The 55,856-nt window shown below is 72.3% G+C and carries 54 protein-coding genes and 2 riboswitches (2 of these 56 cut by a window edge); of the genes, 20 read left to right on the top strand and 34 right to left on the bottom strand.

Annotation, left to right across the window (positions count from 1 at the left end):
• The 9 genes from N542_RS0112285 to N542_RS0112245 form a co-directional block, all read left to right on the top strand.
• A protein-coding gene (locus N542_RS0112285; protein WP_028644161.1) for an ATPase AAA crosses the window boundary here: on the top strand, positions 1 to 507 show its 3' portion. 54 nt of this gene lie to the left of the window's left edge; 507 of the gene's 561 nt are visible here — the last part of the coding sequence; the start codon falls outside the window, past its left edge; it ends in the stop codon at positions 505 to 507.
• A riboswitch (cobalamin riboswitch) is annotated at positions 501 to 655 on the top strand. It overlaps the preceding gene by 7 nt.
• 33 nt (positions 656 to 688) lie before the next feature.
• Complete coding sequence (locus tag N542_RS0112280; RefSeq protein ID WP_028644160.1) at positions 689 to 2,698, top strand: magnesium chelatase subunit D family protein; 2,010 nt, start codon at positions 689 to 691, stop codon at positions 2,696 to 2,698.
• Positions 2,698 to 3,315 (top strand): cob(I)yrinic acid a,c-diamide adenosyltransferase, encoded by a 618-nt coding sequence (gene cobO, locus N542_RS0112275; RefSeq protein WP_036507690.1) that lies wholly within the window; start codon positions 2,698 to 2,700, stop codon positions 3,313 to 3,315. Before N542_RS0112280 ends, cobO begins: the two co-directional genes overlap by 1 nt.
• Positions 3,312 to 4,661: a cobyrinate a,c-diamide synthase gene (locus N542_RS28360; RefSeq protein WP_331279586.1), complete on the top strand. Its 1,350-nt coding sequence runs from the start codon at positions 3,312 to 3,314 to the stop codon at positions 4,659 to 4,661. Before cobO ends, N542_RS28360 begins: the two co-directional genes overlap by 4 nt.
• Positions 4,654 to 5,670 carry an Rv2231c family pyridoxal phosphate-dependent protein CobC gene (cobC, locus tag N542_RS28355; RefSeq protein ID WP_028644158.1) on the top strand — a complete coding sequence of 339 codons (1,017 nt, stop codon included), beginning with the start codon at positions 4,654 to 4,656 and terminating at the stop codon, positions 5,668 to 5,670. The genes N542_RS28360 and cobC overlap by 8 nt, the downstream gene beginning before the upstream one ends.
• Before the next feature lie 151 nt (positions 5,671 to 5,821).
• Complete coding sequence (locus N542_RS0112260) at positions 5,822 to 6,043, top strand: CbtB domain-containing protein (RefSeq protein ID WP_028644157.1); 222 nt, start codon at positions 5,822 to 5,824, stop codon at positions 6,041 to 6,043.
• Positions 6,044 to 6,055: 12 nt separating this feature from the next.
• A complete protein-coding gene (locus N542_RS0112255; protein ID WP_028644156.1) occupies positions 6,056 to 6,847 on the top strand; it encodes a CbtA family protein in 792 nt (263 codons plus the stop codon).
• Positions 6,844 to 7,887: a nicotinate-nucleotide--dimethylbenzimidazole phosphoribosyltransferase gene (gene cobT / locus N542_RS0112250; RefSeq protein WP_051551701.1), complete on the top strand. Its 1,044-nt coding sequence runs from the start codon at positions 6,844 to 6,846 to the stop codon at positions 7,885 to 7,887. The genes N542_RS0112255 and cobT overlap by 4 nt, the downstream gene beginning before the upstream one ends.
• Positions 7,880 to 8,578, top strand: a complete 699-nt coding sequence (locus N542_RS0112245; protein ID WP_028644154.1) for an adenosylcobinamide-GDP ribazoletransferase — start codon at positions 7,880 to 7,882, stop codon at positions 8,576 to 8,578. The genes cobT and N542_RS0112245 overlap by 8 nt, the downstream gene beginning before the upstream one ends.
• A gap of 2 nt (positions 8,579 to 8,580) precedes the next feature.
• Here N542_RS0112245 and N542_RS0112240 read toward each other — a convergent pair whose 3' ends face one another.
• Positions 8,581 to 9,099 carry a bifunctional adenosylcobinamide kinase/adenosylcobinamide-phosphate guanylyltransferase gene (locus N542_RS0112240; RefSeq protein ID WP_028644153.1) on the bottom strand — a complete coding sequence of 173 codons (519 nt, stop codon included), beginning with the start codon at positions 9,097 to 9,099 and terminating at the stop codon, positions 8,581 to 8,583.
• 2 nt (positions 9,100 to 9,101) lie between these two features.
• Between N542_RS0112240 and N542_RS0112235 the strand changes: the two genes are divergently transcribed.
• Positions 9,102 to 10,007, top strand: a complete 906-nt coding sequence (locus N542_RS0112235) for a cobalamin biosynthesis protein (protein ID WP_028644152.1) — start codon at positions 9,102 to 9,104, stop codon at positions 10,005 to 10,007.
• Here N542_RS0112235 and N542_RS24685 read toward each other — a convergent pair.
• The 5 genes from N542_RS24685 to cobN all read right to left on the bottom strand — a co-directional run bounded on the left by N542_RS24685 (position 9,919) and on the right by cobN (position 17,359).
• Positions 9,919 to 10,674, bottom strand: coding sequence for a cobalt-precorrin-6A reductase (locus N542_RS24685; protein WP_051551700.1), 756 nt, complete (start codon positions 10,672 to 10,674; stop codon positions 9,919 to 9,921). The two genes, N542_RS0112235 and N542_RS24685, sit on opposite strands and share 89 nt — an antisense overlap.
• Positions 10,671 to 12,164 carry a cobyric acid synthase gene (locus N542_RS0112225; protein ID WP_028644151.1) on the bottom strand — a complete coding sequence of 498 codons (1,494 nt, stop codon included), beginning with the start codon at positions 12,162 to 12,164 and terminating at the stop codon, positions 10,671 to 10,673. Before N542_RS0112225 ends, N542_RS24685 begins: the two co-directional genes overlap by 4 nt.
• A complete protein-coding gene (locus N542_RS0112220; RefSeq protein WP_028644150.1) occupies positions 12,161 to 12,676 on the bottom strand; it encodes a 2'-5' RNA ligase family protein in 516 nt (171 codons plus the stop codon). The genes N542_RS0112225 and N542_RS0112220 overlap by 4 nt, the downstream gene beginning before the upstream one ends.
• A complete protein-coding gene (gene cobF / locus N542_RS0112215; protein ID WP_036507688.1) occupies positions 12,676 to 13,443 on the bottom strand; it encodes a precorrin-6A synthase (deacetylating) in 768 nt (255 codons plus the stop codon). The genes N542_RS0112220 and cobF overlap by 1 nt, the downstream gene beginning before the upstream one ends.
• 328 nt (positions 13,444 to 13,771) lie before the next feature.
• Positions 13,772 to 17,359: a cobaltochelatase subunit CobN gene (cobN, locus tag N542_RS0112210; RefSeq protein WP_028644148.1), complete on the bottom strand. Its 3,588-nt coding sequence runs from the start codon at positions 17,357 to 17,359 to the stop codon at positions 13,772 to 13,774.
• Positions 17,360 to 17,385: 26 nt separating this feature from the next.
• Positions 17,386 to 17,533: riboswitch (cobalamin riboswitch) on the bottom strand.
• A 64-nt stretch (positions 17,534 to 17,597) separates the two neighbouring features.
• Here cobN and N542_RS0112205 point away from each other — a divergent pair.
• Positions 17,598 to 18,407, top strand: coding sequence for a siderophore-interacting protein (locus N542_RS0112205; RefSeq protein ID WP_028644147.1), 810 nt, complete (start codon positions 17,598 to 17,600; stop codon positions 18,405 to 18,407).
• A gap of 75 nt (positions 18,408 to 18,482) precedes the next feature.
• On the opposite strand, the gene N542_RS0112200 is transcribed toward N542_RS0112205, so the two are convergent.
• The 4 genes from N542_RS0112200 to N542_RS0112185 all read right to left on the bottom strand — a co-directional run bounded on the left by N542_RS0112200 (position 18,483) and on the right by N542_RS0112185 (position 21,343).
• Complete coding sequence (locus tag N542_RS0112200) at positions 18,483 to 19,634, bottom strand: NDMA-dependent alcohol dehydrogenase (protein ID WP_028644146.1); 1,152 nt, start codon at positions 19,632 to 19,634, stop codon at positions 18,483 to 18,485.
• 73 nt (positions 19,635 to 19,707) lie between these two features.
• A complete protein-coding gene (locus N542_RS0112195; protein WP_051551698.1) occupies positions 19,708 to 20,247 on the bottom strand; it encodes a protein-tyrosine phosphatase family protein in 540 nt (179 codons plus the stop codon).
• Between the two features lie 16 nt (positions 20,248 to 20,263).
• On the bottom strand, positions 20,264 to 20,443 hold the full coding sequence (locus tag N542_RS24680) for a DUF1059 domain-containing protein (protein ID WP_036507686.1): 180 nt from the start codon (positions 20,441 to 20,443) through the stop codon (positions 20,264 to 20,266).
• 39 nt (positions 20,444 to 20,482) lie between these two features.
• Positions 20,483 to 21,343 (bottom strand): sensor histidine kinase, encoded by an 861-nt coding sequence (locus N542_RS0112185; RefSeq protein WP_028644144.1) that lies wholly within the window; start codon positions 21,341 to 21,343, stop codon positions 20,483 to 20,485.
• Positions 21,344 to 21,592: 249 nt separating this feature from the next.
• Between N542_RS0112185 and N542_RS24675 the strand changes: the two genes are divergently transcribed.
• Entirely contained in the window at positions 21,593 to 22,315 is a 723-nt protein-coding gene (locus N542_RS24675; protein ID WP_036507682.1) for an AfsR/SARP family transcriptional regulator, read from the top strand.
• Here N542_RS24675 and N542_RS26675 read toward each other — a convergent pair.
• The 12 genes from N542_RS26675 to N542_RS0112115 all read right to left on the bottom strand — a co-directional run bounded on the left by N542_RS26675 (position 22,299) and on the right by N542_RS0112115 (position 38,029).
• On the bottom strand, positions 22,299 to 24,494 hold the full coding sequence (locus N542_RS26675; protein ID WP_028644143.1) for an N-acetylmuramoyl-L-alanine amidase: 2,196 nt from the start codon (positions 24,492 to 24,494) through the stop codon (positions 22,299 to 22,301). The two genes, N542_RS24675 and N542_RS26675, sit on opposite strands and share 17 nt — an antisense overlap.
• A gap of 107 nt (positions 24,495 to 24,601) precedes the next feature.
• Positions 24,602 to 25,840 (bottom strand): hypothetical protein, encoded by a 1,239-nt coding sequence (locus N542_RS26670; RefSeq protein WP_051551694.1) that lies wholly within the window; start codon positions 25,838 to 25,840, stop codon positions 24,602 to 24,604.
• Between the two features lie 5 nt (positions 25,841 to 25,845).
• Positions 25,846 to 27,276, bottom strand: coding sequence for a hypothetical protein (locus N542_RS0112165; protein WP_155993036.1), 1,431 nt, complete (start codon positions 27,274 to 27,276; stop codon positions 25,846 to 25,848).
• A gap of 3 nt (positions 27,277 to 27,279) precedes the next feature.
• On the bottom strand, positions 27,280 to 28,122 hold the full coding sequence (locus N542_RS0112160) for a hypothetical protein (RefSeq protein ID WP_028644141.1): 843 nt from the start codon (positions 28,120 to 28,122) through the stop codon (positions 27,280 to 27,282).
• Positions 28,123 to 28,125: 3 nt separating this feature from the next.
• Entirely contained in the window at positions 28,126 to 29,295 is a 1,170-nt protein-coding gene (locus tag N542_RS0112155) for a hypothetical protein (protein WP_028644140.1), read from the bottom strand.
• Entirely contained in the window at positions 29,292 to 30,359 is a 1,068-nt protein-coding gene (locus tag N542_RS0112150) for a hypothetical protein (RefSeq protein ID WP_028644139.1), read from the bottom strand. Before N542_RS0112150 ends, N542_RS0112155 begins: the two co-directional genes overlap by 4 nt.
• Before the next feature lie 5 nt (positions 30,360 to 30,364).
• Positions 30,365 to 32,302 carry a hypothetical protein gene (locus N542_RS0112145; RefSeq protein WP_028644138.1) on the bottom strand — a complete coding sequence of 646 codons (1,938 nt, stop codon included), beginning with the start codon at positions 32,300 to 32,302 and terminating at the stop codon, positions 30,365 to 30,367.
• Positions 32,290 to 33,672 carry a S8 family peptidase gene (locus N542_RS26665; protein ID WP_051551692.1) on the bottom strand — a complete coding sequence of 461 codons (1,383 nt, stop codon included), beginning with the start codon at positions 33,670 to 33,672 and terminating at the stop codon, positions 32,290 to 32,292. Before N542_RS26665 ends, N542_RS0112145 begins: the two co-directional genes overlap by 13 nt.
• Positions 33,669 to 34,541 carry a hypothetical protein gene (locus tag N542_RS0112130; protein WP_155993034.1) on the bottom strand — a complete coding sequence of 291 codons (873 nt, stop codon included), beginning with the start codon at positions 34,539 to 34,541 and terminating at the stop codon, positions 33,669 to 33,671. Before N542_RS0112130 ends, N542_RS26665 begins: the two co-directional genes overlap by 4 nt.
• A complete protein-coding gene (locus N542_RS0112125; protein WP_028644136.1) occupies positions 34,538 to 34,807 on the bottom strand; it encodes a hypothetical protein in 270 nt (89 codons plus the stop codon). The genes N542_RS0112130 and N542_RS0112125 overlap by 4 nt, the downstream gene beginning before the upstream one ends.
• A gap of 3 nt (positions 34,808 to 34,810) precedes the next feature.
• Entirely contained in the window at positions 34,811 to 36,058 is a 1,248-nt protein-coding gene (locus tag N542_RS24655) for a hypothetical protein (RefSeq protein WP_155993032.1), read from the bottom strand.
• Between the two features lie 3 nt (positions 36,059 to 36,061).
• A complete protein-coding gene (locus N542_RS0112115) occupies positions 36,062 to 38,029 on the bottom strand; it encodes a hypothetical protein (protein WP_155993030.1) in 1,968 nt (655 codons plus the stop codon).
• 179 nt (positions 38,030 to 38,208) lie between these two features.
• On the opposite strand from N542_RS0112115, the gene N542_RS0112110 reads away from it, so the two are divergent.
• Both N542_RS0112110 and N542_RS24650 read left to right on the top strand, forming a co-directional pair.
• Positions 38,209 to 38,400: a hypothetical protein gene (locus N542_RS0112110; RefSeq protein WP_028644134.1), complete on the top strand. Its 192-nt coding sequence runs from the start codon at positions 38,209 to 38,211 to the stop codon at positions 38,398 to 38,400.
• A gap of 36 nt (positions 38,401 to 38,436) precedes the next feature.
• A complete protein-coding gene (locus N542_RS24650; protein ID WP_155993028.1) occupies positions 38,437 to 39,195 on the top strand; it encodes an AfsR/SARP family transcriptional regulator in 759 nt (252 codons plus the stop codon).
• A 45-nt stretch (positions 39,196 to 39,240) separates the two neighbouring features.
• Here the strand turns inward: N542_RS24650 and N542_RS0112100 are convergent, their stop codons facing one another.
• From N542_RS0112100 to N542_RS0112065, 8 genes are all read right to left on the bottom strand, one after another.
• Complete coding sequence (locus tag N542_RS0112100) at positions 39,241 to 39,615, bottom strand: YciI family protein (RefSeq protein ID WP_028644133.1); 375 nt, start codon at positions 39,613 to 39,615, stop codon at positions 39,241 to 39,243.
• Positions 39,616 to 39,752: 137 nt separating this feature from the next.
• Positions 39,753 to 39,977, bottom strand: coding sequence for a DUF2188 domain-containing protein (locus N542_RS0112095; protein ID WP_028644132.1), 225 nt, complete (start codon positions 39,975 to 39,977; stop codon positions 39,753 to 39,755).
• A 191-nt stretch (positions 39,978 to 40,168) separates the two neighbouring features.
• Positions 40,169 to 40,606 carry a hypothetical protein gene (locus N542_RS0112090; RefSeq protein WP_155993026.1) on the bottom strand — a complete coding sequence of 146 codons (438 nt, stop codon included), beginning with the start codon at positions 40,604 to 40,606 and terminating at the stop codon, positions 40,169 to 40,171.
• Positions 40,603 to 41,925: a glutathionylspermidine synthase family protein gene (locus N542_RS24645; RefSeq protein WP_081795173.1), complete on the bottom strand. Its 1,323-nt coding sequence runs from the start codon at positions 41,923 to 41,925 to the stop codon at positions 40,603 to 40,605. The genes N542_RS0112090 and N542_RS24645 overlap by 4 nt, the downstream gene beginning before the upstream one ends.
• The gene (locus N542_RS0112080) at positions 41,925 to 42,383 is read right to left on the bottom strand and encodes a DUF350 domain-containing protein (RefSeq protein WP_051551686.1); all 459 of its coding nucleotides are present in this window, start codon (positions 42,381 to 42,383) and stop codon (positions 41,925 to 41,927) included. The genes N542_RS24645 and N542_RS0112080 overlap by 1 nt, the downstream gene beginning before the upstream one ends.
• 63 nt (positions 42,384 to 42,446) lie before the next feature.
• Positions 42,447 to 42,836, bottom strand: coding sequence for a hypothetical protein (locus tag N542_RS0112075; protein ID WP_036507677.1), 390 nt, complete (start codon positions 42,834 to 42,836; stop codon positions 42,447 to 42,449).
• Between the two features lie 157 nt (positions 42,837 to 42,993).
• The gene (locus N542_RS0112070; protein ID WP_028644128.1) at positions 42,994 to 43,497 is read right to left on the bottom strand and encodes a metallophosphoesterase family protein; all 504 of its coding nucleotides are present in this window, start codon (positions 43,495 to 43,497) and stop codon (positions 42,994 to 42,996) included.
• Positions 43,498 to 43,562: 65 nt separating this feature from the next.
• Positions 43,563 to 45,479, bottom strand: a complete 1,917-nt coding sequence (locus tag N542_RS0112065; protein WP_028644127.1) for a potassium transporter Kup — start codon at positions 45,477 to 45,479, stop codon at positions 43,563 to 43,565.
• Positions 45,480 to 45,729: 250 nt separating this feature from the next.
• Here N542_RS0112065 and N542_RS0112060 point away from each other — a divergent pair, with 250 nt between their 5' ends.
• From N542_RS0112060 to N542_RS0112050, 3 genes are all read left to right on the top strand, one after another.
• Positions 45,730 to 46,653, top strand: a complete 924-nt coding sequence (locus N542_RS0112060; protein ID WP_028644126.1) for a threonine/serine dehydratase — start codon at positions 45,730 to 45,732, stop codon at positions 46,651 to 46,653.
• Between the two features lie 114 nt (positions 46,654 to 46,767).
• A complete protein-coding gene (locus N542_RS24640) occupies positions 46,768 to 47,646 on the top strand; it encodes a nucleoside hydrolase (protein WP_197025950.1) in 879 nt (292 codons plus the stop codon).
• Positions 47,647 to 47,755: 109 nt separating this feature from the next.
• Positions 47,756 to 48,748: a methyltransferase gene (locus tag N542_RS0112050; RefSeq protein ID WP_028644125.1), complete on the top strand. Its 993-nt coding sequence runs from the start codon at positions 47,756 to 47,758 to the stop codon at positions 48,746 to 48,748.
• 272 nt (positions 48,749 to 49,020) lie between these two features.
• Here the strand turns inward: N542_RS0112050 and N542_RS26660 are convergent, their stop codons facing one another.
• Together N542_RS26660 and N542_RS0112040 are read right to left on the bottom strand one after the other, a co-directional pair.
• Positions 49,021 to 49,842 (bottom strand): M23 family metallopeptidase, encoded by an 822-nt coding sequence (locus tag N542_RS26660; RefSeq protein ID WP_028644124.1) that lies wholly within the window; start codon positions 49,840 to 49,842, stop codon positions 49,021 to 49,023.
• A gap of 62 nt (positions 49,843 to 49,904) precedes the next feature.
• Entirely contained in the window at positions 49,905 to 50,795 is an 891-nt protein-coding gene (locus N542_RS0112040) for an alpha/beta fold hydrolase (RefSeq protein WP_028644123.1), read from the bottom strand.
• Positions 50,796 to 51,014: 219 nt separating this feature from the next.
• On the opposite strand from N542_RS0112040, the gene N542_RS0112030 reads away from it, so the two are divergent.
• The 3 genes from N542_RS0112030 to N542_RS0112020 are packed head-to-tail and all read left to right on the top strand — an operon-like array spanning position 51,015 to position 54,362.
• Entirely contained in the window at positions 51,015 to 52,514 is a 1,500-nt protein-coding gene (locus N542_RS0112030) for an arylsulfatase (protein WP_028644122.1), read from the top strand.
• Between the two features lies 1 nt (position 52,515).
• On the top strand, positions 52,516 to 53,454 hold the full coding sequence (locus N542_RS0112025) for a formylglycine-generating enzyme family protein (RefSeq protein WP_028644121.1): 939 nt from the start codon (positions 52,516 to 52,518) through the stop codon (positions 53,452 to 53,454).
• Entirely contained in the window at positions 53,451 to 54,362 is a 912-nt protein-coding gene (locus N542_RS0112020; protein WP_028644120.1) for an HAD family hydrolase, read from the top strand. The genes N542_RS0112025 and N542_RS0112020 overlap by 4 nt, the downstream gene beginning before the upstream one ends.
• Before the next feature lie 23 nt (positions 54,363 to 54,385).
• Here the strand turns inward: N542_RS0112020 and N542_RS24630 are convergent, their stop codons facing one another.
• The gene (locus N542_RS24630; protein WP_051551682.1) at positions 54,386 to 55,177 is read right to left on the bottom strand and encodes a bestrophin-like domain; all 792 of its coding nucleotides are present in this window, start codon (positions 55,175 to 55,177) and stop codon (positions 54,386 to 54,388) included.
• A gap of 9 nt (positions 55,178 to 55,186) precedes the next feature.
• Positions 55,187 to 55,856, bottom strand: the 3' portion of a protein-coding gene (locus N542_RS0112010; RefSeq protein WP_028644119.1) for a bestrophin-like domain. It continues 155 nt past the right edge of the window; only the last 670 of its 825 coding nucleotides appear in the window; its start codon lies beyond the right edge, outside the window — the gene reads right to left on this strand; its stop codon occupies positions 55,187 to 55,189.

Raw genomic sequence — 55,856 nt, 5'->3', positions numbered from 1 at the left:
GGGGTGAGCGGCTCCGGCAAGACCACGCTCGCCGCCCGGATCGGTGACGTGCTGGGCCTGCGGCACACCGAGATTGACGCGCTCTTCCACGGCACCGGCTGGACCCCTCGTCCCGAGTTCGAGGCCGACGTCGAGGCCTTCACAAGCGCAGAGTCGTGGGTCACCGAGTGGCAGTACTCGCCGGTGCGCCGCCTGCTCGCCGAGCGCGCGGACACCCTGGTGTGGCTCGACCTGCCCTACCCGGTGGTGCTGGGGCGCGTCGTACGCCGGACCCTGCGGCGGCGGCTGCGACGCGAGCGACTGTGGAACGGCAACGTCGAGCCGCCGCTGCACACGTTCCTCACCGATCCCGAGCACGTCGTGCGGTGGTCGATCAGCACCCGCAACCTCAACCGCGAGCGCATCCCGGCGCTGGCCGCCGCGCACCCGCACCTGGTCGTCGTACGCCTGCGGCGCACGAGCGACGTGGACCGCTGGGTCCGCGCCGCGCTCGTGCCGCTAGCCTGACCGCGGCACGAGGTGCCCCGAAGCTCGGGGAGAATCTGGGAAGCCGGTGAGAGTCCGGCACAGGCCCGCTGCGGTGACCGCGGCTCTGCGTCCATCCGGACACGGAGACCACGGAAGTCCGAAGACCGGCCCCGCGCCACGCATCATCCGATGTCCGTTGGCGAGCGAGCGGGAGCCTCTCATGCCACAGCAGTACCCCTTCAGCGCCGTCGTCGGCTCCGACGAGATGGCGCTGGCCCTCATCCTCACGACCGTGTCCCCCGACATCGGCGGCGTCCTCGTGCGCGGCGAGAAGGGCACCGCGAAGTCCACCATCGTGCGAGCCCTGGCCGCCGTGCTGCCGCCGATCGACGTCGTCGCGGGCGACCGGTTCTCGAGCGACCCCCGCGAGCCGTCGCCGCTGTCGCCGGACGGTCCCTTCGCGCCGGACGCGGCGGTGGAGACCCGTGCCGTACGCCTGGTCGAGCTGCCGGTAGGCGCCACCGAGGACCGGGTGCTCGGCTCGTTGCACCTCGAGCGGGCGCTGGCGGAGGGCAGGGCCGAGTACGAGCCCGGGCTGCTCGCCAAGGCGCACCGCGGGATCCTCTACGTCGACGAGGTCAACCTGCTGCACGACCACCTCGTCGACCTGCTCCTCGACGCCGCCGCCATGGGCCGCTCCACCGTCGAGCGCGACGGGGTGTCGGTCGAGCACGCGGCCCGCTTCGTCCTGGTCGGCACCATGAACCCCGAGGAGGGCGAGCTCCGGCCGCAGCTGCTCGACCGGTTCGGGCTCACCGTCGAGGTGGCGGCCCCGCGCGACCCGGCGCTGCGCGTCGACGTCGTACGACGGCGGATGGCCTACGACGCGGACCCCGGCTCCTTCGCCGCGTCGTACGCCGAGGCGGAGCACGCGCTGACCGAGCGCATCCAGGTGGCGCAGACCCGGGTCGCCTCCGTGGAGTTGTCCGACGAGATGCTGCTGCGGATCGCCGAGCTGTGCGCGGCGTGCGAGGTCGACGGGATGCGCGCCGACATCGTCACCGCGCGGACGGCGGTCGCCCACGCCGCCTGGCACGGGCGGGCCTCCGTCACCACCGAGGACGTCCGTGCGGCCGCTCTCCTCGCGCTCCCGCACCGGCGCCGGCGCAACCCGTTCGACGCTCCCGGGCTCGACGAGGACCTGCTCGACGAGGTGCTGGGCGACGACGGGCCCGGCGACGACGAGCCGGATCCGGAGCCTCCCGGTGGTGGCCACGACGGCGACCCGGCGACCGAGGAGGCCGCGGAGTCCACGGGGTCCACGGAGGCCGCGGAGTCCGCGCAGCAACCGCCCGAGACCGGGGCACCTGCGGTCCAGGAGTCCACCCCGCAGCCGTCCGGGGACCGCGCGAGCGAGGAGTCCACCGTGGGAGCGGGCGCGACCTACCGCCCGCAGCTCTTCACCGTCCGCGGGACCGGCGCCGGGGAGGCCGGCCGGCGCAGCCGCGCGATCACCGACAACGGTCGGCGCGTCGGTGCCCGCGCCGGTCGGCACGGCGCGATCCACCTGACCGAGACGGTGCGCGCGGCCGCGCCCCACCAGATGGCTCGCGGGCGTACGACGGGCCGCCTGCTGCTGAGCGCCGAGGACCTGCGGGTCGCGACCCGGGAGGGCCAGGAGTCCAACCTGGTGCTCTTCTGCGTGGACGCGTCGGGGTCGATGGCCGCGCGCAGGCGCATGGAGGAGGTCAAGGGAGCGATCCTGTCGCTGCTGCTCGACGCCTACCGACGTCGCGACAAGGTCGGGCTGGTGACCTTCCGCGGAGCCGGCGCCGACCTGGCGCTCCCACCCACGCACTCGGTCGACATCGCGGCCGCCCGGCTGGAGGGGCTGCCCGCGGGTGGGCGCACCCCGCTCGCCGAGGGCCTGCTGGAGGCGGGCCGGGTGCTCGAGCTCGAACGCGTCCGGGACCCGCGACGACGGCCGCTGCTCGTCGTCGTGACCGACGGTCGCGCGACCAGCGGCGCCGACGCCGTACGCCGCTCCCGCGACGCCGCCGGGCTCCTGGTGCGAGCCGGGATCGACAGCCTGGTCGTCGACTGCGAGACCGGTGGACTGCGCCTGGGTCTCGCCGAGGTGCTGGCCGAGCACCTCGGCGCGCAGCACGTGCCGATCGCCGAGGTCAGCGCCGAGGCGCTGACCTCGGCGATCCGTGGGCGGGCCGCCTGATGGCGCCGCAGGGGCAGCCGATCACCGTCCCCGACGACGGCCTGACCACGGCCCAGCGCCGCCAGCAGCCGCTGCTGATGGTGCACACCGGCGACGGCAAGGGGAAGTCGACGGCGGCGTTCGGGCTCGCGATCCGGGCGTGGAACCAGGGCTGGGACATCGGGGTCTTCCAGTTCGTGAAGTCGGCCAAGTGGCGCATCGGCGAGCAGACGGTGCTCGAGCGCCTCGGCGGGCTGCACACCGAGACCGGCGAGGGTGGGCCCGTCGAGTGGCACAAGATGGGCTCCGGCTGGTCCTGGTCGCGCAAGGCCGGTGAGGCCGAGGACCACGCCGCCGACGCCGCGGCGGGCTGGGCCGAGATCAAGCGTCGGCTGGCGGAGGAGACGCACGACCTCTACGTGCTCGACGAGTTCACCTACCCGATGCAGTGGGGCTGGGTCGACGTCGAGGACGTCGTGGAGACCCTCGCGAACCGCCCCGGTCGGCAGTACGTCGTGGTGACCGGCCGCCGGGCCGATCCGCGCCTGGTCGAGGCCGCCGACCTGGTCACCGAGATGACCAAGGTCAAGCACCAGATGGACCGCGGCCAGAAGGGCCAGAGGGGCATCGAGTGGTGACCCTGCCGCGAGTGGTCGTGGCGGCCCCGGCCACCGGTCAGGGCAAGACGACCGTGGCGACCGGCCTGATGGCGGCGCTGACCCGGGCCGGCCACGCCGTCTCAGGGCACAAGGTGGGCCCCGACTACATCGACCCCGGCTACCACGCGCTCGCCTGCGGTCGCCCCGGCCGCAACCTCGACCCGCACCTGGTCGGCGAGGACCGCATCGTGCCGTTGCTGCTGCACGGCGCCGCCGGCGCCGACGTCGCCGTCGTCGAGGGCGTGATGGGCCTCTTCGACGGCCGGATCGGCGGGCGCGGCTTCGCCTCGACCGCGCACGTCGCGCAGCTGACCGGGTCACCCGTCGTGCTGGTCGTCGACATCTCCCGCTCGTCGCGCTCCATCGGTGCCGTCGTGCACGGCATGGCGACCTGGGACCCCGACGTCCAGGTGGCGGGCGTGATCCTCAACCAGGCCGGGTCGCCGCGGCAGGCGCGCGAGGTCGCGGACTCGATCGAGCTCCCGGTCCTCGGGATCATCGGGCGCGACCCCGACCTCGCCGTGCCGTCGCGCCACCTCGGCCTGGTGCCCGCCGCGGAGCGGGACGAGGCCCGGCACGCGCTGGACACGCTGGCCGAGCGCATCGCCACGCTGGTCGACCTCGACGCCGTGCTGGCGATCGCGCGGACCGCGCCGGACCTCGACGCGGCTCCGTGGGACCCCGTCGCCGAGCTGGGTCGTGCGGCCGCTCCCCCCTCGACCGCCCCGGCTCCGGTGGTCGCGATGGCGGGTGGCCGGGCGTTCACCTTCCGCTACGCCGAGACGGAGGAGCTGCTCCGGGCGGCCGGGTGCGCGGTGGTCGGCTTCGACCCGCTGGTCGACCCCCACCTGCCCGAGGGCACCGCGGGCATCTACCTGGGCGGCGGCTTCCCCGAGGTGCACGCCCGGGAGCTCACCGGCAACATGACGCTGCGTCGGGAGCTCGCGGCGGCGGTCGCGGACGGCGTCCCGACCGTGGCCGAGTGCGCCGGGCTGCTCTACCTGTGCGAGTCCCTGGACCTCTCCCCGATGGTCGGCGCGGTCGCGGCGACGGCGGCCATGACCGAGCGGCTGACGCTGCGCTACCCCACGATGACGGCGGTGACCGACAACCTGCTGACCCGGGCGGGCGAGACGGTGACCGCCCACGAGTTCCACCGCACCCACGTCGCGCCGAGCGCCGGCCGACGCGCGGCCTGGACGGTCGAGGGCCAGGACGTGGGCTTCGCCTCGGAGACCCTGCACGCGTCGTACCTCCACACCCACTGGGCCGGGCACCCGCAGCTGGCCCGGCGCTTCGCCGACGCGGTGCACCGGCATGGATGAGCCCCTGCGGCACCACGGCGACGCCGAGGTCCGCGCCGGGATGGCCGACTTCGCCGTCAACGTGTACGACGGGCCGCGACCGCCGTGGCTCGACACCGCGCTGCAGGCGGGCCTCGACGCCGCCGGCCGCTACCCGTCCGCGGCGACGGCCGAGGCGGCCCTGGCCGCCCGGCACGGTCGCGCGCCGGGCGATGTGCTGGCCACCGCCGGTGCGGCCGAGGCGTTCTGGCTGGTCGCCCGGCTCCGCGCGTGGTCGCGACCAGTGGTCGTGCACCCCCAGTTCACGGAGCCGCACGCCGCCCTCGAGCAGGCGGGGCACCGGGTGACCGAGGTGGTGCTGCCCGAGCCCTTCGTGCTCGACCCCGGCGCCGTGCCCGACGACGCGGACCTGGTCGTGATCGGCAACCCCACCAACCCGACCGGCGTGCTGCACCCGCGCGCGACGATCGAGGCGCTGCTGCGCGACGGCCGCGTCGTGGTGGTCGACGAGGCGTTCATGGACGCGGTGCCCGGTGAGCCCGAGACCCTCACGGCCCACCGGCACCCCGGTCTGGTCGTGACGCGCAGCCTCACCAAGCACTGGGGCATCCCGGGCGTGCGGGCCGGCTACCTGCTCGCCGAGCCCGCACTCGTGGCCGACCTGCGGACCGGGCAGGTGCCGTGGTCGGTCTCGAGCAGCGCGTCCGCCGCGATGGTCGCCTGCTGCTCGCGCGAGGCGGCCGCCGAGTCCGACCGGCGAGCCGAGCAGATCGTCGCGTGGCGTCGCGAACTGCAGGAATCCCTGTCAACCATGGGGATCCACCACCTCCCGTCGCAGGCCAGCTTCGTGCTCGCCCGGGTCGGCGAGGGCGTGCACGGCGCCCTGCGCGACGCCGGCGTCGCCGTACGACGGGCCGACACGTTCCCCGGTCTCGACGCCACGTGGGTGCGGATCGCCGTACGCCCACCGGCGCGGACCAGGTCGCTCCTGGATGCGCTGTCCGCCCTGTCGCTCGATGCCCTAGGCTGACGCCGCGGGCACGAGGAAGCCGGTGAGACTCCGGCACAGTCGCGCTACTGTGACATCGCCTCCGAGCACCATCCGGAGTGCGGTGAAGTCAGACCCGAAGGTCCGCTTCCACCCATTCGAACAGGGACGCACGCATCCCTGAGGAGGCACCATGTCGCAGTCGTCTGCCATCCCCGTCGCCGGGCCCGCCGTCGAGATCCCCTCGATCCCCTTCCGCGAGATCGCCCCGTGGGCCCTCCTCTTCGGGCTCCTGGCCATCCTGGCGCTCTTCTTCATCAGCGCCGACCAGGGCGCCGTCTCGATCCCGTCCGGCAACGCGGTCCACGAGTGGGTCCACGACAGCCGGCACCTGCTCGGCTACCCCTGCCACTGAGCGGGCGCTGACGTGACCGCACGAGCCCTGCTCGTGAGGGGGCTGCTCGTCGGCCTGCTCGCCGGCTTCGCCACGTTCCTCGTCGCCCACCAGGTCGGTGAGCCGCACGTCGAGGCCGCGATCGCGCTCGAGGAGGCCCGGCCCGCGACTGAGTCCGCCGACGGGCACACCCACGAGGGGGCGACCGCCGGCCACACGCACGAGGAGGACGGGACCGTCGTCTCCCGCGGCAACCAGCGGACCTGGGGTCTGCTCACCGGGACCCTGGTCGTCGGCACCGCTCTCGGCGGCATCGTCGCGCTGCTCGCCGCAGCCGCCGTCGGCCGCCTCGGCCGGATGACCCCCGGCCAGTCCACGGCCACCGTCGCGCTGATCGGCTTCGTCTCCTTCGCGCTGGTGCCGTTCCTGAAGTACCCCGCGACGCCGCCCGCGGTCGGCAGCGGCGAGACCATCGGCGACCGGACCAGCTGGTACTTCGCGTTCCTGCTCGTCTCGCTCGCGTTCGCGGCGCTGTCGACGTTGGTGGCCGTGCGGGTCAGCGAGCACTCCGGCGCGTACGCCGGGGTGCTGTCCGGCGCGGGCCTGTACGTCGTCGCGATGGTCGTCGCCGGCCAGCTGCTCCCGACGGTCGACGAGCTCGGCGACTTCCCCGCCGACCTGCTCTGGTACTTCCGGCGGGCCTCGCTGATCACCTCCGCCACGCTCTGGGCCGGCATCGGGATCGGTCTCGCCGGACTGGTCGGTCGGCTGCACCGCCAGGACGTCGCCCGGACCGAGCGACGCGAGCTGGCGGCCAGCCTGTGACCGCGTCGTCCGTCGACGCCCCCTCCCCGGACATCGCGGCGGCTGGTGCCGAGCGCCTGGCCGCCCTGGCCACGCCGCCAGGTGCCCTGGGGCGGCTGGGAGATCTCGCGGTCTGGCTGGCCGCGACGCAGGGCGAGTGCCCGCCCCGCGAGCTGACCGACGTGCGCCTGGTGATCTTCGCCGGTGACCACGGCGTCGCGCGGCACGGCGTCTCGGCGTACCCGCCGGAGATCACCGCCGCCATGGTCCGGACCTTCCTCGCCGGCCGGGCCGGGGTCTCCGCGCTCGCCCGGGCGCACGGTGTCGCGGTCCGGGTGCTGGACCTCGGGGTCGACGACGACCTGGTGGGGGTGCCGGACGACGTACGCCGTCACAAGGTGCGCCGCTCCTCGGGCGCCATCCACCTCGAGGACGCCCTCACCGCCGAGGAGACGCGGCGGGCCCTGGAGGCCGGGGCGATCGTCGCCCGCGAGGAGATCGCGGCCGGCGCGCAGCTGCTGCTCAGCGGCGACATGGGCATCGGCAACACCACGCCGGCGGCCGCTCTGGTCGCGGCCGGCCTGGGACTGCCGGCCAGCGAGGTCGTCGGCCGGGGCACCGGCATCGACGATGCCGCGCTGGCCCACAAGGAGCACGTCCTCCAGCAGGCGCTCGACCGGACGGCCGACCGGACCGACGACCCGGTCGCGTGCCTCACCGCCCTCGCCAGCGCCGACCTGGCGGCCAGCACCGGCTACCTGCTCGAGGCCGCCCGCCAGGGAGTGCCGGTGCTCCTCGACGGGCTGATGGCCGTGGCCTGCGCCCTCACCGCCGACCGGATCGCCCCCGGGGCGGCCGCATGGTTCGCGGCCGGCCACCGCTCGACCGAGCCCGCGCAGTCGCTCGCGCTCGCCAAGCTCGGCCTCGAGCCGGTGCTCGACCTGGGCCTGGGGCTCGGCGAGGGCAGCGGCGCGGTGGCCGCCGTCCCCGTGCTGCGCAGCGCGGTCGCGCTGCTGCGCGACGTGGCGCTGCTGTCCGAGCTGCTGCCACCCGATGCCTGACGCCTGGCGGCTCGCGACCGGGACGCTCACCGCGATCCCGGTCCGAGCGCCCCGGCAGGTCGACCGCGTGACGGCGCGCCACGCGATGCTGCTGGCCCCGCTCGCGGTCGTGCCCCTCGGCGCGCTGGTCGCCGCTCTCCTCTGGCTCGGCGGCCTCGCCGACCTGCCCCCACTGGCGGTCGCGTTCGTCGCCGTCGGCGCGCTCGCCGCCGGGTCCCGCGCCCTGCACTGGGACGGACTCTCCGACGTGGCCGACGGGCTGACCGCGTCGTACGACCGCGAGCGATCACTGGCCGTGATGAAGACCGGCACCAGTGGTCCCGCCGGCGTGGTCACCACCGTCGTGGTCGCCGGTGTCCAGGCCGGCGCTCTGACGGCGTACGTCGACACCGCCGCGCTCGCCCTGCTCGCGGGCGCGCTCGTCTGCCTGTCGCGGTGCGCCCTGTGGGTCACCTGCTGCTCGCGGGTGCCATCGGCTCGTCCCGGTGGGCTCGGCGACACCTACACGCGCACCGTGCCGCTGCCGCTCGCGGCGATCGGCGGCGTGCTGCTCTCCGTCACCGGCGGGATCGCCGTGCTGCTGCTGGTGCGCCGTGCGACGACGCGCTTCGGCGGAGTCACCGGCGACGTCTTCGGGGCCGGCATCGAGCTCGCCCTCGCCACCACGCTGCTCACCTGGGCGTGGCTGTGAGCTCAGAGCCTCAGCACCCGACCCGCCACGACGAGGTGCACCTCGTCGCACGCGCCCCCGAACCGCTGGTTGACCGACCCGAGCAGGTCCCGGAAGACCCGTCCCGACCGATGTCCCGGCACCACCCCCATCCCGACCTCGTTGGTCACCAGGACCACGCTGCCACCGGCCGCCGACAGTGCCGTCAGAGCACGGTCGACCTCGGCGTCGACGTACGCCGACAGCTCGGGCATCGGCGCCTCCCACAGCCCGACGTCGTCGACCGTGCGCGTCAGCCAGGTGCCGAGGCAGTCCACGAGCACGTCGTCCCGGGTGGCGAGGGCGGTCACCAGGTCACCGGTCTCGAGCGTGCTCCAGTCGTCGGGCCGACGCGCGCGGTGCGCCGCGATCCGCTGCTGCCAGTCGGCGTCGTCGCGCACCGGTCCCGGCGCGACGTACCGCACCGCGCTCGCTCCCTCCAGCAGGCCCTCCGCGTGCCGCGACTTGCCGGACCGGACGCCGCCGGTGACCAGGACCCTCATCGATGACTCCCTTGAGTGGGCGGCTGCTCGGTCTGGTGGCGGGCTTCGCCGCCGACCGACGGTGGGGCGACCCGGCGCGGTGGCACCCGGTCGCGGGCTTCGGGCGCGCGGCGGCGGCGCTCGAGCGGGTGACGTACGCCGACCGGCGGCTCCCCGGGGTCGTCCACGTGACGCTCCTGGTGGGTGCCGCCACGGCGCTGGGCACGCGCCGACCGGGCGTGATCGGCACCGCGGTCGCCACCTGGGCGGTCCTCGGCGGACGCTCCCTCGACCGGGAGGCCGCGGCCGTCCAGCGCCTGCTCGAGGAAGGCGACCTGCCCGGGGCCCGCCGGCGCCTCACGCACCTCGTCGGCCGCGACACGAGCCGGCTCGACGAGGCCGCCATCGCGCGGGCGGTGATCGAGTCGGTCGCCGAGAACACCTCCGACGCCGTCGTCGCGCCGCTGGTGTGGGGCGCCCTGCTCGGCCCGCCGGGGCTGCTGGCCTACCGCGCCGCCAACACGCTCGACGCGATGGTCGGTCACCGGAGCCCGCGCTACGAGCGGTTCGGCTGGGCGGCGGCCCGGCTCGACGACGTCCTCAACCTGCCCGCCTCGCGGCTGACCGCGGCGCTCGCCGTGCTCCTGGGCGAGGACCGGTCGGCCGCCCGGGCTGCCTGGCGCCGGGACGCGCCCGGCCACCCGAGCCCCAACGCCGGGCCCGTCGAGGCGGCGTTCGCCGGCGCGCTCGGCGTGCGCCTCGGTGGCGTCAACGTCTATGCCGGTCGGGTCGAGGACCGGCAGGTGCTCGGCGACGGTCGTGCTCCGGACGCCCACGACATCACCCGCGCCCGGCGGCTGGCGAGCCGGGTGGGGGTCGGCGCGCTGGTCGCGATCGCACCCATCGCGCTGCGGCCTCGACGTCGCTGACGGTCTCGACCCCGGGCGGGGCGGGCGGACGGCGTACGATGACGACCGGGACGCCCAGCGCCGCCGCGGCCTGCATCTTGGGCCACGTGTGCGAGCCACCGGAGTCCTTGGTGACCAGCACGTCGCAGCGGTGCCGCTGCATCAGCGCGACCTCGTCCTCCAGCCGGTAGGGCCCGCGGTCGCGCAGCACCTCCCACGTGCTCGGCACCGTCAGCTCCGGCTCGTCCACGACCCGCACGAGCGCGTGGCGCTCGGCCAGCGGCCCGGCGAAGCGGTCGAGCGACTGCCGCCCGACCGTCAGGAACGGCCGGTCCCCCAGTCCCGCGGCCGCGGTCGCCGCCGCGTCGTGGTCCTCGACCCAGGTCCAGTCGCCGTCCCAGCCGGGACGCTGCAGCCGCAGCAGGGGCACGCCGACGCAGGCCCGCGCCGCGTGCGCCGAGATCTGCGTAGCGAAGGGGTGAGTCGCGTCGACGACGGCATCGAAGTCTTCGGCGTACGCCGCCAGCCCGGCCGCACCGCCGAAGCCACCGATCCGCACCCCGCCGACCGGCAGCCGCGGCTCGGCCACCCGGCCGGCCAGCGACGTCATGACGTCGGTCCCGGCGCCGACCAGGATCGCGGCCAGCGCCCGGGCCTCCGCCGTACCGCCCAGGACCAGGACCCTCATCGCCGGTCCCCCGGCGGCAGCACCGGCATCGACCCCGGCGCTCCGGAGGTGGCGAGGTCGAGCAGCGCGTCGACGTCGAGGTGGTGCTCCACCAGGTCGCCGAGCAGGTCGAGGCGGCGCTCGCGCGCGGCGGCGAAGCTGACGCCGGACGACGTCCAGGCGTGGCCGGTGAGCCGGGCGACCTCGACCAGCAGCGCCGAGCGGAAGGCGTCGTGCTCGAGGCAGCCGTGCCACATGGTGCCGAACACGTGGCCGTCACGGGCGCCGCCCAGGAAGCCCTCCGCGGAGCCGACGGACACCCGGCCGTGGTGGATCTCGTAGCCGCCGACGTCCGCTCCCAGCGCGGTGCCGCGGGGCAGCCGCAGCACCTTGTCGGCCCCGAAGACGGTCTCGGCGTCGAGCAGCCCGAGACCCTCGGCCACCGCTCCCGCAGCGCCCTCCACCCCGTCGGGGTCGCGCACGGTCCGGCCGAGCATCTGGAAGCCACCGCAGATCCCGAGCACCGGCCGACCCGCGGCGGCGTGGGCGAGCACGGCGCGGTCGAGGCCGCGTGCGCGCAGCCACGCCAGGTCCGCGAGCGTCGCTCGCGAGCCGGGCAGCACGATCAGGTCGGCGTCGGCGAGCGACCGGCCGTCGGAGGCGTAGACGACGTCCACCCCCGGCTCGAGGCCGAGCGCGTCGATGTCGGTGAAGTTGCTGATCCGGGGTGATCGCACGACCGCGACCCGCAGCGGCGCCGCCCCGTCCGTCACCCGCCGGTCGCCGACGTCCAGCGTGTCCTCGCTGTCGAGCCACACCTCGGAGCTGAAGGGGAGCACGCCGTACACCCGCCGGCCCGTCAGCTGCTCGAGCTCGGTGAGCCCGGGCCCGAGCAGCGACTCGTCGCCGCGGAAGCGGTTGACGACGAACCCCGCCACCAGGCGCTGGTCGTCCGGGGCCAGCAGGGCGACGCTGCCGAAGAGCGAGGCGAAGACGCCGCCGCGGTCGATGTCTCCCACCAGCACCGTCGCCAGGCCACCGTGCTGCGCGAGCCCCATGTTGACGTAGTCGCTGGCCCGCAGGTTGATCTCGGTCGGGCTGCCCGCGCCCTCGGCGACGACCACGTCGAAGCGGGAGGCGAGGTCGTCGAAGGCGTCGTACGCCGCCGCCGCGAGGTGCCGCCGGCCGTCGACGAAGTCGCGCGACGAGACCTCGCCGGCCGGTCGGCCGAGCACCACGACGTGGCTGCGCTGGTCGCTCCCGGGCTTGAGCAGCACCGGGTTCATCGCGACCTCGGGCTCGACGCGGGCCGCGAGCGCCTGCACCCACTGGGCGCGGCCGATCTCGCCGGTGCCGGTCGGCCCGTCGACGACCATGGAGTTGTTGGACATGTTCTGCGACTTGAACGGCGCGACCTTGACCCCGCGTCGCACGAAGGCCCGGCAGAGTCCGGACGTCACGATGCTCTTGCCCGCGTCGGACGTGGTGCCGGCGACCAGGAGGCCGGTCACGGGAGCTTCCACTCGGCGAGGACCCGGCAGCCGTGGTTGGCGTAGCGGTGGAGCGCCAGCCGGTCGGCGCGGCAGCGCGCGGGCATGGTGTCGCCCAGGGCCGAGCCCACGGATGCCCGGTCGATGCCGTCGGCGCGCCGGTCGAGCGTGAGGTGCGGGACCGGATCCGGGACGGCACCGCCGTACGGCGGGCACTCGGGGAACGCCTGGACCAGGCGTGCGGTCAGCTCCCGGAACGGGTCGTCGGGGTCCGGGAGCAGGTGGATGGTCCCGTCCGGGAACTCCCCCAGCCGTGCCAGGTCGAAGTCGAAGGCCGGCGTACGCCGCGCCACCTCCCCCACCCTGGCCAGGTCCTCGTCGCTCGGCTCGGCGACGAACGGGCCCAACGCCGTGATGTGCGCGTGCACGAACGCCGGGTCGGCGGAGACGAAGGACGCGTCGTAGTGGTGGGTGCGTCCGAGGACGTACGGCTCCAGCTCGGGCACCGGGACGACGAGCACCGTGTGGGCCATCAGGCCTCCCGGCGCAGCAGGAAGATGTCCATCACCCAGCCGGCTGCCGCGCGCACCCGGTCTCGCGCCTCGTCGATGGCCGGCAGCACGTCGCCGACCCGGCCCGCGACGAGCGCCTCGGACGCGGTGCCGAGGTTGGCGCCCCACCAGATCGACCACTCCTCGAGGCCGTCGAGCTCGATCACCCGGTTGAGCATCACCACGATGTTGTCCTGCCCCTGGGCGAGCGCCTCGTGCAGCCGGCGGCCGCTGGTGACGTGCAGGGCCTGGCCGACCTCGTGCAGCACGATCCGGTGCCGGGCGGCGAGCAGCTGGATGCTCGAGATGCCGGGGACGACGTCCAGCTGGAGGTCGAGGCGGCCACGCGCCTGCAGCGACTGGAGGATCCGGATCGTGGAGTCGTAGAACGCCGGGTCGCCCCACACCAGGAAGCCCGCGTCGCCGTCGTGGGAGAGCAGGGCCTCCTCGTACGCCGCCCGCCGCTCCTCGTGCCAGCGCGCGACCGCCGCGTCGTACTCATCCTGCGTGGCGGTCCGGTCCGGACGGCGCTCGCGCTCGGGGTCGTCGACCCGCACGATCACCGGCGCTCGCTCGAGGTGCCGGTCGAGCAATCGCTCGCGGGCGTTGACCAGAGGGTCGGGCATGCCGCCGCGGCCGGACTTGTCGGTGACGACGAAGTACGCGACCTCGCGCAGCGCGGTGACCGCCTCGATGGTGACCTGGTCGGGATCGCCCGGCCCGACCCCGATGACCCGGACCCGCTTCATCGGTCGCGCCGTCCGTTGCGCGGGCAGCCGGCGCGGCAGTCGCGTCCGGGCACCTGCGCGAGAGCCGGCCCCTGACCGGGGTCACGGGGCCTCGACGACGCTCGCTGGCGCTCGCTGCTCGACCAGCGACGGCTCGGTCCCCGCACCGACCCCGTCCCCTCGGTGGTTGAGGTGCGAGGGCCGCCAGGCCCGACTCCGGTGGTTGAGGTGCGAGGGCCGCCAGGCCCGAGCCTCGAAACCACCCCCACCGTGCCCGCCTCCACGACCCCGACTCCGGTGGTTGAGGTGCGAGGGCCGCCAGGCCCGAGCCTCGAAACCACCGTCGCCCTCACGCGCGGTCCTCGAGGTCGCCCTCGAGCTCCAGGTAGACCTGCTGCATGGCAGCCAGCGTGTCCGGGTCGGGCGCCTCCCACAAGCCGCGGTCCCTGGCCTCGTGCAGCTTCTCCACGATGCCGCGCAGCGCCCAGGGGTTGGACTTCGTCATGAAGGCACGGTTGGTCTCGTCGAGCACGTACTCCCGCGCGAGCGCCTCGTACATCCAGTCGTGCACCACCCCGGCCGTGGCGTCGAAGCCGAAGAGGTAGTCGACGGTCGCGGCGAGCTCGAAGGCTCCCTTGTAGCCGTGTCGCTGCATCGCGGAGATCCAGCGGGGGTTGACCACCCGGGCCCGGAAGACCCGGTTGGTCTCCTCCTGCAGGGTCCTGGTGCGTACGGCGTCGGGCGTGGTCGAGTCACCGACGTACGCCCGCGGGGCCGAGCCGGTGAGCGCGCGCACGGTGGCGACCATGCCGCCGTGGTACTGGAAGTAGTCGTCGCTGTCGGCGATGTCGTGCTCGCGGGTGTCGATGTTCTTGGCCGCGACCTTGATCCGCCGGTAGTTGGCCCGCATGTCCTCGGCGGCCGGCGCACCGTCGAGGTCGCGGCCGTAGGCGAAGCCGCCCCAGGCGGTGTAGACCTCCGCGAGGTCGGCGTCGTCGCGCCAGCTCCCGGACTCGATCAGCTGGAGGATGCCGGCGCCGTACGACCCAGGCTTGCTGCCGAAGATCCGGGTCGTGGCCCGCCGCTCGTCGCCGTGCTCGGCCAGGTCGGCGCGGGTGTGGGCGCGCACGTAGTTGGTGTCATCGGGCTCGTCGAGACCCGCCACCAGGCGCACGGCGTCGTCGAGCATCGCGACCACGTGCGGGAAGGCGTCGCGGAAGAAGCCCGAGATCCGCACGGTGACGTCGATGCGCGGGCGGCCCAGCTCATCGAGAGGTACGACGGCCAGGCTGCTGACGCGGCGCGACGCCTCGTCCCACTCCGGGCGTACGCCGAGCAGCGCGAGCACCTCGGCGACGTCGTCGCCCGACGTGCGCATCGCGGACGTCCCCCAGACCGACAGGCCCACCGAGGTGGGGTAGTCGCCGGTGTCCTCGAGGTGCCGCTGCAGCAGCGAGGTCGCCATCGCCTGGCCGGTCTCCCACGCCAGCCGGGACGGGACCGCACGCGGGTCCACGGTGTAGAAGTTGCGACCCGTCGGCAGCACGTTGACCAGCCCGCGCAGCGGCGAGCCCGACGGCCCGGCCGGCACGAAGCCGCCGTCGAGCGCGTGCAGCAGCGCGTCGAGCTCGTCGGTCGTGCGCGCCAGCCGCGGCACCACCTGCTCGGCGGCGAAGCGCAGCACCCGCTGGACCTCCGGGTCGTCGTGCATGCCGGCCGCGGCGTCCGGCGACCACGAGGCGTCCTCCATCCGCTGCACCAGCGCGCGGGCCTGCGACTCGATCGCGTCGACGGCGACGAGTCCCGGCTCCTCAGCCTGTCGCAGGGCACCGTCCTTCAGCCCGAGGGCAGCGCGCAGCCCGGGCACGGCGGCGGCCTGACCACCCCACACCTGCGAGGCCCGCAGGATCGCGAGCACCAGGTTGACCCGGGCCTCGCCCTCAGGCGGCTGGCCGAGCACGTGCAGCCCGTCGCGGATCTGGGCGTCCTTGATCTCGCAGAGCCAGCCGTCGACGTGCAGGATGAAGTCGTCGAACTCCTCGTCGTCCGGCCGCTCGTCCAGCCCCAGGTCGCGGTGCATCTCGGCGGCGTGCATCAGCTGCCAGATCTCGCCGCGGACCGCCGGCAGCTTCGCCGGGTCCATCGCCGCGATGTTGGCGTGCTCGTCGAGCAGCTGCTCGAGCCGCGCGATGTCGCCGTACGTCTCGGCGCGGGCCATCGGCGGGATGAGGTGGTCGATGATCATGGCGTGCGCCCGGCGCTTGGCCTGCGCGCCCTCGCCCGGGTCGTTGACCAGGAACGGGTAGATCAGCGGCAGGTTGCCGATCGCGGCGTCGGTCGCGCACGCGGCGGACAGCGCGGCGTTCTTGCCGGGCAGCCACTCCATCGAGCCGTGCTTGCCGAGGTGGACGACGGCGTCGGCACGGAAGCCGTGCGCCAGCCAGCGGTACGCCGCCAGGTAGTGGTGCGACGGGGCCAGGTCGGGGTCGTGGTAGATCGCGACCGGGTTCTCACCGAAGCCGCGGGGCGGCTGGATCAGCAGCACCACGTTGCCGGCCTGGATGGTCGCCAGCACGATCTCGCCCGCGTCGTTGACGAAGAGCTGGCCCGGAGACTCGCCCCACGCCGCCACCATGTCGTCCATCAGCTCGCGCGGGACGTCGGAGGTCCACGCGTCGTACTGCGCCTTCGTGATCCGCACGTGCGCGTCGGTGAGCTGCGCGTTGGTCAGCCACTCCTCGTCCTGACCGCCGGCGGCGATCAGCGCGTGGATGAGCGCGTCGCCGGCCTCGGTCTCGTCGTCGAGGTCCAGGGCCGGGAGGTGGCCGACGTCGTACCCGTCCTCGCGCATCCGGCGCAGCAGCCGGACGGCGCTGACCGGGGTGTCGAGCCCGACGGCGTTGCCGACGCGCGAGTGCTTGGTGGGGTACGCCGACAGCATCAGCGCGACCCGGCGCTCGCCGACCGGGATGTGGCGCAGGCGGGCGTGGTTGACGGCGATGCCGGCGACCCGGGCGCACCGCTCGGGGTCGGCGACGTAGCGCGGGAGACCGTCGGCGTCGACCTCCTTGAAGGAGAACGGGGCCGTGATGATCCGCCCGTCGAACTCCGGGATCGCGATCTGCGTGGCCGAGTCCAGCGGGGTCACGCCGTCGCTCGACGCCTCCCACTCCTCGCGGCTGCTGGTGAGGCAGAGCCCCTGCAGGATCGGGATGTCGAGCCTGCGGAGCCGCTCGACGTCCCAGGCCTCGTCGTCTCCCCCGGCGCCCGCTCCGGCCGGCTTGCTGCCGCCGGCCGCGAGCACGGTGACGACCAGCGCGTCGAGGGTCGCGAGCGCGTCGTACAGCTCGTCCGGTGCGGAGCGCAGGCTGCCCGCGAAGACCGGTACGCCGACCGCACGGCCGGTCGCGTCGATCGCGTCGACCAGCGCGTGCGCGAAGGCGGCGTTGCCGCTGGTCTCGTGGGCGCGGTAGTAGAGGACGCCGACGCGGGGCAGTCCGCCGGTCGCGTCGCGCTCGGCCATCCCCCACTGCGGGACCACGAGCGGCGGCTCGAACCCCTCGCCCGTGAGCAGCACGGTGTCGGACAGGAACGCGTGCAGCTGCGCGAGGTTGGCCGGCCCGCCCTCGACCAGGTAGCGGTGCGCCTCGGCGGCGATCCCGACCGGGACGGTCGACAGCTCCATCAGCTCGGCGCTGGGCTGTGCCTCACCGCCGAGCACCACCACCGGCATCCCGGTGTCGCGGATCCGCGCGAACCCGGTGCACAGGTCCTGCGGCGAGCCCAGGATCCGACCGACGACGAGGTCGGCTCCCTCGATCACCGCGGCCATGGACTGGTGACCGGGACGGGCCGGGTTGGCGAAGACGAAGTCCGCACCGGAGGCCCTGGCGGAGAGCAGGTCGGTGTCGGATGTCGAGAGCAGCGCGATGCGCATGATCCTCCTCGGGGTTCTCGCCCGTCGTTGGTGGAGGTCTCGTGGTCAGTGTCTGACTTCGACCGATCGCTGCCTCGCAGCGAACGGCCTCACAGTGGCGGAACCGCCCCGGACTCGCACCGGGTTCCTGGTCCACGAGACGTGGTCGGCCCAGCCTAGTGGTCGCCGCGCCGCGGGCCTGCGGCCCGGGTTCGCGGGAAGGGTAACCTAACTCGGACAGTCAACGAGAGGAACCAGCGTGGCCACCTGGCACGGACGCGTCGAGACCACCGAGTGGCTGACGCCCACCCTGGTGCGGGTCGTGCTGGGCGGTGAGGGCCTCGCCGGCCTGACGATGCCCGACGCGACCGACACCTACGTCAACGTCGCGATCCCGCCGGTGGGAGCGCCGTACGCCGCCGTCTTCTCCCCCGCCGAGGTGCGCGAGACGCAGCCGAAGGAGACGTGGCCCGCGCGACGCCGCTACACCGTGCGCGACTGGGACGCCGCAGCCGGCCTGCTGAGCCTGGACTTCGTGGTCCACGGCGACGAGGGCGCCGCCGGGCCGTGGGCCGCCACCGCCCGTCCCGGCGACGTCCTGGTCTTCGAGGGCCCGGGCAGCGGCTTCCTGCCCGACCCGACGGCGGACTGGCACCTGCTGGTCGGTGACGAGTCGGCGCTGCCGGCGATCGCGGCCTCGCTCGAGGCCATCCCGGCCGGCCGCCGCGCGATCGTGCGGCTGGTCTGCGACGGCCCCGGCTTCGAGATCCCGCTGACCTGCGCGGGTGACCTCGACCTGCTCTGGCTGCACCGCACCGGCGCCGTCGACGACGTCGACCTGCTGCCCGACGCCGTCGCGGACGTGGCCTTCCCCGAGGGCCGCGTCGACGCCTTCGTGCACGGCGAGGCCGACGAGATCCGCGCGATCCGCCGGCACCTGATCAGCGACCGCGGCGTGCCGCGCGCCGACATGTCCTGCTCGCCGTACTGGCGGCGCACCATGACCGACGAGGCCTGGCGGGCGGTCAAGCGCGACTACGTCGCCGCGATGGACGCCGACGTCGCCTGATCCGTCCAGACACCCAGAATGGCTCCCGGGAGGACCTCCCGGGAGCCATCTCTGGTGTCTCGACGCGCTACGAGGTCACTGGTCGTAGATGATGACGCCGCGGATGTTCTTGCCGTCGCGCATGTCCTGGTAGCCCTGGTTGATCTGGTCCAGGGTGTACTCCTGGGTGACCATCTCGTCGAGCTTGAGCTTGCCGTCCATGTAGAGGTTCAGCAGGCGCGGGATGTCGTAGCGCGGGTTGGCGTTGCCGAAGATGCAGCCCACGAGCTCCTTGCGCTGCATCGACATGTCGAAGAGGTTGAGCTTCACGTCGTCGGCCATCATGTTCGACACCGAGGTGACGACGACGCGGCCGGCCTTCTTGATCAGCGACATCATCGGAGCGATGTGCTCGCCCTCGGCCAGGCCGATCGCGAGGATCGCCTTGTCGGCCATCGCACCGTAGGTGATCTCGCTGATCAGCGCCTGCGCGTCGACCATGCTCGGCGCGGTGTGGGTCGCGCCGAGGGTGAGCGCCTTCTCGCGCTTCCAGTCGACCGGGTCGATCGCCACGACGAACCGGGCACCGGCCATCGCCGCGCCCTGCACCGCGCTCATGCCGATGCCACCGAGCCCGGCGACGGCGACGGTCTCGCCCGACTGCACGTCCGCGGCGTACGTCGCGGAGCCCCAGCCGGTCGTCACGCCGCAGCCCACGAGGGCGGCCTTCTCGAGCGGGATGTGCTTCTCGATCTTCACGGCGCTGTCGACGTTGACCACCGTGTACGGCGAGAAGGTGCCGAGCCCGACCATGATGCCGAGGTCGCGGCCGTCCTTGGCGTGGTGGCGGTAGGAGAAGTCCGAGAGCTGCATGCCGCTGAGCAGGAAGGCGCCGAGGTCGCAGAGGTGCTGCTTGCCCGTGGAGCACGACGGACACTTGCCGCACGACGGGATGAAGCTGAAGACGACGTGGTCGCCGACCTCGAACTCCGTGGTGTCGGGACCGACCTCGGTGACGACACCGGCGCCCTCGTGGCCGCCGATCACCGGGAACTGCTTGAGCCCGAAGGCCTCGGCGAGCTCCGGGTCCAGGACCATGTCACCGGTCACCATGTGCTCGTCGGAGTGGCACAGGCCGGAGGCGGCGAGCTTGACCAGGATCTCGCCCTTCTTGGGCGCGTCGAGCTCGATGTCCTCGACGCTCCAGTCGGTGTGCGGCTCCCACAGGATCGCGGCGCGGGTCTTCATGCTGGCTCCCTAACTAGAACAGGTTCTTGTCCCTGCAAGGTACTGCCCGATGTGTCGCCTGTCACGCGAACTCTCAGGCGTGGGCGTCCTCGGATCCCAGGCCACGCAGATGTACGACGAACCCGGGGTTCGTCAGCGCCCACGGTCCGCGCGCCCGCCGCACTGCCGCGATCGCCTCGTCCGGCGTACGCCCGTGCTTCACCAGGGCGCTGGCGACGACCAGCCCGGAGCGGTTCAGGCCGCCCGAGCAGCGCACCAGGACCCGCTGACCGTCGGCCAGGGCAACAGCCACCCGGCCGGCGACCTCGTCGACCCGCACCGCGGTCACCGGGTCGATCGCGGCGTCCGCGAGTCGCAGCACGACGTGCTCCACGCCGGCCGCGGGTCCGTAGCCGGGCCTCGTCGCCAGGCTGACGACCAGGTCGAACTCGGCTCCGACCACGCAGGCGGACGCGGACTGCGAGCGCACGTCGTGGCCGCCCTGGAAGAGCCCGGGCACGACCTCGTTCCAGGCGTCGTCGCACAGCGGCATCGACGTCGCCCGCCCGCTGCCGTGGCAGTGGACGCAGTCCGGCACCAGCGCCGGTTCGGCGTAGCAGGCGTGGCAGAGCACGCCGGCAACCTACCGGTCAGGCGGCGTACGCGATCTTGCTGTCGACCGCCGCGAAGATCTCGGGGGTGATGTCGGCGATCCCGTGCGCGCTGGCCGCATGGGCCGCGACCTGCCCGAGCAGGTCGCCCCGGTCGCGGTGCTCGAACCGGGCGGAGCAGCCCGGCATCACGTCTCCACAGGCAAGCTTGAACATCATGGCCTCTCAGGTCAGGGTCAGGTCAGGGTCAGGTCTGGGTCAGGTCGAGTGCGTCGTACGGCGTGGGATCCGCACCCAGAGCACGGCGCCGTCCTCGTCCTGATCGGCACCGAGCGTCCCGCCATGAGCGATCACCAGGGCCCGAGCCAGGTAGAGCCCGATCGTCACGCCGGTCCCGTCGTCGTTGAGGTCGAACGGCTCGAAGAGCGCCTGCAGCACCTCGACGTCGATCGGGTCCGCCTCGCGGACCACCCGCAGCTCCAGCCAGGGGCCGACCTCGACGACCTCGAGTCGCAGCGCGCGTGGGGTGGGGATCGAGCGTCCGGCGAGCCAGAGGTCCCGGAGGACGCGGCGCAGGTGGTCCGGATCGCCCGTCACCTCGACGTCGCCGCCCAGCCCGGCGATCTCGCCCAGGTCGGGCAGGTCCGCGGCCAGCCCGGCGATCGTCACCGTCCTGGGCTCCAGCCGGGTCAGCCCGAGCGACGCCGCGGCCAGCAGCTCGACGTCGATGATCCGGTCGGCGAGCCGCGCCAGCGCGTCCTCCAGCTTGGCCAGCGAGCTGACCACCATCCTCGGTGGCAGCTCGTCCTCCTGGAGCATCGCCACCCAGCCCTGCGCGACGGTCAACGGCGTGCGCAGCTCGTGGGCGAACGCCGCCAGGAACCGGTCGCGCTGGTTGGCGGCCTCCGGGTCCGGGGTGTTGGTGACCTGGGCCGTCCCGGCGTCGACGAAGGCCGTGACCCAGCGGTGCACCACCGCTGGGTCGACCGACCACCGCTGCGCGACGTCACCGGTGCCGCGGCCACCGAGCACCTCGAGCACCGCCCGGACCCGCGGGTCCGGTCCCTCCTGCGCCCGGCCGCCCTCGAGCACCTCCGGCCGCCACGCCCCGTCGGACATCTCTGCCTCCTCCCCCACCCGATCGGTCGGTCGGCGGCCGACCTGAGCGGCCGACCCGAGTCGCCCTGAGCGGCTGCGTGGGGCGCATGGCCCGAATGCACTATGGCGATGCCCCGATGACCCGAGAAGACTCGGGACTGCACCATCGCCTCGGCACCCGACGGTCCGGGGATGACGGCCCTGGGTTCTCGGGGGCACCGTGGGGGCGCGCTGCCTGTCGACGGCGTGAGATCGCGTTGAGGAGCAGTCGTGCTCGAACCACCTGGGCTACCACCGGGCCCGCGACTGCGGCTGCTCGGACGGTGGCAGCTGACCGCGACGCCCCAGCTGCCGAAGTCCGGGGTGAGCCGCGACGCCCGGCGCCTGCTGACCCTCCTGGCGCTGCACGGCGCGGCCGACCGCGACGCGGTACGCCGACAGCTGTGGCCCGGGTCGGAGGCACCGGCGTCGGCCGCCCGGCTGCGCAACAGCCTGTGGCGGCTGGCCAAGGCGCGCGCGGCCCTGCTCCACGAGGACCGGGGCGCGCTCAGCCTCCGCAGCTGCGTCGACGTCGACGTCGACGAGCTCTTCACGGCGGCCGCCGCGATCGACCAGGGCCTGGAGGGCCTCGGTCCGGAGCTCTTCGAGGCCGACCTGCTGCCGGGCTGGGACGAGGACTGGCTGGTCGTGGACCGCGAGCGGATCCGCCAGCTCCGGCTGCACGCCCTCGAGCGGCTCTCGGAGCGCCACCTGCGCGCGAGGCGCTACGACCTGGCGCTGGACGCCGCGCTGGCCGCGGTGCACGCGGACCCGCTGCGGGAGAGCGCGCACCGCTCCGTCATCGGCGTCCACCTCGCGGAGGCGAACGTCGTCGAGGCGATCCACCAGTTCGAGCGGTGCCGCTCGATCCTCGCCGACGAGCTCGGCGTACGCCCGAGCAGCGCCCTGCAGTCGATGATGGCCGGCTGCGGGACGATCAGCTCGCGGGAGTGAAGTAGTACGACAGGCCCGAGGAGCCCCAGTCCGCGAAGACCTTGGTGTAGCGGTTGGTCACGCCGGCCTGCAGGTCGGACCGGACGTTGGCGACGACCCGCGCCGCCAGCGCCTCCAGCCACATCCGCTCGGTGACCGCGCCGGAGACCATGTCGGCGCCCATCTTCGCCTCGCCGCCGAAGCCGGCGATGACCTCCTTGAACCGCTTCGGCAGCCCGTTGCTGCCGTCGGTCGCACCGCGGCCGGACTGGTGCAGCGCGTGCACCAGCACGTGGGCGGCGATCTCGGTGATCGCACCCATGCCACCGTCGATGAAGGGGTACCAGGGGATGTCCGGGTTGGTCCCGGACGAGCCGATCCAGTCCAGGTCGGCCTTGACGTCCGCGGCCAGCTGCAGGTCCTGGGCGGGGTGCAGCGAGGTGATCCGGGCCATCGTCTGGAGCTGGGACTCCTGCGCGGCCGACAGCGGCTCCGCCTGACCGGTCCGGCACGCCGCCCTGACGGCGTCGAAGCCGGCCTGACCGCCGAACGGCGCGACCAGGTCGGCCGTGAGCCCGTTGGCCGCGGCGTAGCCCTCGATGGTGTCGAGCACCGTCGCGATCCGCGCCAGCGTCCAGGAGCCGATGCCGAAGTTCAGGCGGGCGGAGTCGTGGTGGACCTTCGTGTAGTCGCCTCCGGCCTCGGCGCGCGCCACGGACCGGCCCACGTCGACCCGCACCTGGTCCGACTGCGCGCTCTGCGTCGAGGTCGAGTCGACACCCAGCGCCGAGCCCCGGCGCCCCAGGCTCTGGCCGAACGCGACGCCCGAGCCGGCCTTGGAGATGATCCAGTCCTCCTTCTCCGGCGTGAGGAGCACGGCGCGGTTCATCCGCAGGTCGGGCTTGGGCCCGGTGTGCACGCCGATCACCATCCGGCCGCTGAAGACCGGTGATCCGCTGTGACCGCCCTCGGTCATCATCGGGTAGTAGACGAGGTCGTAGTCGGCCTGGCCGATGTGGGCGCCGTCCATCCGCTGGCCCTGGGTCTCGAAGGCGGTCCCGTCGACCTTGCCGTAGCCGCACACGACGATCGGCACTTCCTGGGACAGCGACACGTTCGCGAGGGTGAAGTTGCCGGCCTGCGAGGGCAGTCCCGGCACCGGCAGGACGGCCAGGTCGAAGCCGCTGTCGTTGCTGGCGGCCCACTTCGGGTGCACGTTGTCGCGCCAGGTCACGGTGAAGGACTTCGTCGGGTACGTCGAGGCGCGCGGGCTGTACGCCGGCAGCACCTCGATGCTCGCGGTCTCCCAGCCGTCGGCGGCGTCGTAGAAGTTGTGCCCGCAGGTGAGCAGCACCTCGTCGGCGATGTAGAAGCCGGTGCCCCAGGCGAGCTGGCCGGTCGTGGAGGTCAGCTTGAGCTGGCAGATCGCGCTGTGCGGGAACTTCATGACCTCCGAGTCGGGGACGCCGGCCTCCCAGGTCGCCCGCCGCAGGAACCAGTCCGCCCAGATCGCAGCGGCGCTCACGAGCCCGGTGATGCTGTAGTCGCTCGGCGTCTCGGGCGGGTAGATCGACGCCGCGCGCCCGTAGCCCTGGGCCGCCACCCACTGCGGCCTCGCCATCGGCGCCGCGCCCCCGGCGACGGACTCGCGGATCGCGATCGCGAGGGCCTCGGCGAGCTGGTCGCGGTACGCCGGGTCGGCGAGCAGCTGCGCACGGTGCGGGGCGGCCAGGGACGCGATCTCCACGAGGCAGGCCGCGGTCGCGGGGTCGTGCCGGTCGGCGGCGAGCTGGCCGAGGTCGGCGCGCAGCACGTCGCCGCCCGAGCCGGTCGCGGCGCCCACCCGGCGCTTGATGTTGTCGGCCAGTGCCCGGCTCGACGCCGAGGCCGTCGTGGCGACGACGACGTCGGTCCGGTCGACCGCCGGGTCGGAGCCGCTGAAGTGCACCGAGACGAACGCCGCGGCGTGGAGCTTCTTCGCGGTGTCGGCCCGCTCGGCCAGGGACAGGTTGGTGTCGCTGTCCCGGGTGAGGACCACGACGTGGTCGCGGGTCAGGCGGTCGCGCGCGCGACGAGCCACGTCGAGGGCGACCTCCTTCTCCAGCAGCCCGCCCGCGCCGGTGCCGCGGTTGGGGCTCGAGGCTCCGGCAGGCTGGCTGCCGCCGTGTCCGGGGTCCAGGACCAGCAGGGGTGAATTCACGACGGTCTCCTCACGACGGGATCGAGCGGGGCACCCGTCATCGAACGCCACGGCGGTCACGGCGGCATCGCAGGCACGTCGGGCTTCCGTCACCGTCGCGTCGCCGCTCAGGCCGCGTCGCCCGCTCGGGGGTTGGCGGCGTTCGCGCCGGCCGGCGGGTTCGCCGCCGGGTTGGCCGTGTTGCCCTGCAGCAGGCCGATCATGCCGGGCTGCGCGAAGCGCTCGAGCGGGAAGACGTCGCTCTTGAACTTCAGGTCCACCTCCCCCATCAGGTCCACCGAGGCGTTGATCTCGTCGGAGGCCGACCTGCTCTGCGTGCTGACGTAGGCCACGGAGTTGACGGACACCACGCCGAAGCCGAGGAAGCCGCCGCCGGCGGCGGTCGTGTTGTGCTCCTCGAACCTGCTGGCGCTGTCGGCCTTGCCCTGGTCGGAGGCGTCGATGTGGAAGTCGAGCTTGGCCCGGATCCGGCCGCTGGTCACGACGATCCGGTTGATCCCCATCAGCACCATCGTCGAGAGCATCTGGTGCCGCTGCTGGGCCAGCGACCGGCGCGCCGCCGGCACCAGGGTCTCGGCGATCGCGTCCTCGTCGAGGTCGACGTCCTGGTCGAGGCCGAGGTCGGCCTTGAGCGACGGTGGCTCCTTGTCCGCAGCCTCCGGGCGGACGACGACCCTCGGGTCGCCCTGGCTGGTGTCGACCTTCAGGTGGTACGGGTACTTGCTGACCAGCCAGTCCTTGGCCTGGTTGTCGGTGATGTTGTCGGCCATGAACTGGTCGACGGTCTTGGCGACGTTGGCCAGCAGGTTGCCGAACGCCTCCATCTGCTTGATCGACGCGTTCACGATCGCGTTGAACGTGCCGTTGATCAGGTCGGCGACGAAGCTCGGGAACGCGACGGCGTTCAGGGTGTCCTTCGTGACGCCCGCCATCAGGCTGACCGCCCGGTCGTCGAACCGGTCGGCGTCGACCGGCGGTGGAGGCGGATCCAGCGGTCCGGCGGCCTGACGAGCGGACGGTCCGGCGATCGCCTGCGCGTGGGCCGGCGTGATCGGAGCCGGAGCCGGTGGCGCCTTGTAGACGGGGATCTGGCCGAGCCTCGACGTCTGGGCGAACTGCTCCTGCACCAGCGCGGCGCCGTACCCGGCGATCTTGTTCAGGTCGTGCTCGAGCTTGTCCCGGGTGCCCTCGTCGAGCTGGTAGTACGACGGGCTCGCGTGCAGGAGGGCTCGGATCTGGGTGCCGACGAGCTCCTGGACGGCCGGGGTCGGCGCGATGGTGCCCCGCGGCAGCTGGGCGTACGGCCCCGTCAGCGTGACTGATCTGGTCGTGGCGGGCTTGAGCATGTCACTCACCTCGGGGTCGGTGCTGGTGGGGTCGCTGCGGGAGGCGTCGCCGGCGGGATCGTCGGTGGGGTGGCCGGTGGGGTGGCCGGTGGGGTGGCCGGTGGGGTCACGGCAGGCGGCGTTCCGGGAGGGGTCCGAGCCGGCGGCGTGACCGGCGGCGTGACCGGCGGCGCGGCGCGCGGGGTGGCCGGCGGGACCGGCGGTGGGGTCATCATCGTGGGCGCGGCCCGCATCGGAGCGTCGATGCGGGCGCTGGTCCGCCGCGCGGTCGGCGCCACCCGCGCGTCCGGTGAGGTGCCCCACGGGATGGCCTCGGCGTTGGCGGCCGGGGCGGGGGTGTTCGCCACGATCTGGCCGATCGCGCCCTCGCCGATCAGCCGGTTGAGCTGCACGGGGTCGCTGCGGAAGTGCAGCTCCACCTCGCCGGTGAGGTCGGCAGCGACGTTGATCTCCGACTCGCTCTCCGACTTCGACGTCGACACGTAGCCGACCGAGGTGCTCACCGAGGCCGACCAGGGGCCGAAGCCGACGCTGCCGGCCGCCGTGACCCGCAGGTCGAACTCCGAGGCGTTGGCCTCGCGGGCGGCGTCGGAGGCGTCGATGTGGAAGGCCATCGTGGCCCGGATCTTCCCCCCGGTGACCACGATCCGCTCGGTGCCCATCAGCACCAGCAGCGACAGCGTCTCCAGTCGTCCCTGGCTCAGCTTGCGCCGGGCGGCCGGCACCAGGGTCTCCTCGATGGAGTCCTCGTCGTGGAGGTCGACGGAGCCGGTGAGGCCGAGCTGGTCCTGCCACTTCGGGGGCGTCTCGGGGGCGTCCGCGCGAGCGGCGAGCTTGCCGCCGCGCAGCTGGAGGTGCGTGCCGTACTGCTGGGCCAGCCACTCGCGGGCCTGGCTGTCGGTGATGTTCGACGCCTCGAACTCGTCGACGGTGCCGGAGACGTTGCCGAGCAGCGCGCGGATCGCGTCGAGCTGCTGGATGCTCGCGTCCATGATCGCCCGGAAGGTCGAGCGGATCAGGTCGGCGACGAACTCCGGGAAGGCGATCGCCTTGAGGGTCTGCCTCGTCACCTCGCCCACCCGCGAGGTGGCGCCGGCGCCGAGGTTGTCGCTGGCGGCCTGGCTGCGCGCGACCGGGGGCGGGCGCAGGGTCGTGGTCTGCTTGAGCACGGGACGCTGCTCGAGCCTCGCGGACTGCCACCAGTCGTCGCGCACGAGCTCGGCGGCGTACGACGCGATGTGGTGCATGTGCCGGGAGAGCTCGCGCTGGTCGTCGGTCGAGAGCTGGTGGAAGGACGGCGCCGCGGCGAGGATCGCGTTGACCTGGCTGGCGACGAGGGCTCGGGTCGCCGGGGTCGGTACGACGCCGCGCGGGTCCGGGCGCGTCGAGAACGGACCGGGCAGCGCCGGTGATCGCTCCAGGACCGCAGCCGTCATCACTCACCGCCCGACCGGCTGGGCGGCGAACCCGGTCGCGGTCAGCCACACGTCCGCGGCCTGGGTCAGGGTGCCGTCGACCAGGTCGGGCACCGACGGGTAGCCCACCGAGGAGACCACGGTCCGACCCGACTGGCCCCGGTCGAGGTGGCGGCCGATGTCGACCGAGCCGGACGGCTGCATGGCTCGGACCACCGCCCAGGTGCCGCTGACGTGGAAGAGGTCGCCGACGCCCTGGAGGGCCAGCAGGTCCAGCGACGACCGGAGCTGCTCGACGAGCGGCTTCGCGACGATCAGCGTGTTGCCGTACTGCCGCGGCGACAGGTTCGCGCGCAGCCGGTCCCCCGCCAGCCGCAGGCCGCCACGGGTGCGGGGCAGCCCGTGCGGGTCGAAGGTGGCGATCGCGTCGCAGTAGCCGGCCAGCAGCTCCTCGAACGCCTCGTTGCCCAGGGGCGCCGCGGCGATCGACGGACGGCCGGGGACGGCGTCCGGCTCGACCGGCGTGCCGAAGAGCCGGGCGAAGAGCTGCTCGCGCATCGGCGCCCGCGGCCAGCGCGGCACGCTGGCGGCGTACGCCTCGAGCTGGCCGGCGGCAGCAGGGTCCTGGATGCCCAGGCCCCAGCGCTCGTTGGCCAGCAGCTCCGCGCAGGGCACCACGCCGACCTGCTCGAGCTCGCTGAGGAGGTAGAGCGAGCCGAGCACCGCCGCGGCGGCCGGCTCGATCGTCGCGTCGTCGATGCCGTCGGGTGGCAGCTGGAGCCGCAGCGGGTCCCCGCCCGCCGCCAGGGAGAGGGCGCGCACGTCGCGCAGGGCGGCGTCGAGGCTGACCGCGAGGGACGCGCCCATGGCTCACCGTCCCGGCGTGGCGGGCATCGGTGGCAGGGGCGGCAGCGGCGCCGGGGCGGCCGGTGCGGCCGCTGCCGGCACCGGGGTCACCGGCTTGGGTGCCTCCGGCTTCACGACCCCGAGGATGTCGGTCATCTTGTCGAGCGGGAAGACGTCGCTCTTGAACCGGATGTTGACGTCACCGGTGAGCTTGGTCTTGAGGTCGACCTTCGCCTCGCTGTCGTCCTTGTTGACCGTGTTGACGTTGATCTGCGTGGTCGTGTCCGAGGTGTAGGTGCTGCTCGGCGAGAAGATCCAGCCCCAGCGCGAGCGGGAGTACTTCTCGTTCTGGGTGCGGTTGTAGTCCATCGTGCGGGCCCGCTTCTTGGTGATCTTGTCGCGGGTGTCGAGCTGGAAGACCACGGTCGCCTTGATGGAGCCGTCGGTGACGATCAGCCGGTTGATCCCCATCAGGACCAGCGAGAGCAGCACCTGCTGGCGGTCCATCGCCATCTTCTTGCGCGCCGCGGGCACGAGCTGCTGCTCGATCGTGTCCTCGTCGAGGGAGTCGACCGGGGCGGCGAGACCGAGGTCGCCGAAGAAGTCGGGCATCGCGTCGGTGTCGGCGTCGGAGCGTGGCGCGATGGTCGCCTTGTCACCGGTCGTGTCCACCTCGAGGTGGTCCGGGTAGCGGTCCACGAGGTAGTCCCGCGCCTGGTCCTCGGACACGTTGTCCTTCATGAACGCGTCCACGCTCTTGGACACGTTCTTCACCAGCTCGGCGAAGGCCTCCATCTGCTTGATCGACGACGTCACGATCGCGTTGAAGACGCCGTCGATGAGCCCGGCGACGAAGCCCGGGAAGTCGACGTTGTCGATGGCGTTGCCGAGGGCGTCGACGCCGGCATCGGCGGCCTGCGCCCCGCCCTGGTCGCCGAAGTCCTGACCGGCCGTGTCCGGGCGCGGCGGGTCGTCCAGGGCCCGCACGGGCTCGGCCGACAGTGCCAGCGGCAGGTCGCGCGTCGTGCCCCCGGCGTCGGCGAGGTACTGACCGACGTTGACCAGCCCGTGCGCCAGGTCGCGACGCTCGTGCTCGGGCAGCGCGGCGAAGGCAGGGGTGCGCATCAGCAGGTCACGCACCTGCGCGCGCACCAGCGGCACGGTCGCGACCGGTGGTGCCGCGACGGCGGTCATCGCCAGCCCGCCGTGCTGGCGACGCCGTGCGGCGCACCGCTGCCCACCAGGACCGGCTCGGGCGCCGGTACGGCGGTCGGGTTGCTGACCACCCGGGGCCGGATGTGCAGCGACAGCCGGGCGGGCATGTCGGGGCGCACCGTCACCGACAGCACGGACAGGCTGCCGGGGCTCTCGTCGCCCTCCGGGCTGAAGGCCGCCACCCACTGCTCGAGCGCGCGCAACGAGCGCGGACGCTCGCTGAGCTCCAGGGCGAGCAGGTCGGCGATGTTGGCGGGCAGGTCCGGCACCTGCTCGAGGTCCACGTCGAGCCGCATCTCGATGCCGTGGCGCATCGGCCGGAAGGTCAGCAGCGAGCTCTGGGCCGGCAGGGTGTAGCGCGCGCCCAGGGCGAAGGCCACCGCCGTCATCAGCGACTGGTGCTGCGGACCCAGGCCGAGCTGGTCCATCATCGGCGCCAGCGCGGCCAGTGGCAGCTCCGCGCCGAGCCGGAAGGTCATCGACTGGCTCCCGCTCTGCCGGGCCGCCCGGATCGTCGTGAAGGCCGGCTGCGCGCCCGGGACGGTCGTCATCACCGTCTCCCCCACCCGCCGGGCCATCTCCGGCAGGCCGTCGGTGAACCACGGTCCCCACAGGTAGGTCACCTGGGCCTCGCGGAAGCCGTCGCGGTCGAAGGCGCTCACGACGGTCGCCGAGTCGTCGCCGGCGGCGACGGACTGCGCACGGTCGCTGTTGCGGTCGAACCACAGCAGGGCCTGCCTGCCGAAGTTGGACCCCAGCAGGTGCCGCACCTCCTGGCTGGCGGCGGAGACGCCGCCCGACCCGCCCGGCCCGTTCTCCGGCACCTGGCAGGAGAACGCGAGCGAGCCGCTCGCGGTCTCGGAGAAGCGCGGCTCGAAGGCGTGCCGGCTCCGGTACGTCGGGTCGCCGGGCGGCATCGGCAGCGCGCCGTCGAGCAGCCCGGTGACGGGACCTGACGGGTCGACGGTGCCGAGCACGCGCGACGCCGTCCGCAGCAGCCTGCGGGCCTGGTGAGCGGCCTTGTCGGAGGAGTAGGGATACATCGCACTCACCCGAACGACCCGGTCCCAGCGCCGAGCAGCTGCTGCAGCTGGGCGAACTGACCCTGCTGAGCGAGCTGTCGGATCTGGTCGAGGTTGGCCGTGCCGTTGCTGCCGCCGACGTCGCCACCGACCGTCGGGATCGAGCCGCGGGCGCTGGACGCCACCGGGGCGGAGAACCGGGCGATCTCGTCGTCGGTCACACCCCCGACGGCCAGCAGGTTGTTGGCCGCGCTGACCAGCTTCTCGTAGTCCACCACCGACACCGTGGAGCTCGCGCCCCCCTCGGACCCCGAGCCGCGCAGGTCGTCGATGTTGGGCAGGAAGCGCCGGACCCCACCGGAGCGGCACAGCTCGGTCGAGTAGACCGCGAGCAGGTCGAGGATGTCCTTGATCGCCTGCGCCCGCGTGCGGTGCTGGACGATCGACGGGGTCGAGCCGAGCTCGACGGCCGACACCCGCTCGACGAGCTGCCAGGGCCCGGTCACGCCGTACGCCCGCTGCAGGGTCTCCTGCCCCAGGACGTCGAAGACGCAGTCGATGTGCTGGCTGAGCTTGCGGGCGGCGAAGACCGTGAAGCCCCAGCCGACGAGGCTCGCGTTGGCGGCGAAGTCCTGTGCCGCCTTGCGCACCTGCTCGCTGGAGCCCAGCCGGTCCCGGCCGTCGGTGGTGACGACGTTGGAGACCTGCAGGGTGCTGTCGTAGCGCACGAGCGCCGAGACGAAGCGCATCATCAGCTGCTCGAACTGCGTGTTGGGCTGCGCGTCGGTGTTGCCCGTGTCGCCCCGGCCGAGGGCCCGGGCGTAGAGGCCGGCTCGGGCCGCCGCGTCCAGACGGGTCTCGGTCTGCCAGAAGTAGCGGTTGAGGGCCCGACCCCCGCTGTCGTCGCGCACCGGCAGCATCCCCTGGGTGAAGAGCTCGACCATCTTGTCGACGACGTCGAAGGCCCCGGTCTGCTCGATCTCGTACGCCGCGCCGATCATCGCCACGCACTCGACGTTGGGCGGCTCGATCTCCTGGTTGGAGGCGTCCTCGCTCACGATCGCCGGGAGGTCCAGCGAGGCGAAGCCGGTGTCGACCGTGCCGTCGGCGTAGCGGATCATGCCGACCTCGACCTGCGAGCGCCGGCTGTCCCGGTCGGTGATGTCCCAGTCCTCGTCGGACGAGGCGATCACGTGGTCGGCGACGGCCGCGAGCTCCTGGTACTTGATCCTCTGGTCGCGGCGGAGCGCCTTGAAGTCGCCGACGATGTTGGCGTAGTGCTCCTTGTTGGTGACGCCCGGCGTGTTCGGGCTCTCGGTGACACCGGCGTCGTACGCCCGCTTGACCGCCCACCGGAAGTCGCTGCGGACCGGCTCGGTGTTGCCGTCGAGCAGCAGGCGGCCGGTGACGACGGCGATGAACGGGCCGGACACCTCGCCGCCGAAGCCCTGGAGCCGCTTGGTGACCTCGCTGACGAAGGTGGTGGTGTCGAACGGCGTGGGCAGGCCTCGCCTCTCGGCGACGTAGTCATCCATGTGTGCCACGGCGGTGCTTCCTTTCGTGTGGCCCCACCTGCGCAGGGTCTCGGTGTCTTCCGGGTCGGCGTTCTTGGGATCGATCGCGATCCGGATCGCGGCCGTCGTGACCGCGGTAGGTGGGGTGAGTGGTTCGGGCCGTCGTTCGTCCTCGGGCAGGTGCTCCCAGCTGCGCCGGACGGTCGGCATCGCGAAGGCCCGCAGGAGCGCCGTACGACGGCTCCCGCCGATCGACGTCGTGTCGGGCTCGTCGGCGAGCTTGTCGAGCATCGCGAGCTCGGTCTCGCTGATCGGGTGCGTCAGCTGCGTCGTCGTGAACGCGGTGACCTCGCGCAGCGTCGGGCGCTCCGACCGGGAGAGCTCGTCGAAGCAGAGGTCGAGCAGGTGGCGGGCGAGCTGCTTGCACGCCGCCGCGGTCAGTGCTGCCATGGCTGGCTCCTTCGGTCGTGGGTGGCTGGGGTGGGGAGGCGGTCGGCGAGGCTGAGCGCTGCCTCGGCGTCGAGCACGGGCGGACCCCCGGGCGCCCGGGCTCGCGCGGACCCGATCAGGACCCGGCGGATGTCGGCGGCCGAGAGCGTGCGTCCCTGGCGGTCGCCGCGGGCCGCGACCAGGGCCGCGGTGCCGCTGGCGAACGGCGCGGCGTGCGAGGTCCCGGTGGAGCGCCGGTAGCCGTGGAGGGAGAGCCCGACGATGTCCTCGCCGGGCGCGTGCAGCACCACGTGCGGACCGGTGCTGGTGAACTGCGAGACCTCGCCGTGCGGGTCGACCGAGCCGACGGCGAGCACGGTCGGCAGGGCGGCCGGGTAGAACGGCACCGTGGTCCCGTCGTTGCCACTGGCCGCGACCAGGACGACGTCGCGGCTCTCGGCGTACGCCGCGACCTCCTGGTGGGGTGGGGGTGCGGAGGCGTCGAGCTCGGTGGCCGACGTCCCGAGGCTGAGGTTGACGACCCGGGTGCCGCGGTCGACGGCGACCTTCATGCCGGCGTCGATGTCGGAGAGGCTGCCGATGCCGAACGGCTTGCCCTGGGGGCCGCTGCGCGCGCCGGCGAGGACCCGCAGCGGGACCGCGACGCACAGGCCGCCCAGACCCTGCGGCACCCGGTGCCCGGCTGCCCCGATGACTCCCGCGACGTGGGTGCCGTGACCGACCTCGTCCTCGGGAACGTCGTCCCTCCCGGACGCGTCGCCGAGGAGCTCGGGCCCGTCACCGATCCGGCCCATCCCGAGGTCGACGAAGTCGTAGCCCGCCCCGAGCCGGCCGGCCAGCTCGGGGTGGTCGAGGGCCACGCCGGTGTCGACCACGCCCACCCGGACCCGGTCGCTGCCGGGCTCGATCCGGTGCGCGGCCGCGGCCCCGACCATCGCGAAGGGCACCTCGGCCTCCCGCCGCGTGGGCGGGGTGGGCCTCGCGGCCACCGGCGCCCGGTAGGTGCGGGCCAGCAGCTCGGCCCCGGCGCTCTCCACGACCCCGAGGCACCGCAGCCGGTCCAGGGCACGAGCGACGTCCCCGGCGTCGCCGAGCTCGACCAGGTAGGTCCGCGACAGGCCGAGCTGCTCCTCGTCGTCGGCGAACCCCGCGACCTGCTGCCCGGTCCGGCCCAGCGACCGGCGGGCGTGGAAGACCGAGCGCGCCTGGAACCTGCCGGCTCCCCCGAGCGCGGCGTCCAGCGGTCCGCGACCGTCGAGGTGGGTGGCCGGGCGCGCGGCCCCGAGCAGGCAGTCCAGGTGGCAGGGCGCGTGCGTGCGCGCCTCGCCGGCGGCGAGGGTGACGCGCAGGTACGCCGGCCGGGCAGTCATGGCGTGCGCCAGGGGTCGCTCGGGACGACGTCGTCGTCGGGGTCGAACTCGAGCGACATCGACACCACGCCGTGCTCGCCGAGGTCCAGCTCGAGGTCGCCGGGCTGCGCGTCCGCTCCGAGGTCGAGCTCCACACCGCCCTCCACCGGGCGTACGCCGAGCGGCCGGCCGGCCAGCCGCGCCCGCTGGGTCGTCTCGTCGAGACGCGGGCCCGCCAGCCTGATCCGTCGCGTCCGGGGCGGCACCCGCACGATCTCGGGCCCGTCGGCGACTGCGACGGGGGATGCCGGCGGTGCCACCGGGGCCTCCGTATCCGGCGGCACCGCGACGGGCGGCACCGGGACCGGCGTGGCCGGCACGGGCGCGACCGGCACGGCCTGCACGCTGCGCACCCGCGGTCGTCCGTGCGAGAGCGCCTGGCGGAGCCGGTCGACCGGCAGCCCCGAGTAGCGCGCCACGGTGTTCTCACCCGTGGTGCGCTTCAGCTGGTCGAGCTGCTCGGCGTTGCGGACGCCGAGCTTCTCCAGCTGGCGCCGCTCCTGGTCATCCAGGCCGAGCTCGTCCAGGGTCGGGCTGCGGACGGCGGAGAGCGACACGGTGTTCTCGTCGATCATGGTGCGGTTGACGGTGGTGAAGCCGATGTTGACCACGCTGGCCCCGGTGTCGTCGGCCGCGCTCGGCCGGAAGACCACGCGGCCGTCGGTGCCGAGCTCGACGAAGACCTTCAGCTCCATCGAGAAGTCGCGGATCGCGTAGGTCAGCGGCCGGTTCACCGACTTCAGCCGCAACGAGTCCTGGGTCCGGTCCAGCTGGTTGGTGATCGCCTCGAGGAAGTCCTCGACCGGGAAGCCGGCACCCGGCGCGGTCACAGCGACCACCCCGCGGCCCACGGCTGGTCCGGCGACGGCTCGTCCGAGGTCACGATGACGAGGCGCGTGTTGTGGACGACGGGCAGGAAGCCGCTGACGAAGCGGGTGCTGCCCGGCGCCGCGTGCACCACCAGGTGGCCGTCGCGGTGTGAGAGCGAGATCTCCATGGGCACGTCCAGGTCGACCTCGACCATCGTCGTGGCGCCGTCCGTCGGCACCGCTCCGACCAGCGCGGTCAGCGTCTCGTTGAGCTCGGGGCGGCTCATGGCTCAGCGCTCGGGGGACCATGGGTCGCCCTGCTCGGGGTACGACGGCCCGGCGTACGACTGGCCGACGGCGGGCGCGGGCGGTGCGGCCGGTGGCACCACGGTGCCCGGCACGACGGCCGGTGCTCCGGCGGCCGGCGCAGCGGCGGGCGGTGCCGCCGGGGGCGGCACCTTCGCGTTGGAGTTGATCAGCTGGATGGCGTAGGAGTCGGCGAACCGCTCCAGCGGGAAGGTCTCGCTGCGGAACCGGACGGTGACCTCACCGGTCAGGTCGGTGCGGACGTTGATGTCGCTCTGCGCGTTGACGTTGGTGGTGTTGATCATGATCGCCTGCGCCGAGAAGGGGCTGGTGCCGGCCGTCTTGGCCATCGACCCGACCGTGGTCTTGCTCTGGTCGAACCGCACCTCGGTCGTCTCCGAGGCGTCCACGTGGAAGACGAGCTTGGCGGTGATCTGGCCGTCGCTGACCACGACCCGGTTGATGCCCATCATCACCATCGTCGCCAGCGTCTGCTGGCGCTGCTCGGCCATCGAGCGCCGGGCAGCGGGCACGACGACGTCCTCGACGGTGTCGTCGCTGAGGTCCTCGGGCGCGGAGAAGCCGAGATCGTTGAAGAACGACGGCAGCTCGCTGCCGGTGGCGCCCTTGTTGACGCCGAGCTTCGGCTGGCCGCCCGAGGTGTCCTTGGTGAGCACGTCGCCGTACCGGTCGGCCAGGTAGTCGCGGGCCTGGCCGTCGCTGACGTTCTCCGACATGAACTGGTCGACGGTGCCGGCGACCTGCTTGAGCATCTCGGCGTAGGCCTGCATCTGCTGGATGCTGCTGTCGACGATCGCCTGGAACGTGCCCTGGATCAGCCCGGAGACGAAGCTGGGGAAGTCGATGGCGTCCAGGGTCGAGCGGGCGACCTCCCCCACCCGGCCGACCGGGCTCGACCCCGACCCGGACGGAGCGGGCGCGGGGGCGGGACTCCCGGGGCTCGGGGGTGGTGGCGACGCCTCGGTACGACGCAGCGACGACAGGTCCGGCGCCAGTTGGCGTGACATCGGGTCGCCGAGCGCCGCCGCGTGCGGGTCGGCCCGCAGGTAGCGGGTGACGGCGGCCAGCGAGTCGGCGATGTCGGCCTGGGTCCGGTCGTCGAGCTGTCCGAAGCTCGGGCTCGTGTAGACGGCGCGCTCCACCGCTCCGGCGACGTCACGCGGGGTGAGTGGGCCGTCGGCCGGTGGGACTCCGTCGTGCCTGGCTGGCATCGCTCACCCTCCGATCGCTACGTCACCGAGCTCCGGCGCCGTCGCGATGCGCGCGAGCCTCGACCCGCCGTCCTCGCTCTGGCCGCGGCGCGCCATCTCCTCGATCGCGGTCCTGACGTCCGGCAGCGGCAGTGGCGATCCGGCGCCGAGGCCACGCAGGGCCGCCGTGAGCGTCGCGTGCGTGACCGGTCCGAACTCGCCGTCGGTGAGCAGCCCCGGCACGGAGGCCTGGAAGGCCTCGATCGAGTCGAAGCCGAGGGCGGCCAGGGCCGACTGCCGCTGCGCGGGTGACCTCACCGGGCCGACGGTGTCGGCGATCCAGCGCTTGGCGCCCTGCTCCCCCAGCGCGATCGACCGGTCGAGGACCATGCAGAGCGCCCGCTCGGTGGTCAGGCCGAAGCCGGCGGCGACGGGCAGCATCGGCGCCAGGTAGAGCTCGGCGGCCAGCTGGTTCTGGGCCGCCCGGAAGTCCGGGACAGCGCCCGCGGCCCGGAACCGCGAGAGCCACGGCTCCTCCCACAGGTCGGCGCCGGCCACGGGTTGCACCCGCGGGCCGCGGCCACCCTCGACGTGCTCGCTCGACGGTCCCGGCGCGGTGGTGGTGGCGACCAGCTCGCCGGCCGCGTCGCCGAAGACGGCGACGAACGTCTCGCCCTCGCGCTCCTGCATCAGGCGCAGCAGCTGGCCCAGGGTGCCGGCATCCTGGTTGAACTCGGCGATGCCGAAGGACAGCCCGGTGTGGAAGCGCTGGTAGGCCTTGTGGCCCGGGCCGTGCCGGCCGCGGAAGGCGCCGTCGGCGTTGACGGCCGAGTAGGCGCTGCCACCGTCGGCCGCCGTCAGCTCGATGACGCGACGCTGCGCCTCGGCCGGCAGCACCAGGGACGGTGCGACGACGTGCAGCGGCGCGGTCGGAGCCGTCCCGGGCACGGGAGCGGCGGGGGCGGCGGGCGCCGGCGGGACCGTGGCGGGCGCCTCCTCCAGGGACTGGTACGCCGGGGGCGTGCCGTACTGGTCGGCGAGGTCGACCCCGCCCCAGTCGACGTCGGGGTACTCGTCGCTGAGCGCCGGGACCGCGCTCAGGGCCGGGACGCCGGTGGCGCTCATCGAGTCCCAGCCGTCGTCGTACGCCACGTCGGCCAGCGACGCGGCCGCCGCCTCGGGGGTGCTGCCGTTGGTCGGGACGCCGGGCGGGGCTGCGGCCGGCTCGGGCGCTGACGTCGGGAGGTCGGGTGCCGTGGGAACTACCGGTGCCATCGCCGGCGGTGCCGCCGGAGATGCCGCCGGAGATGCCGCCGCCGGCGGCGGGGTCAGGGTCGCGGCGAGCGGGACGTCGGCGCCGTCCTCACCGTCCAGGCGGTCATCGACGCCCAGCCCGCGGTGGTGGAGACCTGCCGACGTCGCCAGGACCGGGACTGCGACGTCGAGGCCGTCCTCGCCGTCGCGGCGGTCGTCGGAGCCGACCGCGTCCCCGAGCGCGCGCCCCGGGATCCGCCCCAGCGACAGCGAGCGGCGCACCGTGACGGCCCCGGGTCGCGGCCGGAGCGACGCGTCCACGACCACGGCGCCGCTTGCCCCGCTCTCGGCGGACGTGACGCCTCCGATGCCGGTGCTGTCGGCGTACGCGATCGCGAGATACCAGAGCGACGCCCCGGACGCGGCGAGCAGCTGCACGGTCGCGGCCGGCGCGACGTACCGGGCCCGACCGGCGGCGGTCGCCGTCAGACCGCCGTGCGACCGGCTGGCGTAGAAGTTGGCGACCGTGCGGGCCTCGCTGCGCGCGGGGTCGAAGAGGCTCGGGTCCGTCGCCAGCAGCACCTCGGTCCAGGGCTGGGTCGTGGCGATGGTGAAGCCCAGGCTCGAGAAGCGCCGGTCGATGCGGCGGCGCGTCGGCGTGATGGACGGACGGGCACCCAGGGCGCCGCCCCCAACGTCGCCCAACGGGTGGCTCCGGATCATTGTCTGCATCGGCACGGCCGACCTCCTCAAGACTCGACAGGCGCACCCTCGCAGCCGACGATCACGCCGCTGTTCGGTCGTCGTCGGCCTCCCGTCACCGTCGCGTCACGCGACAGGCGCGCCCGTCGGACGCCGCCGGTAGCGGTGACGCAGACATCACGGTGGGACGACGCGGTGTGCCTAGGTTCGCCGGCGTGAGCAGGGAGACCGAGGGGTCCGGGGTCATGCTGGTGCGCGCCTGGGTGCACGACGGGCAGCTGGTCGCGCGGCTGCAGTCGTCGCGCACGGGTGACCCCGACCAGCACGCCCGGGTGGCCGTCGGGCTGGAGCAGATCCACGAGACGGTGCTGCGATGGCTGAGCGACCTGGAGGAGACGCAACGGTGACGGTGACGAGACGCCTGCGGGTCCACGCTGCTGGACATGCCTTCCCCCGACGTACGCGTGCGGCTCCTCGACGGGTTCGAGCTGAGCATCGACGGCGAGCCGTGGGACCTGCCGCCGTCGGCCGAGCGGCTGGTCGCCTTCCTCGCCCTGCAGCCGCGCCCGGTGGTGCGGACCCACATCGCGGGCATCCTGTGGGGCGAGCGCAGCGACGAGCGCGCCTCGGCCTGCCTGCGCTCCGCCATCTGGCGCGCCAACTCCGGCCACACGGCGCCGGTGATCGATGCGAGCCGCTCGCGCATCGTGCTGCACGGCAACGTCACGGTGGACGCCCGTGAGGCCGTGCTCGCCGCCCACCAGCAGCTGTCGGGCGGCACCCCCGTGGAGCCGGAGGTCTTCACCGGCGAGCTGCTGCCCGGCTGGTACGACGACTGGGTCCTGGTCGAGCGCGAACGGATGCGCCAGCTCTGCCTCGAGGGCATGGAGCAGATGGCCCAGTCGCTCCTCGAGGCCGGCCAGGCCTCGCTGGCGATCGAGGCCGCCCTGGCCGTCGTCGCCGCCGAGCCGCTGCGCGAGTCGGCCCACCGGATCCTCGTCGACGCCCACACCGTCGCGGGCAACCGGGCCGAGGCGCTGCGCCAGTTCGGCCGCTGCAAGAGCCTGCTCGCCGACGAGCTCGGCCTGCAGCCCGGCGTGGCGCTCGCCGACGCGGCGGGCCGCGCCTACGGGCCGGTCGCCGTCAGCCGGGCGGCGAGCCAGCTCCTGGCCGAGCAGTCCGCGCCCGCCCACGCACGCTGAGCGGCGTCCGGCCGTCGCGAACAACCCGGGCAGGGCCGGCCGGCCTCACTTCCCGAGCACGACCGCCTGCAGCGAGCCGGCCTTGAAGCGGCGCACCTCCTGCGGCCAGCCGCACCCCTCGGCCACCCTCCCCGCCCACAGGCGAGCGGCCTCGTCGTCGGGCACCTCCACGATGGTCAGCCCCCCGAGCCACTCCTTGGTCTCGGCGAAGGGCCCATCGGTGATGACCAGCGCGCCACTCGTGGCGTCCGCGCTCGCCGCCTCATCGAGCTCCTCGACCAGCCCGCCGGCGTAGACGAGGACGCCTTGGTCCTGCATGTCTCGGACGACGGCCGTGGACGGCTCGACCCGGCTCTCGAACCATGCGTCGTCGTGGTCGCCGACCCACTGCTGGTTGAAGTAGATGAGGTACTGAGACATCGCTGCTCCTTCGCGTCCGGCAAACCCGATGTCCGCCGCTACCCACGCTACGAAGAGACGTGGGCAGACACGACACTCATCCACGATCGAGGTCGGTGTCACGCGACCCGTGCTGCCCGGGACGACGCGTGGGAGCCTCAGCCAGGGATCTCCTCGGACCGGCGCGGGTAGCGGTTGCGCTGGACGACCGTGCCGACCTCGTCGCGCACCACGTGCTCGACACCGCGGACGCGGGCGGCGTCCCGGGCGTCCGCGAGGGCCGCCTCCCGGCTCTGGTACTCCCCGCCCAGCGGCGGCCCGTTCCGGCCGACGGAGTTCCGCCAGACGCCGTCGGCGTAGTAGGTCTCGATGGGTTCACCCATGCCGTTCTTTCCCTCCCAGGCTCTGCGTCGCCCGCCCCGGCCGCCTGCCGCCGAGCGAACCGATCTCGCGGTCATCGCCCGGGCTGGCTCCAGCTCGTCCCCTCCCCAGGGGTGCGAACAGACGTCGCTGTACTCCTTGTACCTGTCGCGGGGACCTGGCTTCGTTACACGAGCCGCCTCAGCCGGGATGCCTAGCTGGCGATCCAGACCCGGGGCTCCCCCGGTGCGACACTCATGTCCCGGAAGGTCGGGACCCTCTTGAGCGTCGCGGGCTTGTAGGGCACCAGCACGACGAGGGCGATGCCGTCCCGGTGCTCGAGCTCGACCTGGACGGCGTCGGATCCCTCGACGAGGACGTCGGAGACGAACGCCGCTGCCCGGTTCTCACCCGAGGTGGCCCGTGCTCCGTCGTACACGCCCGCCAGGACCCGGTCCGGCTGCGGGTGCTCTCCCAACCCCACCTCGGACGCGGTGAGCGACACCTCTCCGGCGGTCGACACCAGGGCACCGAAGGGGTAGAACCGCCCGTTCTTCCCGAGGAGCTCCTGGGCCAGAGGCAGCACGAGGTTGAGGAGACCATCCAGGTCCTGCTGCACTGAAGGCGATGCAGTGTCGCGCCACGAGGTCATGACTCGGATCCTGGCACACCGTCCAGCGGCCGATCGGGCCCGCCCGGTGACGTACGGGGCGCTTCGGGACCGACCCGATCGAGCAGCCAGGCCTCCACCTGCGCGGCGTCCGGGCCGAGGGTGTCGCTGATCACGTGCGGGACGACGCGGCTGAAGTAGTCGGTGACCATCCCGTCGGACTCGCGGACGATCATGCCCGCCGCCTCGTTGTCGATGATCCACGAGCCGAGCACGACCTGGTTGCCCTCGAAGACGGGCAGCTGGGTGTAGGCCTGGTAGACGTAGCCCTCGGCGCCGTACGGGCCCGGCATCACGAGGTCCTCGGAGCCGTCCGCGAGGTGGATGCGGATGTTGTCCCCCTCGCGACCGAACAGCGGCTTGGCCACCCACTCGGTGAGGTCGCCGGGCGTGTCGAGCCAGGCGGGCAGCAGGAGCCGGTGGCCGGGGTTGCGTGCCCACAGGACGGGGAGCAGTGCCTTGGTCGAGAGCATCGCCTTCCACGCCGGCTCGAACCAGCGCACGGGCCGGGCCTCGTCCTGGTCGATCAGGTGGCGGCCGAACGCCTCTCCGAGCATCTCCTCCCACGCATAGAGCTTGAACGCGTTGGTGATGCGGTCGTCGTTGACGTCACGGAACTCCCGGGTGTCGGGGTTCCACCCGACCTCCGCCATCGGGTGGGCGAGCGTGGCGAGGCCGGCCTGCACGGCGGTGTCCATCAGGTAGTAGGCAGTCATCTCGATCTCACCGCCGTCATAGCTGTCGCCCTCGCCGAGGTCGTAGAGGAAGTGCACCCCGTTGCCCGTGATGGCGCCGGTGTTGCGCAGGCGGCGCCACGCGTTGACGAGGCGGTCGTGGACGCTGTTCCACTGGTCGAGGTCCGGCATCACGTCCTCGAGCCACCGCCACTGGGCGACCCCGGTCTCGACCAGCCCGGTCGGGGTGTCGCCGTTGATCTCCAGCATCTTGATCGCGCCGTCGGCGCCGTAGACGAGGTCGAAGCGGGCATAGAGCATCGGGTCCCGCCGCTCCATGGAACGGCGTACGACGTCCAGCGCGCCAGCCGGCAGGCCCAGGCGCGCGTCGGTGAAGCCTGAGCCGGGCGAAGCCATGAAGCCCGCGGCGTCCACGCACATCGCCCACAGCTCCTCCGTGGCGGACTCGAGGCTCTCGATCTCCTCGATCGTGAACTCGTACCAGGCGGACTCGTTCCAGTACGGCTTGGTGCTCCCGTCAGGCAGGGCGGTGACCGGGTAGACCAGCCCCTGCTCGGTGACGATGCGCTCCCAGCCCTCTCGGGGTCGGATCCGGTGTCGCCACATCAGGCGATGCTGGCGCAGACGATGGCCGCCACCGACAACGACGTCGAGGCGGAGACATAGGCGAGCGGGCGGACCGGACCCGGCTCGGTGATGATCCTGCGCAGGTCGCCCGGGGTGATCGCGTCGATGGCGAAGAGCATGGCGGCGTTCAGCACGATGCCGAGGGCGCCGAAGGCGACGGTCCAGGCCAGGGCCCACCCGAGGCTGGTCTCGCCATTGGTCCAGATGGCGGTGAACAGCACCAGTGCGTTGGAGACGAGCCAGGCGCTGGTCACCGCGGCGGCCGACCTCGACTGGACGTGAACCGACTCCTCACCGCGTTCATCGACCCCGAGCAGGTGGCTGCCCAGGTGGCCGGGAGTGACCAGGTCGAGGACGTAGTAGGCCACGACGAGCATGGCTCCGGCGATGGCCGCGTAGACGGTCGCATGGACGAGGGCGTCGAGCAGATCAGTCATGGAAGAAGACTCCTACGAGAGGGAACGGGTCCGGACGAGGCGCGGACGCGTCAGCCGCCGAGCTCACGACGAGAAGCCGCGGCTGGAGCCACCGAAGCCGCCCTTCGAGGTTGCGGACTTGACGCTGGAGCCGCCGGTCTTGGGCAGGCCGCCGCGTTGGACCGAGCCGGAGAGGCCAGAGCTGTTGAAGGTGCCCCCGGAGACCACCGAGCCGAGTGCGGGCACTCCACGAGAGGCGGCGAGGTAGTACCAGAAGAAGCCCGAGGAGACCCCGTCGTAGTCGTTGCGGTCGTCGCACTGGGAGTCGTCGACCCGCTCATCGGTGTCCGGGTTGACGCAGACGGCCGCGTAGTCGGCCGAGGTGGCGCAGCCGGTGAGCCCTGCGGCCATCACGGCGGTCACCCCCAGGGTCACCGCGGTGGAACGCATCCGGCGGCGGGTGGTGCTGGTCATGGGCTTTCCTCTGGGCTGTGCGGCTGCGCCGCGGGTGGTCGTGCCGACGCGGTGCCCACATCCTCTCCTGCCAACGCCTCCCGGTGCCCGTCGGCGACCACGGCGGCCCCGACGATCGGGATCGCTGTCACGGTCGTCGATGGCGGCAGACGCGCGTCTACCGCGGAACGGCGTGCAGAGTGACGTCGACGAGATGTCCGGCGTCGACGGTCACGCTCATGTAGGTGCAGTGCGGTTGTCGGCGACGATCGGTGGGTGATCCTGGGTTCAGCAGCCTGAGCCCGGTGGAGGTCGTGGTGTCCCACGGGATGTGACTGTGCCCGAAGACGAGCACGTCGCAGTCGGCGAACGTGATGCTGCACCGCTCCTCGCGACCGCGTGCCGCCCCGGTCTCGTGGATGACGCCGAAGCGAACGCCTTCGATGTCGACGTGTGCGACCTCGGTGAGCCGGTCGCGGAGCGGGCCGTGGTCGTTGTTTCCCCACACTCCGACGACGCGGCGCGCTCGTGTCTCGAGCTCGTCGAGGAGGCGCTCGTCGACCCAGTCACCGGCGTGCACGACCAGGTCGGCACCCTCGATGGCGGTCCACACCTGCGCGGGCAGGTCGCGGGCTCGCTTGGGCAGATGGGTGTCTGCGACCAGCACTACGTGCGTCGTCATACGCCCAGTGAACACCGGGTGCAGCGAAGGGCGCACCGGCCGAGCACGATGATCTCCGGTGTCGGTCAGACGATGATCTGGGAGCCCATGATGACGGTCCTGTCGCGCGGCAGGTTGAAGTAGTCAGCCGCGTCCGCAGTGATGCCGGAGGTGCTCACGAACAGCTGCTTGCGCCACTGGGGCATGCCGGGGCCACGACCCACGCGGAGCTCGATGGTCGACAGGAAGTACGACGTGTCCTCGGGCTCCGCTGTCAGCTCGGGGCTGGCGCGCTTCGCGAGCGCGAGCACCTCTGGCACGTCCGGGGTCTCCATGTAGCCGTATCGGGCGTTGACGTGGACCACGCCGTCATCGGCGTACCCCAGGTCGTCGACCTCGATCCGCTCGTCGGGCTCGACGTACGGCACCGGCATCGTCTCGATCGAGAGGATCAGGACGTGCTCGTGCAGGATCCGGTTGTGCTCCACGTTGGCACGCATCGCGAGCGGCGTGGTGCTCTTGCCCCGGTTGAGGAAGACCGCGGTGCCGGGCGAGCGCGGCAACGGCGGCTGGGCCTCGTGGAGCTGCTCGACGAACTCCCGCAGCGAGCCCTCGTCCTCCTCCCGCTGCTGGGTGACGAGCTCGCGACCGCGCTGCCAGGTGGTCAGCACGGTGAAGACCGCGATCGAGATCAGCAGCGGCAGCCAGGCGCCGTGGGCGATCTTCGTGAGGTTCGCGGCGAGGAAGAGCAGCTCCACGCTCAGGAAGACGCCGCCTCCGAGCAGGACCAACCACAGCGGCGTGCCCCAGCGCCTCCGCACGACGTAGAAGAACAGGATGGTGGTGATCGTGATGGTGCCCGTGACCGTCATCCCGTACGCATAGGCGAGCGCCGCCGAGCTCTCGAAGGCGAAGACCAGGATCAGCACCGAGATCATCAGGACCCAGTTGATCCAGGGCACGTAGATCTGGCCCTGCTGCTCCGCCGAGGTGTGGGCGATTCGCAGCCGCGGCAGGTAGCCCAGCTGCACGGCCTGACGAGCGACCGAGAAGGCACCGGTGATGACCGCCTGCGAGGCGATGACGGTGGCCGCGGTCGCCAGCACGACCATCGGCACCAGGAGCCGGTCGGGCACCAGCAGGAAGAACGGGCTGGTGATCGCGCCGTCGGGGTCGTCGATGATCAGGGCGCCCTGGCCGAGGTAGCTCAGGATGCACGCAGGGAAGACGAGCAACAGCCACGCCCGGGCGATGGGGCTGCGACCGAAGTGACCCAGGTCGGCGTACAGCGCCTCGGCGCCCGTGACCGCCAGCACGACCGCGGCCAGGGCGAAGAAGGCGGTGGTGAAGTCACCGACCAGGAACTCGATCGCGTGCGTCGGCAGCAGCGCCTCCAGCACCCGGGGTTCCCGGACGACGCCGCCGATCCCGCAGGCTCCGATGGCGGCGAACCACACGATCATCACGGGCCCGAAGAGCCGGCCCACCCGGGCCGTGCCGAATCGCTGGGTCGCGAACAGCAGCACGATGATGACCGCCGTGATCGGCACGACGTACGGCGAGAAGGACGGCTCGACGAGCTTGACCCCCTCGACCGCGGAGAGCACCGAGATCGCCGGGGTGATGATGCTGTCGCCGAAGAACAGCGAGGCGCCGAAGATCCCCAGCGCCGCGAGGACCGCCTTCGTCCGGACGGAGCCGCCGACGGCGCGCCGCCTGATCTGGGTGATCAGCGAGAGGACCCCACCCTCGCCGTCGTTGTCGGCGCGCAGCACCAGCAGGACGTACTTGATCGTCACGATGATCGTCACCGACCAGAAGATCAGCGACACGATGCCGTACACGTGGTCGGTCACCGCGTCGACCGGGTGCGGGTCGTCGGGGTTGAAGACCGTCTGGACGGTGTAGATCGGGCTGGTGCCGATGTCTCCGAAGACGACACCCAGCGCACCGACCGTCAGCGCCGCCCGCGCAGGGCGCTTGATGTCGGTCCGGGTGCTCATCATCTCTCCCATGTCACGCCGACGCGCGTCGGCAGCCCGACTGTACGGACCCAGCAGCCGTTGCCTCCGGGCGGTCCGCCCAAACCGGTCGACTCCGATCGCGCACGGGCCTGTGCCGGCGACCCGCCCGGGCCGCCGACGTGTGATCCGCTCGGTTCCCTGGTCCCTTCCCACCGCCGACCGGCGACATCGAGACGCACCCTCACACCGATGAGCGGTCACGATCAGGCTCCTCGATACTGAGGGAGTGATGGTCAGCCGCAGTGATGTGCAGAGAGCAGAGGAGCGGATCGCCGGGCGAGTTCGGCGAACGCCTCTGATGCGCCCGTCCGGTCGTGACGCCGTATGGCTCAAGTGCGAGTTCCTTCAACACTGCGGGGTGTTCAAGACCCGAGGAGCTTTCAATCGCCAGCTCGCCGGGCTGGAGACCGGCGAGATCGGAGACGCTGGCATCGTCGTGGCCTCTGGCGGGAACGCCGGACTCGCGCAGGCGTTCGCTGCCCGGGATCTGGGCATCCGAGCCACCGTCTTCGTGCCGCAGACGGCTCCCGCCGTCAAGGTCGAACGCATCCGGGCCTATGGCGCGGAGGTGAGGCGCGTCGGCAGCGAGTACGCCGAGGCGTACCAGGCCGCCGTCGCGTTCGGTGAGCAGACCGGGGCGGCCTTCGCGCACGCCTACGACCAGTTCGAGGTCGCGGCAGGTGCGGGGACCCTCGCCGAGGAGACGTTGGAAGACGAGCCGTCCATCGACACCATCATCGTCGCCGTCGGTGGTGGGGGCCTGTACGCGGGAGTGGCGGCCTCTGCCTTCGGTCGCGCTCGCGTGGTGGCGGTCGAGCCGGAGCGCTGCCCCACGCTCAGAAGCGCCATGCTGGCCGGGCGTCCGGTTGATGTCGCCGTGTCAGGCGTCGCGTCGGACTCTCTCGGCGCTCGGCGTGTGGGGGACCTCGCCTTCGCCGCTCAGAGGAAGGAGCCGCCGACCTCGGTGCTGGTCACCGACGACGAGATCATTCACGCTCGGTCGAGCCTGTGGAGCGAGTATCGGGTGCCGTCAGAGACCGGGGCGGCCACGGCGTACGCCGCGTTGCTGTCGGGCCGGTACGTGCCGCAGGACGACGAGCGCGTTGCGGTCGTCATCTGCGGTGCCAACACGGACCCGGCCACGCTGGCCTAGGACACGGAGCGCCAGCTCATGCCTCTCGCCCGAAGGAATGAAGCACCGCGCCTTCATTCCGCCGCCCGTTGGACGCCTCGGTCGACGCACGTGGGACCGACACACAATGGTCGGGTGGTCCCCCAGCCGTCTCGAGTGGTGCTCGATGTCGACACGGGCATCGACGACGCGCTGGCCCTTCTCTACGCCGCCGCCGAGACGCGCCTGGATCTGGTGGGTGTCACCACGGTCGTCGGCAACGTCCCAGTCGAGGTCGCCGCGCGCAACTCCGCGGCCGTCCTTGCGGTCGCTCGCGCATCGCAGGTCCCGGTGGTGGTGGGAGCGCGGCGCACCGTTGGTGGATCCGGTCACCGCAGAGGGACGACGAACCACGGAAGCGGCGGTCTCGGCGGGGTGGCGCTGCCATCTCCCCCCGAAGGAGCGGTCCAGGACCACGACCCGCTGGATCTCGTCACCCTGCTGTCGCGCGCGAGCCCCGTCGTGATCGCTGCCTGTGCTCCGCTCACCAATGTCGCTCGCTACCTCTCCCTGGCCGGCGTCGAGCAGGTCGTCATGGTCGGCGGCGAGCTGGCAGCCGCACCGGAGCCGGAGTTCAACGCTGCCCACGACGCCGTGTCGACCGCGCAGGTGCTCTCCGCGGAGACGGCGCTCACCGTCTACACCGCCGACGTGTTCGAGACCATTGCCGTCCCTCCCCCGCTGGTCGCCCGGCTGCGGGGCTCGCGCGACGCGGCAGCCCGACTGGCGGGCGAGCTGCTGGCCGTCCGGCGTCGTCACCTCCTCGGAGACGCTGGCGCCCTGGTACTCATGGCACGTCCGGACCTGTTCGACGTCCAGCTCAAGCACATGGCCCTGGTCGGAGACCAGCTCGTGCCACACCCGTCCACAGATGTCGGACGCGAGGTCAACGTCGTGGTCGCCGCCGACGTGTCTGCGGTGATCGACGCCTTCATCTCTGCCCTGGACGACTCGGTCATCACCCGACCCGACTGACACCGCACGGCGCGTCGTATCACCGCCTGTGGTTGCCCACCGGGGGTCATCCAGGCCAGGCAGGTTGATGCCTAGCGGGTCGCCCGATTGGCGAGCATGATTCATTGGCATGCCAGACCTGCCCCGGCTCCGCTCGTTGATCACCGCTTTCCAGGTCTCGGCGGCTGTGCACGTGGCCGCCGACCTGGGCCTCTCCGACCTGCTGGCCCAGGGCCCGCGGACGCTCTCGGACCTGGCCGGCGCGACCGCTACCCATGAGGCAACCCTGGGGCGTCTGCTGCATGCCTTGTCCACCGTCGGGCTCTACGAGGAACGGTCGGACGGCACCTATGCCACGACCGACCTGGGTGAGGGCCTCCGCTCCGACATCCCCGAGACGTTGCGTCCCCTCGCCAGGACCGTGGGTACGCCGACTCACTGGGGCGCCTGGCAGCAGCTCGGGCACAGCGTGCGCACCGGCGAGAACGCCTTCGAGGCCGCACACGGGGTGGACGTATGGACTCACCGCGCCGACCATCCGGTCGAGAACGAGATCTTCAACGACCAGATGGCCTCGCGGACCGCGGCGGTCGCCACGGCGGTCGCGGAGGCCTACGACTTCAGCGGCCTGTCGAGCATCGTTGACGTGGGCGGCGGGCGGGGAGTCTTGCTCGAAGCCGTCCTCAGCCGCCACCCGCACCTCGTGGGGACGGTCTTCGACCTGCCACAAGCAGTCGCCACCGAGCCGATCAGCGCGGCCCTGGCGCCTCGGTGGTCGTCGATGAGCGGGAGCTTCTTCGAGGAGGTCCCCGACTCCGATGCCTACCTGCTGAAGTCGATCCTCCACGACTGGCCGGACGACCGCTGCGTCGCCATCCTTCGTACCCTGCGCCGGGGACTCCGCGACGATGGCGTCGTCCTCCTGGTGGAGATGGTGCTGGACCGTCCGGGCTACGAGCGGGCGGCGGCCTTCTCCGACCTCAACATGCTGGTCATGCCCGGCGGTCGCGAGCGCACCCAGGACGAGTACGCCGCCCTGTTCGACGCGGGGGGCCTCAGGCTCACCCGCGTCGTCGACACCGACACGCACGTGTCGGTCATCGAAGCCCGGGCTGCCGGCTGACTGCTGGGGCGGCGGGCAGCGACAGACCGAGAGCGGCGGTGTCCGTCAGCGATGGGCAGCTGCGGTGAGCGGTGTGCATGCTGGCGACCGCCGCTGAAGTTCCCGTACTCGGCCAGGACGTCACCGCGATCCTCGAGGATCGGAGCCACCGCCAGTAGCGACCGCTCCTCGCTGCGCCGAGCAGGAAGATCAACTGCAGCCCGATCCGAACAATGCGAGCTTCGCCCGAGACCAGAGTGGCCACCCGGCGGCCCGACACGCGGCGCTAGCGCTCAGACCAAGGTGAATCTACTGCCGAACAGTGCCTTGGCCTGCTTCGGATGGACGTTTCCGTCGGCATTCGCAGACCCAGGTTGGAGGTGCCGCTTCTGCAGCTGCCACTTGATGACCTCCGCACGGGTGCGGTCCAGGTAGTTGCCGGTCACGGGCAACTCGGCACCGCCTTCGAGGTGAATCCCGTTCAGGCGGTGCTGAAGCCTTCGCACGCTGTCCGAGTCCATGGTTCCGAACACGAGATCCGCCATCACGACGCTGCCCGTAGCGAGCCGGCTGGGTTGCGCGCGACCGTATACGAGGCTGGGCGGATAGATCGTGATGCCGTTCGAGGCCAGGCCGTTCGGAGCCTTCGTGTCGTTCGCGAGGCTGCGCAGGTAGTCGAACGGGGCGAGGTGGTCGTGGCCCTCCAGGACGGAGATGTGGAGGTGGGGCCCGGTCGAGTGGCCGTTGTGACCGCTCAACGCGATCTGCTCGCCCGCCCTCACCTCGTCTCCTTCCTTGACCGAGAAGTGCGGGGACACGTGCAGATAGACGACGGTCGCCGGCTTGTTCCGGTACCGAACCGCCTGAAGGATGAAGTTGGGCGGGTCGCCGGACTTCCCGGCCTTCCCCGGCGCCATGTTGGGGATGTTGTCGACAGTCCTCAGTATTCGTCCTCCGCGAACGGCGAATACCGGGGTGCCGATGTCAACGCCGTAGTCGAAGCCAGCATGGATGTTTCCGCTGCGGTACAACCAGCCAGCGGTCCGGTTCAGGTTCTTCTTGGGCAAGGGCAGAGCCATACTCCGGTCTACATCCGACCAGGCCGGCAGCGACATGGCCCAACCGTGCCAGATCCTCCTGGGTGGAATTGATGATCTGACCTCGTGGTTGGGGGTGGTCAGCGACGCAGGTCGAGGACCGCCTGAGCGAACTCCTCCGGTGCCTCTCGCGGCAGGTCGTGCCCCGCATCGACCAGACGGTAGTCAGCGAGCGACGGGAAGTGCGGCTCGTGCGCGTCGCGGGACTGGGCCGGCGTCACGGTGTCGTGCTCGCCGTCCAGGACGATCGTCGGCACCGAGATGAGGGGTTGCTCGGCGATGCGGTGCTCGGTGTCGTCGTACGCCGGGTCGCCATCGACGAGGCCGTATCGGTGGCGGTAGGAGTGCACGACCACGTCAACGAAGTCGGGGTTGTCAAAGGACGCCCGTGTCGACTCGAACTCGTCCTCGCTGAACGTCCAGGTCGGCGACCACTCCTGCCACAGCAGGCGGGCGAGCTCTGCGCGATGCTCGCTGAGCCCCGTACGGCCACGCTCACTGTGGAGGTAGTACTGGTACCAGTTCCTGCGTTCCAGGTGCGGTCGCGACGGTTCCCTACTGCTCGCGATGTCCTGCAACAGGTACCCATTGCCAGTCACCAGCCCCGACACTCGATCCGGCCACAATGCAGCCACCACGCAGGCAGCGCGGCCACCCCAGTCGTAGCCGGCCACGATCGGGCCTTCCAGCCCCAGCGAGCTGATCAGTTCCAGGAGGTCGTGGGCGATGGCGGCCTGTTGACCCGAACGCATCGTCGTCGCATCGACGAACCGGGTTCCGCCGTATCCCCGGAGCGAGGGCACCACCACGTCCGCTCCGGCATCAGCCAGCAGAGGCACGACCCGACCGAAGCTGTGAGCGTCGTACGGGAAGCCGTGAAGAAGGACCACGGGGAACCCGTCGGAGCCGCCGCTGCGCCTGATCTCGACATCGAGCACACCCGCTCGCACGGTGGTGGGTCTGGTGGACACGGGCGAGGGGTACCCCGCCAGGAACAGGCGACACCTCGCCCCTCTACGGACTCACCCGACTCGGGTGAACCGGGCTGCGGTCTCAACCGCGACGGTGGAGGTCTCCCCCGAGTCCGTGGCGATGAAGCTCGTCTCCGACTCCTGGGAGGCGAGCGCGGCAGCACAGGCCCCTCGGCGCAACGCGCGCGGACGGCCGCTGCGGATGACAAGGAGCGTCACATGCCGGACCGGCCGAACATCTTGATCATCTGGGGCGACGACATCGGCGTCAGCAACCTCAGCTGCTACAGCGACGGGATGATGGGGTACCGGACCCCCAACATCGACCGCGTCGCCGCCGAGGGCGTCAGGTTCACCGACTACTACGGCGAGCAGAGCTGTACGGCGGGCCGTGCGGCGTTCATCACCGGACAGAACCCCTATCGCACCGGCCTGACGAAGGTCGGCATGCCCGGCGCGGACATCGGGCTCCGCGCCGAGGATCCGACGATCGCCACCGCGCTCAAGTCGCTTGGCTACACGACGGGACAGTTCGGCAAGAACCACTTCGGCGACCGTGACGAGTTCCTCCCGACCGCGCACGGCTTCGACGAGTTCTTCGGCAACCTCTATCACCTCAACGCGGAGGAGGAGCCGGAGCTGTACGACTACCCCGACGAGGCGGAGTTCCCGAACTTCCGTAAGAACTTCGGACCCCGGGGCGTCATTCACTCGTGGGCCGAGGGCGACGGCGCCCAGCGCATCGAGGACACCGGTCCGCTCACCAAGGAGCGGATGAAGACGATCGACGACGAGGTCGTCCCTGAGGCGCTCCGGTTCATGACGGACGCCCACGAGAGTGACACGCCGTTCTTCGTGTGGCTCAACACCACCCACATGCACTTCCGCACGCACGTCAAGGACGGCAGCCGCGGCAAGGCCGGTCGCTGGCAGTCTGCGTACCACGACACGATGGTCGACCACGACCAGCTGGTCGGGTCGGTGCTCGACTACCTCGACGAGCACGGACTGGCCGACAACACGATCGTCATGTACTCGACCGACAACGGCCCGCACATGAACACCTGGCCGGATGCCGGCATGACGCCCTTCCGGAACGAGAAGAACTCCAACTGGGAGGGCGCCTACCGCGTCCCCGCGATGGTGCGATGGCCCGGACACGTCCCGGCCGGCGAGGTCCGCAACGGGATCGTCAGCCACAACGACTGGTTCGTGACGCTGCTCGCCGCAGCCGGCGACACTGACGTCGCCGATCGCCTCAAGCAGGGCACGGAGCTGGCTGGTACGACGTACAAGGTCCACCTGGATGGCCACAACCAGCTCGACTACCTCACCGGTGTCACAGATGCGAGTCCGCGTCAGCACTTCTTCTACGTCTCCGACGACGGCGACCTGACCGCGCTGCGCTACGACAACTGGAAGTTCGTCTTCCTCGAGCAGCGCGCGACCGGGACGCTCCAGATCTGGGCCGAGCCGTTCACCGAGCTCCGCTTTCCCAAGCTCTTCAACCTGAGGACCGACCCGTACGAGCGGGCCGACATCACGTCGAACACCTACTACGACTGGGTGATGGACCACGTCTGGGCCTTCATCCCTGCGCAGGCCTACGTCGCCCGCATGCTCGAGACCCTGCGCGAGTTCCCGCCGCGCCAGGAGCCGGCGAGCTTCAACGTCGAGAAGGTCTTGGAGAAGCTCAAGGCCGGTGTCGCGAGCAACTGACGTGCGCATCGACCTGCCAGGTGGCACCTTCACCATGGGCTCCGATGCCCACTACCCCGAGGAGGCGCCGACCCACCGCGTGCGCGTCGACGCCTTCTCGATCGACGCGACCACGGTCACCAACGCCGAGTTCGCGGTGTTCGTGGAGGCGACGGGCTACGTCACGATCGCGGAGCGCGATCTCGACCCGGTGGACTTCCCGGACGCGCCCCCCGAGAATCTGCAGCCGGGCTCGATGGTCTTCGTACCCACCCGCGGCCCGGTCGACCTGCGCCACCTCAGCCAGTGGTGGCGCTGGAAGCCCGGAGCCAGCTGGCAGCACCCCCAGGGCCCGAAGAGCTCGATCGACCATCGGCTCGACCACCCCGTCGTGCACGTCGCCTACGAGGATGCGACGTCGTACGCCGCGTGGGCCAGCGCGGACCTCCCCACCGAGGCCGAGTGGGAGTACGCCGCCCGCGGCGGCTTGGAGGGCGCCACGTACACCTGGGGGGACGAGGCACGCCCTCGCGGCGCCATCATGGCCAACACCTGGGACGGTCCGGACTTCCCGTGGCGCAGCAGCGGCGAGAGCAGCTTCCTGCGGACGGCGCCGGTCGGCAGCTTCCCCGCCAACGGCTACGGGCTCTTCGACATGGCTGGCAACGTGTGGGAGTGGACCGACGACTGGTGGACCGAGGGCCATCCCGAGGACGTCGACAAGCCCTGCTGCATCCCGAGCAACCCTCGCCCCGGCGGTCTCGAGCAGAGCTTCGACACCGCGCAGCCGCAGTTCAAAGTCGCCCGCAAGGTGGTCAAGGGCGGCTCGCACCTGTGCGCCGACTCCTACTGTCTCCGCTACCGCCCCGCCGCTCGGCGGCCACAGATGATCGACACCGGCACCAGCCATCAGGGCTTCCGCTGTGTCCGCCGCAGGCGCGCCGAGGAGCAGCCGTCATGATGGATGAGGTGCTGCCTTCGTGGCGTTCCGGTGCGACCCGCGACGCGGTCGTCGCCTTCCTGGACGCGGCCCGGACGGTGCCGATCGAGCAGCGAGTGGCCTGCTTCGACAACGACGGCACCCTGTGGTGTGAACGGCCGACATACGCCCAGCTCGACTTCTTCGTCGACGCCCTCACGTCCGCGGTCCACGCAGACCCGCGTCTCTCGGCGACGCCAGAGTTCGCGGCCCTGCTGAGCGGTGACCGGGCATCGATCGGGGAGATCGGCCTGGAGCGGATCGCGTTGGCCCTCACCGGGCTGTTCCAGGGAGTCGCCCCCGAGGAGTTCACCGCCCGGGTCCGGGAGTTCATGTCGCGCGCACGACACCCGAGCCTCGGCAGAGCTGTGCGCAACAGCACCTACGCTCCGATGCTGGAGCTCATCGCAGAGCTGCGCAGGCTCGACTTCTCCGTCTTCATCGTCACCGGCGGGGGCACCGAGTTCGTTCGCGCTATCAGCCAGGACCTGTACGGCGTACCGCCCGAGGCCGTCGTCGGAAGCCTGATCGACTACGACTTCGTGGCGGCGCAGGCGGACTCCGCTCCGACGCTGGTCCGGAGCAACCGACTGGTCGGAGCCGCCAACGAGGGTGCCGTGAAGGTCACCCACATCCAGACCCAGCTGGGCCGGCGCCCGATCCTGGCGGCCGGGAACTCCGGCGGGGACCGGGAGATGCTGGAGTGGGCGGCCGGGGCAGGCGAGACCACGCTCGCGCTGCTCGTCGACCACGATGACCCGATCCGCGAGTTCGCCTACGTCAGCACCGCGGAGACCCTCGACGAAGCCGAGCCCATCGCCGACGTCGGCGCGCGGCTCGGCTGGACCGTCGTCAGCATGGCCGAGGACTGGGACGCGGTGTTCGCCTGACCCGGCGGGACAGCTGAGGAGCCCTACTCGGAGAAGAATCCGTCGACGAGGTCCTGTCGGACCTGGTCGACCGGGTGCCCGTCGACGACCATCGGTCCGCGCCAGGGCCCCGTGATGGCGAAGAGCAGGGCGAGACTCAGCCCGACGACACAAGCGAGCCCCACGGTGAGGACGGCCGCGCGGAGGGTGCTGCGAAAGGTCAGGGCACCCGCGTTGAAGACCAGCGCCATTCCAGCGGCCACCAACGTGAGGACGTACAGAGCGGGGATCTCCCGCGACGAGGCAGCGATCCTGGCCCGACGCGTGCTGGTGACGGCGTCCAGCGAGGCCAGGAGCTCGGTGCTCGCCGGCGTGCCGAGCTCAGGACGCGCGGCTTCGGCGCGCACCAGCCGCTCCAGCCGAGCGAGTGCGAGACCGGTCGCCCGGTCGTCGCCCTCCCTGGCGGCCGCACCGTCCCACTCACCTGCACGTGTCGCCTCCAGGTAGTCCTGCAGCGCCGACCGGATCGGCTCGGAGTCGATGCCCGGGCTCGTGGAGGCCCAAGCCAACCGTGAGGCCGCCGACGCCTCGTCGCTGACCAGCCCTTCGGCCGCACGCAGGTAGCCGGCCTCGCTGGCGAGCGTGAGTGCGGCGAAGATCGCGAACGCGGCGCCCAGTGCGGGCATCAGCGGCGGTGCGATCTGCTGCACCTCCTCGTGCGCCCCGCTCGGCACCAAGGCACGGATGCCGACGCGACCGCCGGCGGCGACCAGCAGGGCAAGGCCGAGCCAGCCCGCGACGAGGACCGCCGCCGGGAGTGAGCTCAGCCAGGACACAGGCCGCGCCTACTTCGCGTTCCCACGTGCGTCGCACGGAAGAGCGAGGTCCGCACCGGTGGCCGCGAGCTCCTCGTCGATCACCTGCAGTGCGCGCTCCATCGCCACCGGCTTCAGCCCGCCTGGACCGTCATGGAAAGGGTCGTCGAGGAGGTTGAGAAGCAGCATCATCGACGTCAGGACCGCGATCACCGTCCCCATCAGGAGTGCTTGGACGACCGCGCGCTCGCCGGAGTCGGCGAAGAAGAGCATGTAGAGGAAGATCAGGCCCGAGGTGAAGAACAGCACCAGCCACAGCGGGGTCGGGATCACCCCGACGGCTCCGTGGATCCGGTCGTTGCGCGCCGCCTCCCGATCCTGACGCTGGCTCAACCAGATGTCGTACGCCGACTCCTCGGACGGCGTCTTCGGCTCGACGGTCTGCAGTGTCCGAAACATCTGGGCCGCCCACGGGTTGAGCTCCTCACCGAGTGTCCCGGCCTCCATCCGGTCCCACTGCACCCCCGCCACCGACCGGGCGTAGCAGACCAACTGGCCGGTGAGCTGCTCCTTCGCCGGCGACGGGAGCAGCTGGGCGGTCTCCACCTGCTGAGCGACGATGAGCGCCTCCGTCTCGGCCCCCGTACGAGCGGCGTCGTAGCTCGCGAACGCCAGGAAGACGACGAAACCCAGCAGCACC

It is taken from the genome of Nocardioides sp. URHA0020 (assembly GCF_000620705.1).
Classification (GTDB): Bacteria; Actinomycetota; Actinomycetes; order Propionibacteriales; family Nocardioidaceae; genus Nocardioides.
This window is presented reverse-complemented; position numbering and strand designations above follow the sequence as displayed.

What these genes read in the sequence shown, in the direction of transcription:
- N542_RS0112280 (WP_028644160.1), top strand. Translation starts at nt 689, where the DNA reads ATGCCACAGCAGTACCCCTTCAGCGCCGTCGTCGGCTCCGACGAGATG.
- cobO (WP_036507690.1), top strand. Translation starts at nt 2,698, where the DNA reads ATGGCGCCGCAGGGGCAGCCGATCACCGTCCCCGACGACGGCCTGACC.
- cobC (WP_028644158.1), top strand. Translation starts at nt 4,654, where the DNA reads ATGGATGAGCCCCTGCGGCACCACGGCGACGCCGAGGTCCGCGCCGGG.
- N542_RS0112260 (WP_028644157.1), top strand. Translation starts at nt 5,822, where the DNA reads ATGTCGCAGTCGTCTGCCATCCCCGTCGCCGGGCCCGCCGTCGAGATC.
- N542_RS0112245 (WP_028644154.1), top strand. Translation starts at nt 7,880, where the DNA reads ATGCCTGACGCCTGGCGGCTCGCGACCGGGACGCTCACCGCGATCCCG.
- N542_RS0112240 (WP_028644153.1), bottom strand. Translation starts at nt 9,099, where the DNA reads ATGAGGGTCCTGGTCACCGGCGGCGTCCGGTCCGGCAAGTCGCGGCAC.
- N542_RS0112235 (WP_028644152.1), top strand. Translation starts at nt 9,102, where the DNA reads ATGACTCCCTTGAGTGGGCGGCTGCTCGGTCTGGTGGCGGGCTTCGCC.
- N542_RS24685 (WP_051551700.1), bottom strand. Translation starts at nt 10,674, where the DNA reads ATGAGGGTCCTGGTCCTGGGCGGTACGGCGGAGGCCCGGGCGCTGGCC.
- N542_RS0112220 (WP_028644150.1), bottom strand. Translation starts at nt 12,676, where the DNA reads ATGGCCCACACGGTGCTCGTCGTCCCGGTGCCCGAGCTGGAGCCGTAC.
- cobF (WP_036507688.1), bottom strand. Translation starts at nt 13,443, where the DNA reads ATGAAGCGGGTCCGGGTCATCGGGGTCGGGCCGGGCGATCCCGACCAG.
- cobN (WP_028644148.1), bottom strand. Translation starts at nt 17,359, where the DNA reads ATGCGCATCGCGCTGCTCTCGACATCCGACACCGACCTGCTCTCCGCC.
- N542_RS0112200 (WP_028644146.1), bottom strand. Translation starts at nt 19,634, where the DNA reads ATGAAGACCCGCGCCGCGATCCTGTGGGAGCCGCACACCGACTGGAGC.
- N542_RS24680 (WP_036507686.1), bottom strand. Translation starts at nt 20,443, where the DNA reads ATGATGTTCAAGCTTGCCTGTGGAGACGTGATGCCGGGCTGCTCCGCC.
- N542_RS0112185 (WP_028644144.1), bottom strand. Translation starts at nt 21,343, where the DNA reads ATGTCCGACGGGGCGTGGCGGCCGGAGGTGCTCGAGGGCGGCCGGGCG.
- N542_RS26670 (WP_051551694.1), bottom strand. Translation starts at nt 25,840, where the DNA reads ATGCTCAAGCCCGCCACGACCAGATCAGTCACGCTGACGGGGCCGTAC.
- N542_RS0112165 (WP_155993036.1), bottom strand. Translation starts at nt 27,276, where the DNA reads ATGACGGCTGCGGTCCTGGAGCGATCACCGGCGCTGCCCGGTCCGTTC.
- N542_RS0112160 (WP_028644141.1), bottom strand. Translation starts at nt 28,122, where the DNA reads ATGGGCGCGTCCCTCGCGGTCAGCCTCGACGCCGCCCTGCGCGACGTG.
- N542_RS0112155 (WP_028644140.1), bottom strand. Translation starts at nt 29,295, where the DNA reads ATGACCGCCGTCGCGGCACCACCGGTCGCGACCGTGCCGCTGGTGCGC.
- N542_RS0112150 (WP_028644139.1), bottom strand. Translation starts at nt 30,359, where the DNA reads ATGTATCCCTACTCCTCCGACAAGGCCGCTCACCAGGCCCGCAGGCTG.
- N542_RS0112145 (WP_028644138.1), bottom strand. Translation starts at nt 32,302, where the DNA reads ATGGCAGCACTGACCGCGGCGGCGTGCAAGCAGCTCGCCCGCCACCTG.
- N542_RS26665 (WP_051551692.1), bottom strand. Translation starts at nt 33,672, where the DNA reads ATGACTGCCCGGCCGGCGTACCTGCGCGTCACCCTCGCCGCCGGCGAG.
- N542_RS0112125 (WP_028644136.1), bottom strand. Translation starts at nt 34,807, where the DNA reads ATGAGCCGCCCCGAGCTCAACGAGACGCTGACCGCGCTGGTCGGAGCG.
- N542_RS24655 (WP_155993032.1), bottom strand. Translation starts at nt 36,058, where the DNA reads ATGCCAGCCAGGCACGACGGAGTCCCACCGGCCGACGGCCCACTCACC.
- N542_RS24650 (WP_155993028.1), top strand. Translation starts at nt 38,437, where the DNA reads ATGCCTTCCCCCGACGTACGCGTGCGGCTCCTCGACGGGTTCGAGCTG.
- N542_RS0112100 (WP_028644133.1), bottom strand. Translation starts at nt 39,615, where the DNA reads ATGTCTCAGTACCTCATCTACTTCAACCAGCAGTGGGTCGGCGACCAC.
- N542_RS0112095 (WP_028644132.1), bottom strand. Translation starts at nt 39,977, where the DNA reads ATGGGTGAACCCATCGAGACCTACTACGCCGACGGCGTCTGGCGGAAC.
- N542_RS0112090 (WP_155993026.1), bottom strand. Translation starts at nt 40,606, where the DNA reads ATGACCTCGTGGCGCGACACTGCATCGCCTTCAGTGCAGCAGGACCTG.
- N542_RS24645 (WP_081795173.1), bottom strand. Translation starts at nt 41,925, where the DNA reads ATGTGGCGACACCGGATCCGACCCCGAGAGGGCTGGGAGCGCATCGTC.
- N542_RS0112080 (WP_051551686.1), bottom strand. Translation starts at nt 42,383, where the DNA reads ATGACTGATCTGCTCGACGCCCTCGTCCATGCGACCGTCTACGCGGCC.
- N542_RS0112075 (WP_036507677.1), bottom strand. Translation starts at nt 42,836, where the DNA reads ATGACCAGCACCACCCGCCGCCGGATGCGTTCCACCGCGGTGACCCTG.
- N542_RS0112070 (WP_028644128.1), bottom strand. Translation starts at nt 43,497, where the DNA reads ATGACGACGCACGTAGTGCTGGTCGCAGACACCCATCTGCCCAAGCGA.
- N542_RS0112065 (WP_028644127.1), bottom strand. Translation starts at nt 45,479, where the DNA reads ATGAGCACCCGGACCGACATCAAGCGCCCTGCGCGGGCGGCGCTGACG.
- N542_RS0112060 (WP_028644126.1), top strand. Translation starts at nt 45,730, where the DNA reads ATGGTCAGCCGCAGTGATGTGCAGAGAGCAGAGGAGCGGATCGCCGGG.
- N542_RS0112050 (WP_028644125.1), top strand. Translation starts at nt 47,756, where the DNA reads ATGCCAGACCTGCCCCGGCTCCGCTCGTTGATCACCGCTTTCCAGGTC.
- N542_RS26660 (WP_028644124.1), bottom strand. Translation starts at nt 49,842, where the DNA reads ATGTCGCTGCCGGCCTGGTCGGATGTAGACCGGAGTATGGCTCTGCCC.
- N542_RS0112030 (WP_028644122.1), top strand. Translation starts at nt 51,015, where the DNA reads ATGCCGGACCGGCCGAACATCTTGATCATCTGGGGCGACGACATCGGC.
- N542_RS0112020 (WP_028644120.1), top strand. Translation starts at nt 53,451, where the DNA reads ATGATGGATGAGGTGCTGCCTTCGTGGCGTTCCGGTGCGACCCGCGAC.